Here is a 57,671-nt window from a genome sequence, read left to right as displayed (position 1 = left end):
CATATCGATCAATCAATCGCAACACATCGCTTTGTTGCTCAGCCCGTTTTCCCTTCATTGGTTTGAGACGTAAAAATTCCTCTTCATTATATAACTGACGTAACAACTTAATTTGATTGGCCTGGTCTGGTGACATAGTTAATCCATACTCATTTGTAAGCCAATATTTAGTACCGGCTAAACGTCGATTAAAGGTCGATAACTTCACACGTTTCTTTACAATTAATTCATGCAAATACAACTCCAACGAGTCGAAATCCAGTGGTAAAAGGTTCTGATCACAAAATTTCGCGAATGCTTTAAAATCCGGTTTATACATGCGTAGTTGTTTATGGCTGACGAATGATACGCATAGGATTGCCGCCGACGAAGGCGCCTGGAGGAACATCCTGATTAACGAGCGTAGCCGCGGATACAACCGCTCCATCCCCGATGGTCACGCCTGGAAGAATCGTCGAATTTGCGCCAATCATCACACCTGAGCCGATTTTTACATTTCCCAAACGGTATTCGTCAATTAAATATTCATGGGCCAGAATTGTCGTATTATAACCAATAATCGTATTGGAGCCAATAGAAATCCGCTCTGGAAACATCGTATCAATCATCACCATTAACGCAACCGCCGTATTCTCGCCAATCCTCATCCCGAGAAACGTGCGATACATCCAGTTTTTTAGCGGCAGCCATGGGATATAGCGAGCCAGTTGTACAACAATAAAGCATTTTACCACTTTCCAAAAACTTACCGTTTTGTACATCTGCCAGAGCGAGTTTGGCCCCTGAACCGGATAGCGTTCGGTTTTCCGCTTCGCCATCTTCCACCTCTTACCATTGTCGAATTGGTTTTTTCACAATCTGGATCAGCTCCGTCATGTCACTCAACAAATAAGTCGGGTTAAAAGACGACAGAAAGGATGCGCCTTTCATGCTCCAGGCTACACCGGCGGAAGCAATGCCGGCGTTTTGTGCCGCCTGAATGTCATATTGGCTGTCTCCCACCATCAGCGTCCTGGCCGGATCGGCCTTCAAATTTTGCATCGCTTTCTGTATAGGCTCCGGATGTGGTTTATGGTTCTTGGTATCCTGGTAGCAAATCACGGTATCCATATATTTATCAAGCCCAAACAGACGTAAGCCCATCTCTGCCGTTTTGCGCTGTTTGGTAGTTACGATTCCCATTTTGATGCCCATTTCAGCAAGTTCTCCTACCGTCTCAAGCACGTTCGGAAACTCTTCCACCAGCTCATCATGTACGCGTTCATTATGTTCGCGATACACCTGTACCAATTCTTCCGCCCGCTCCGGATCGAATAATGCCATCTGATCGTACAACGGCTTGCCCATATGCGGAATGAGATCCTCCCGCGTATACTTACCGGGATAAAACTTTTCAAGCGTGTACATAAACGATGTGAGGATTAAGTTATTCGTATCGATTAAAGTTCCATCAAGATCAAATAAAACATATTCATATTGATACATCAATACACCTCGTTCCCTTCAAACCAAAATTCCGTTCTATGCTTCACCGTATCTTTTGGTAGCATATCCCATTTTTCGCAATACCACCATCATAATGAGTGCAAATGCGATGAGAAGCAGACTTATAACCTGAGCCATGCGCAGCGTTTCCGTCAACATTAAACTATCCGTACGCATTCCTTCCACAAAAAAGCGTCCGATAGAATACCAGATAACGTAAGTAAGGAACAGATCTCCTCGCTTTAACGGTAACAAGCGCCGGATGGTGATTAAAAGAATGAACCCGAGAAGATTCCAGAGCGATTCATACAAAAATGTCGGATGATAATACGAATATGTATTCGTCACCGGATCAAAAATGTACATCTGATTAATAATAAACTGCGGCAAATGCAAGTTCTGCAAGAATTCGAGACTCACCGGCCCCCCGTGCGCTTCCTGATTTATAAAATTGCCCCAGCGCCCGATGGCTTGTCCGATAATCAAACTCGGCGCAACCACGTCCACCAGCCGCCAGAATGAAATTTTTTTGATGCGTGAATAAATATACGCTGTCAATATAGAAGCAATAAGCGCGCCGTGGATCGCAATGCCGCCGTGCCAGACGGCGATAATTTCCTCCGGGTGGGAACGATAATACTCATCCCAACGAAAAATCACGTAGTAAATACGCGCACCAATAATAGCAGCAGGCACCGCATACATCACAACGTCCATAATCGTTTCCGGATCCATGCCAACCTGTTTCGCTTCACGCAGCGCCAGTAGCAAGCCGACCAGCGCAGCCGTCCCCAGAATAATTCCGTACCAGTGTACGGATAACGGGCCCAGTTGAAATGCAATCGGATCAATCGCCTTCGTCATGTTGTGTTATGCCTCCTCGAATTCAAATATCTTCTACTGCTTCCTCGATCGTATCTGTCAGCTTCTTGCTGAACACAACCGCGGCGTTGTAGCCCATACGCTTCAAGCGGAAGTTCATGGCCGCCACTTCTACGATAACAGCTAGGTTGCGGCCCGGGCGCACCGGAATCGTAATCTGCGGCACTTCCGCGTCCATAATCTTTAGTTTTTCCTCATCAAGACCGAGGCGATCATATACTTTCTGCGGATCCCAAATTTCCAAACGAATAACAAGTGAGATTCGTTTGTAATTGCGAACAGCCCCGGCACCGAATAAGGTCATGACGTTAATGATCCCCAGCCCGCGAATTTCCAGCAGATGCTGGATCAGCTCCGGCGCGCTGCCAATCAACTGATTCTCCTGTGTCTGCCGGATTTCCACCGCATCGTCCGCGACAAGACGATGGCCGCGCTTGACAAGCTCCAGTGCAGTTTCACTTTTTCCAATCGCGCTTTGTCCTACCAACAAAACGCCGACCCCGTATACATCGACCAATACCCCGTGCATTGTGGTCGTTGGAGCAAGCCGTCCTTCCAGATATGTAGTCAGCTTACTGGATAACTTGGTAGTTGGAAGCGACGAAATCAACACCGGAATGCTGCGAGCCTCCGATTGACGAATCATCTCTTCCGGCACTTCGCAGCCATGTGCTATGCATATGCAAGGCGTTTTCTCATCAAGCAACTTGTTAATCCGCTCTTCTCGTTCAGCTTCACCAAGCGTTACAAAAAAGCCCAGTTCCGTTTTGCCAAGAAGTTGTATGCGCTCAGCCGCATAAAAATTAAAATACCCCGCCATTTCAAGGCCAGGACGGCTAATATCGCTTACCGTAATCTCGCGCCGCAACCCCGCTTTTCCGCTCACTACCTTCAGCTGAAAGTGATTCACAATGTCGCGCACCTGGGTTTTCTTCAAGAAGCTCCACCCTTTCCCTACATCATAATATTTTAATTGTATCATACAGCCATTATGAATTTGAAAATACGAGTCAAAAAACGGGACGACCAAACAGCACACACATCCCTTTTCCGAAAAAACATACGTGAGATGGAAAAGCAATGAAAACGTTTGGCGTCCCGTTCTTTATGGATTGCCGTATCTCCTTTATGGCTGCATCTGCAAACGTGCTTCAGAGCGCTTGCGGTCACGCTCCAAAATCGGCGCCAGGAATTGTCCGGTGTACGATTCTTCAACCTTGACGACCTCTTCCGGCGTGCCTTCTGCGACAATCATCCCACCGCGGCTACCACCTTCCGGCCCAAGATCGATAATATAGTCGGCCGTTTTAATGACGTCCAGATTGTGCTCAATCACAAGCACGCTGTCACCGGCATCCACCAGGCGCTGCAACACTTTCAACAGGCGGTCAATATCATCAATATGAAGGCCTGTCGTCGGTTCATCCAAAATGTACAGCGTCTTGCCGTTACTGCGGCGGTACAACTCTGAAGCCAGCTTCACGCGCTGGGCTTCCCCGCCCGACAGCGTGGTGGCCGGCTGACCAAGCTTAATATAGCCAAGTCCCACATCATACAACGTTTGCAATTTGCGTTGAATGCGCGGAATGTTTTTAAAGAACTCCAGTGCATCCTCTACCGTCATTTCCAAAACATCAGCAATATTTTTGCCTTTGTAGCGCACTTCCAGCGTCTCGCGATTGTACCGTTTGCCATGACATACTTCACACGGCACGTATACATCTGGCAAAAAATGCATTTCGATCTTGATAATGCCGTCGCCGCGGCATGCTTCGCACCGGCCGCCTTTTACATTGAAACTAAACCGACCCTTTTGGTAGCCACGCACCTTCGCTTCATTCGTCTGCGCGAACAGATCGCGAATATCATCAAACACTCCGGTGTATGTAGCCGGATTGGAGCGCGGCGTCCGCCCGATCGGAGACTGGTCGATGTCAATCACTTTATCCAGGTGTTCAAGCCCTTCCAGCTTGCGGTATGCGCCCGGTTTTTGCTTTGATTTGTGCAATTCGCGGGCCAGCGCTTTATGCAAAATTTCATTAATAAGCGTCGATTTGCCCGAACCGGACACTCCGGTTACACACGTAAACACGCCGAGCGGCACTTTCAAATTCACATTGCGCAGGTTGTTTTCCTTCGCCCCGAGCACTTTAATCCATTTGCCGTTCGGCTTGCGACGCTCCAGCGGCACCGGGATGAATTTTCGGCCGCTCAAGTACTGACCTGTTAGCGAATGTTCATCATTCATCACTTCCTGAGGCGTACCCTGCGCCACAACCCGTCCGCCGTGGATGCCAGCCCCCGGCCCAATGTCAATAATATAATCAGCTGCCAGCATTGTATCCTCGTCATGTTCAACGACGATCAACGTGTTGCCTAAATCGCGCATATGTTCAAGCGTCTTGATCAGGCGGGCGTTATCGCGCTGGTGCAGACCAATGCTCGGCTCATCAAGAATATATAGTACACCCATCAGACTGGAACCGATCTGCGTCGCCAGACGAATGCGCTGAGCTTCTCCGCCTGACAACGTGCCAGCGGAACGACTCATCGTTAAATAATCAAGACCGACATCGATTAAGAACTGCAGGCGCGCTTTAATCTCTTTCAAAATCAGGCGGGCAATCTGCATTTCTTTTTCCGTCAGCTTGAGGTTATCGAAAAACATGTAGGCGTCGGCAACGGACAAATCGGTAACGTATGCGATGTTTTTCCCGTTGATCAGCACGGACAATACTTCCGGACGAAGACGGTGCCCTTTGCACGCCGGGCATTTTTTCTGACTCATATACATCTCCAACTGCTGGCGCACATGGTCAGATCCCGTTTCACGATAGCGCCGTTGTACGTTGTTCACGACTCCTTCAAACGTCATATACGTATCGCGCACCGTTGGGCTAAAATCGCTCTTGTAGCGAAAATGTATTTGTTCGTTACCGCTCCCGTACAACAGCACATGCTGCTGCTCTTCCGTCAGTTCTTCGAACGGCTTGTCCATATCGATGTTATAATGTTTGGCCACACAGGTCAAAATCTGCTCATAATAATTAGAAGTAGCGCTGTTCCATGGCTCCAACGCGCCTTCGTTAATGCTTTTGGACGGGTCCGGTACAACTAAATCCGGATCGACTTCTAGCTGACTGCCCAAACCGTCACATTTGGAGCAGGCACCGAACGGACTGTTGAATGAGAACATACGCGGTTCCAAATCCGGCATGCTAAACCCGCATATCGGGCATGCGAGATTCTGACTGAACAGCAGTTCTTCCTGTCCGATAATATCCACCAATACCCGTCCTTCGGCAAGGCGCAACGCTGTCTCCAACGAATCGGCAAGACGGCTCTGGATGCCTTCTTTTACTACAATCCGGTCAACGACCACTTCAATCGAGTGCTTCTTATTTTTCTCTAGCTTGATCTCTTCCGATAGATCGCGCACTTCTCCATCAATGCGAACGCGCACATAACCCTGGGTACGAATTTCATTAAGCAGCTTCACATGCTCGCCTTTACGTCCCTGCACAAGTGGCGCGAGGATTTGCAGGCGCGTTTTTTCCGGATAAGCGAGAATACGATCTACCATCTGCTCCACGGTTTGCGCCGTAATCTCCACGCCGTGTTCCGGGCAATACGGCCGCCCAATGCGGGCAAAAAGAAGACGGAGATAATCGTAAATCTCCGTGACCGTTCCCACGGTAGATCGCGGATTGCGGCTCGTCGTCTTCTGATCAATGGAAATAGCCGGTGACAAGCCGTCGATAGAGTCCACATCTGGTTTGTCCATCTGCCCAAGGAACTGGCGCGCATACGCGGAAAGGGATTCGACATAGCGCCGTTGTCCTTCCGCGTAAATCGTGTCAAACGCCAGCGAAGATTTGCCTGAACCGGACAGCCCAGTCAATACAACGAACTTGTCGCGTGGAATCGTGACGTCTATATTTTTTAGATTATGGGCGCGTGCGCCCTTGATGACAATATTTTCGCGGCTCATCTGTTCTTTCATCCCTCCGCTTTTAACTCAAGAATTAAATCGCGCAATTCAGCGGCGCGCTCAAAATTCAACGCGCGCGCTGCCTCTTTCATTTCGGCTTCAAGACGCGCAATAACGTCCTTCTTCTCCTTCTTGCTCAGCTTGCTGTACGCTTTCTGCGGCAAATATTCTTCCTGTTCCTCCGCTACCTTTGTCGCTTCAATCACATCGCGCACCGCTTTACGAACGGTCTGCGGCGTAATGCCATGCTCTTCGTTATACGCAATCTGTTTTTTGCGGCGGCGGTACGTCTCTTCCACCGCACGCTCAATCGATTGCGTCATTTTGTCAGCATACATAATGACGTGACCATTGGCGTTGCGCGCGGCCCGGCCAATCGTCTGAATCAAGGAGCGCTCATTGCGCAAGAATCCTTCTTTATCGGCGTCGAGAATGGCCACTAGCGAAACTTCTGGTATATCCAATCCTTCCCGCAGAAGATTGATTCCAATCAGTACATCGAACACTCCCAGACGCAAATCGCGGATAATCTGCATCCGTTCAATCGTTTTAATATCCGAGTGTAAATAGCGAACTTTGACTCCGACTTCTTTCAAGTAATCCGTTAAATCTTCGGCCATCTTCTTTGTAAGCGTCGTGATAAGTACGCGCTCATTCTTCACGATGCGCTCGTTAATCTCGCCTAGCAAGTCGTCGATCTGACCTTTGGTCGGGCGAATATCAATCGTCGGATCAAGCAGCCCGGTTGGACGAATCACCTGTTCCACTACGTCCGGCGCTTTCTCAAGTTCATACGGCCCAGGCGTCGCTGATACATAAATAATCTGATGGATATGTTTCTCGAATTCTTCGAATGTCAACGGGCGGTTGTCTGCGGCGGACGGCAGGCGGAATCCGTGTTCGATTAGCATATCCTTACGTGCTTTATCTCCATTGTACATGCCGCGGATTTGCGGCAATGTAATATGCGACTCGTCCACCATAATGAGAAAATCGTCGGGAAAGTAATCAAGCAGCGTATACGGCGTCGCCCCCGGGGGCAATCCGTTCAGGTGGCGCGAATAATTCTCCACGCCGGAGCAATAGCCCATTTCCTGCAACATCTCAATATCGTAGCGGGTTCGTTGTTCAAGGCGCTGCGCTTCCAAAAGCTTTCCTTTCCCTTTCAGGTAGGCAAGCCGTTCTTCCAGTTCTTCCTCAATACTTTTGATGGCCCGCCGCAGACGCTCCGGGCCGGTCACATAGTGAGAAGCCGGAAAAATCGCCACATGCTCGCGCTCATGCAGCACCGCTCCGGTTAACGTATCAATCTCAGTGATACGCTCAATCTCGTCACCGAAAAACTCAACGCGAATCGCATGTTCACTGTTGGAAGCCGGGAAAATTTCCACGACATCGCCGCGTACCCGGAACGTGCCACGCGTGAAATTGACGTCATTCCGGTTGTACTGAATATCTATCAGCCTGCGCAGCACCTCATCCCGGCTTTTTTCCATGCCGCGACGCAAGGAAAGAAGCATAGCGCCGTATTCCTGCGGCGAACCTAAACCATAAATACAGGACACACTGGCAACAATGATGACATCATTGCGCTCGAACAAGGCGCTGGTGGCCGAGTGGCGCAGTTTATCGATTTCCTCATTGATGCTGGCATCCTTCTCAATGTACGTATCCGACTGTGGAATATATGCTTCCGGCTGGTAATAGTCGTAATAGCTTACGAAATACTCAACTGCGTTGTTCGGGAAAAATTCTTTGAACTCGCTAGCAAGTTGCGCCGCAAGCGTCTTGTTGTGCGCAATGACAAGCGTCGGCTTATTAACTTTACTGATCACCTGAGCCATCGTAAATGTTTTCCCCGTTCCTGTAGCCCCAAGCAAAGTCTGATGTTTTTTACCGTTCACAATTCCTTCCGTCAGCTTCGCAATGGCGGTCGGCTGGTCCCCTTTCGGTTCGTAATCGGAGACAAGCTCGAACTTTTTGTTGAGCTTTTCCAAAGTTTCACCATTCCTTCTATTAAAATGCTGCCATTAATTATATCACATTATATTTACGAAAAAGGGGGTTCCAGAAATTTTTTTCGAACTAATGTTCCGATCAAATTTGTAAAGAATAAGAGCAACCCTCTCCTTCTCCCCAAGCGCTTTTGCCTTTTTCGCTTCATACGCAAAAATACGCAAAAGAGGCAACCCAGCAACGGGGAAAAAGAGAGGGCTGTCATCCCTACTCCGTCAAACTAATTCCTTTAAGCCAGCGATAACCAATGTACGTTCCGGCGAAGCCGCTGGCAACGCCTAATAAAATAACCGGCAAAGGCTGCTTCGGACCATCGAAGACAGCCATCATGATGCCAAGGGTCACAATGGCGCCTACCCATATATTAAGTGCCACACGCGAAATCACCGCCGCGAGAAGAAGCGGAACGAGTAAGGCAAGCACGTATTTTATGATCATAATGTTACATCCTTTCCCTGTTCAAAGGGGACTTCATACGATTCATTGTTGCGGCGCGTCCGGACTTTGCGGAATAAACCGAATAATCGGTTGTACCCTCCCTGTTCAACATATTCGTCCGTTTCTACATCAGGCGCCAAGATAAGCCCCAGTTGATGGTGATCACCCTGATATACAGAACGCTGAACATACTTAATATGTCCTTCCCTGTTCATTACTTCCATTTTACAGAAAGCCGATTGCCGCTGCAATGCCAGATAAATCGCCGCTTTATTGTTAATTTCGCGTCCGTTAATACGCAAAATTACATCGCCAGTAATAATTTCCATCTCATCCGCCGGACTTCCCGGCACAACAGCCAATACCCGGACACCTTTTTTCAATTGCACATATAGCGGAGTATACAATCGACGCTGCCATTTCCCGTAAATACGAAACGCCTCATGCCCAAGCAGGGAAAGCAGACCTCCGAATACAGCGACAGGAAGCCAATACACGCCCGCCCAGGCCAGCACAAACAGCAAAATCCCGAATAGCATGATTCGTCTGCCCGCCTGTTTCGCTTTCTCCTGCGGTGTAGACAATACCGCCAAATCAGCATATCCGATTACGGTTGGGATCGGCAATAAACTCAATGCCGCTGCTCCCGCGTAAAAAAGCGGCCACCAGCCGGATGCATCTATAGCATAAGTGCCGCCCGGAACACCTGATACAAACAACACAGCCGGGATCATCCAATATTTTTGAATCACATATGCACCAACTACCCGTCCGCGCTGGCTTTTGATCAGTACAGGAGAGAATCCTTGTTTCGGCGTCAATTGCACAAGCAACCCTTCAGCAATATGCAGTAAAGCGACCAGTGCCAAAACGCCTGGAATATTCACTGCCCGCAGCCATAGAAGCAATTGGCCAAGCCATCCATCCGCACCATCAGGCGGAACCAATCTTGCCAAAACCGACACAATCGCTAAAAAACCGCCGCTGTATGCGAATGATAAAAAGCGAATGTTTATCAAAGCAAAAAGGATGCTTATCCCCCATAACAGCACAACATCATAATAGGAAAGAGCGATTCCGAAGAGAAGCAGAAGCGCGGAAACACCCACGCCCGCAAGCGCACCCAGCAGAAGCGAGCGGAGGAGCTCTCCCGGCGCCGAAGTCAAACGCACATGAAACAGCTTGCGCTCCTGAACAACCTGTTTATGATAGTGCCAAAACAAAAGCAAAGCAAATATATACAAAGCAGGACTTAATAAAAACTTCGGAATCTGTATCAGTACATCCAGCAAGAATCCTGACCAATCACCCATTTCCCATCCTCCGATTTAAAAAATCGAGCCAACATATGCCAGTGTCCTTTGAAACCAATCATCCTGTAAGAAAAACCACTTCTATTATAGTAAAGAAAAAGCCACGACATAAAGGCCGTGGTTCTATAATTCTACAAACGGTAGGGCGAACCCTCCCTGATTTCTAATTTGTCTGTTGGGATAATACTTCGATGGCCGCCTGTAGTTGCAAATCGTTTTTCGGGTCTCGAATGCGTTTTATCAACTCTTCCTGCATCAAACCTGCCGTTTTTTTATCTACCTTGCCGGTCATCGGCAGCTGGTGCAGATTTTGGAAGATTTTAACCGCTGCTTCCGTGCGAGCGTCAAAATACCCGTCCATGCGACCCGGCGCCTGTCCAAGTCCTTTGAGAATTAATTGCAAATTCTTCACATCAGAGCTTGTCATATCGCGCTTCAGTTCCACACCATCCGGTAACAGAACCGCTTTGAAATAATCAGGTTGCTCAATTTTCACATCCGGTATTACGCCTTTTTTGTGAATCCAGGTACCGTCCGGTGTCAACCATTTGGCTACCGTGATTTTCAATTGGCTGTCATCTTCGAGCGGCATCGTGTTCTGCACGGTTCCTTTGCCAAATGTATTCGTGCCGACGACTTTATATCCGCTGCTTTGCAGCGCGGCAGCCAGGATTTCTGAAGCGCTGGCACTTCCCTTGTCCGTCAGCACAACGATCGGATATGCAGCTTTTCCTTTCTCGGAACGAAACACTTCCTTTTTACCATCACTATATTGAATTTGTAAAATAATCCCCTTATCCGGCACAAGCAAATTTCCAATCTCCACAACAGAATCCAGCAAGCCGCCCGGATTGCCGCGCACATCAACAATCAAGCCATCGATTCCTTTTTCTTCAAGCTTTTGCAATTCATTAGCAAAGTGTTTAGCCGTATCCTGTGAGAACTGGGTAATCTCCAGCTTGCCGAACGTTTTGCCATCACGCTGAATCGTTTCGCTGTAAACCGTCTCAATCGGGATATCATCACGGATAACCACGATACGCAACGGTTCGGATAAACCTGGACGCATGATTTCAAGCTCCGCCTTCGTTCCTTTTGGCCCGCGGATATGCATCACCGCGTCACTTAAGCTCATCCCTTGCAAGCTTTTGCCGTTAACTTTCAAAATTTGATCTTCTGGACGAAGGCCCGCTTTCTCAGCAGGGGAACCTTTGATCGGAGAAACGATGGTTACCCGGTCATTCTTCAGTGTTACTTCCGCACCGATACCTTCAAACGTTGATTGCAAAGACGAATTAAAGTCTTTCGTTTCTTTCTGATTCATATAATCGGAGAACGGATCATCGAGCGTCTTCACCATCCCCTCGATGGCGCCATCAATCAGCTTGGCTTTATCCTGCTTCTCCAATGCTGTATTTTCGATTAACTGATAAGCTTCGTACACTTTTGCGAAATCGGGATTTTGCGGTACTGCCTGTCCCGACGCCGCCTGTCCCTCAGGCACGCGGGTGCCGTTCTGACCGAAACCCTGTCCAAAAAATTTGGCCGCCGCTAAGGTAACAATGCTGGTGGAAACGACGACAAGAAGAAGCATCACAAAAAGCGTACGGCGTTTTACATACAATATAAAAACACCACCTTTGATCAATCCGATTTACCACCTAGTATATGACAGATATATCAGGGATATATCTGTTATTGCCAAATTATCGCAAATATGACATCGGATCGACTTTCTGACCATTACGAATGACTGTAAAGTGCAAATGCGGGCCGGTAGCACGCCCCGTAGAACCGACTTCCGCAATCTTTTGGCCCGCCTTTACCTCCTGCCCCTCAGACACGACAATTCCACCATGACGGATGTGGGCATACAATGTGCTTAAGCCGTTTCCATGATAAATAATAACAGTATTGCCATACCCATTCATATAACCTGTGGAAGCTACCACACCATCCGCAGCCGCATAAATCGGCGTTCCCTGCGGAGCAGCCAAATCGGTGCCATCGTGGAACTTACGGGTATGAAGAATCGGGTGAATACGATAGCCAAAAGAAGAAGACATGCGAGCACCGGAAACAGGCCAAACGAACTGCCCACCGGAATGAACGGGCGGCAGAGACCAGCTTCCGGCATCAGAAGAAGAGGCACGGCGAGCCTCTTCTTCTGCCCGACGTTTCTCTTCGATCTTCTGCTGTAGCTGATTGACAAGCTCAAGCGACGCATGCTCCTGTTCCTCCTGGATTTCTAGCAATTCGCCCTCTTTTGCTATCAACTCTTTCAGAATACGCTCCCGCTCCTGTTTCTGCTCTTCAAGCTGCGCGGCCAGCTGCTGGGCTTCTGCCTGCATTCTCTTTAAATTCTGCAATTCTGTTTCGATTTGTTTCTTTTTCTCCGCAATAATGTCACGGTCGCGCTTATTGTCTTCAAGAATCGTCACGTCCTGTTCAACAATCGACTTCACAGCATCCAATCTTTCAAGAAAGTCACTGAAATCCTGGGAGCCCAGCAAAACTTCCAGATAAGAGATGTCCCCTGCTTCATAAATAGCGGATACGCGTGTTTTTAGCAATTTGTCGCGCTTCTCTACTCGGATAATGGCTTCTTGAAGCTGCTTGGCCGCTTGCTTCAGTTCAGCAGTTGTTTTCTCGATCTCTTTGTTTAACTCGTCGATTTTCGCCTGGGTTTCATTCATCTTCAAATCAATGCTCATGATATCTTCTTTGGTCGACTGTTGCTGTGCTTGGATACTACTAATTTGCTGTTTGATTGAGCTTACTCTATTCTTTGCTATCTGACTCTCTCGCTTAATTCTATCAATTTCCTTTTGAACATTCGCGACTTCATTAGCCTGGCTGACCGCCGGAGTCATTCCCGTAAAAAGAATGGTAGCCGCCAGCGGAATCAGGAACTTCTTCGCCATCTTTTCCTCCTCATAATTCTTGATTTTTTATATATGTAAAAACCGTCGCACGGACATTAAGCTTCCCCAGATACCAATAAAAGCGCCGATTCCAAGCAACACAAGCGAAACTTCCAGCATAAGCGGATATATCGGCAAAAGATGCAAAAAATAAAGCGCAAGCTGTTGCTCCACAAAATCTAGCAAAGAGGCGTATCCTACACTTAAGACAATGATCGGCACAATAGCGCCAATGATCCCCATAAGTGCTCCTTCCACAAAAAACGGCCACCGGATAAAGCCGTTGGTCGCGCCAACAAGCTTCATAATCTCGATTTCCCGGCGCCGTGCTATAATGGTTAATTTAATCGTATTGGCAATCAAAAACATTGCCGTAAACGCAAGGGCAATAATAAATGCCACGATGACAAAGCGAATCACATCCGTTACGGCGAACAGCTTCTTCGTCGTTTGCTCAGCATAGTTAACCTTCTTCACACCGTCGATCGCTTCGATTTTCTGAGCCAAGGCTCCGGTTTGCTGCGGTGTTTTCGCTTTGACAATAAAGGTGTCCGGCAAAGGATTTTCTTTCTCCAGTCCGTTCAAATAGTCACGTTTATCGCCAAAACTTTCTTTCAAGTTCTTCAGCCCTTCTTCTTTTGAAACAAACCTCACCTCGGCGGCGTCAGGCAGCTTCTTAAGCGCGCCTTCCACCTTCTTCACCGTTGCATCGTCAGCTGTTACGTCGAGTGAAACACGAATCTCGACCTGTTTCTCCACGGTCTGGACAAGGTGCTGAATGTTCATCGCCATCATCAAAAAAACGCCGAGAATTAAGAGAGTAATCATCACCGCGCTAATAGAAGCGAACGTCATCCAGCCATTCCGGCCAAGATTCTTGAATCCTTCGCGCATGTGACGGGAAAGCGTGCTAGTCTTCATAGCCATACTCCCCTCTCTGCTCATCCCGAACGATCCGTCCTGCCTCAATCGCAATCACCCGCTTGCGCAGGCTATTTACAATTTCTTTATTATGTGTAGCCATAACAATGGTTGTCCCGCCCCGATTTATCTCGAGCAATGTCTGCATAATATCCATCGATGTCTCCGGATCAAGATTTCCGGTCGGTTCATCGGCGATAATGAGATCAGGTCGATTTACAATCGCGCGCGCAATTGCCACGCGTTGCTGTTCCCCTCCGGACAACTGGTCAGGAAGTGAGCGCGCTTTGTGTTTCAGCCTTACAAGCTCCAACACTTCCATTACGCGCGGCTTAATTTTTTTCCTGGACTCTTCAATAACTTCCATTGCAAACGCTACGTTTTCGTAGACGGTCAGTTTCGGAAGTAGCTTAAAGTCCTGAAAAACGACACCAATCTTCCGCCGCAGATAAGGAATTTGACGCTCTTTGAGACGATTGATATGAAAATCGTTAATCACAATTTGCCCTTTTGTCGCTTTTTCCTCGCGGTACATCAGTTTAATAAACGTTGATTTTCCCGCACCGCTCGGTCCGACGACATAGACGAACTCCCCGTCTTTGATGCGGACATCAATTCCCTGAAGGGCCACGGTTCCGTTCGGATACGTCTTCCATACATCCTGCATTTCTATCAAAAAAATCACCCAAACTATAATTTTTTCTATCGCTTCCGTGGAAATGACATCATCCAACAATAAACGCCTTTTCTATTATACCATTTGTCGAGCAAAACGCATGAAGAATCGCACATTATTTCCGACAATTTTCTAGCAAAAAAAAACATCCCCTTCTTGTAAAAGGGGATGGCCTCACCGATAGTCTCTATTTCTCTTCTATCCTTCCATTTCATCCTATTTATAAGAGTTGAACGTTTATCTTCTTGATATGTTCTTCCACCCATACGTGTGTTTGTTTTAGCTGAACCTCGGCGGCAGCAATCTGAATTTCTACTTGATTCTTCGCCGTGCCACCCAGCACATTGCGTGCATTGACAACGTTCACAGGATTGAGCGCTTCATAAATATCCTCTTCGAATTGTTCAGAGAACTGTCTGAACTCATCCAAGCTCATATCCAGCAAGTACTTCCCCTGCTCAATACAATACAACACGCTTCTTCCTACAACTTCATGAGCCTGACGAAAAGGCATACCTTTTCCAACCAAATAATCCGCCAAATCAGTAGCGTTGGAGAAATCATGCGCCACCGCCTGACGCATGTTTTCTTTCTTGACTTTCATCGTGCGAATCATCGGAGCAAACAATGATAGCGCGCCATGAAGTGTGGCGACTGTGTCAAACATGCCCTCTTTGTCTTCCTGCATGTCTTTATTATACGCAAGCGGCAACCCTTTGAGAACCGTAAGCATACCGATTAGACTGCCGTATACCCGACCCGTTTTGCCGCGGACAAGTTCCGCCACGTCCGGATTTTTCTTCTGGGGCATAATGCTGGAGCCTGTGCAAAACGCGTCGTCCAATTCCACGAAGTTAAACTCGTCGCTCATCCAGAGAATCAGTTCTTCGCACAAACGAGAAAGATGCATCATCAGCAGGGAAGCATTGGCCAAAAATTCAACAATAAAATCGCGATCGCTTACCGCGTCCATACTATTCGTGTAAACGGCGTCAAATTTCAACAATTCAGCCACGTATTCGCGGTCGATCGGGAACGTCGTACCCGCCAGCGCGCCGGCTCCCAGAGGCAAGACGTTAATTCGCTTCCAGCTATCCATCAACCGTTCCGCATCGCGCTGTAACATGGAATAGTACGCCATTAAATGATGCGCGAACAATACCGGTTGTGCCCGCTGCAAATGCGTATAGCCCGGCAGAATGGTGTCGATGTTTGCTTTCGCCTGCTCAAGCAGCGACTCCTGCACCTTCACGATTAAATCAACAATTTCGACGACACGCGCACGCAGGTACAAATGCATATCGGTCGCGACCTGGTCGTTGCGACTGCGCCCGGTATGCAATTTGCCGCCCACCGGTCCAATTTGTTCAATCAGCATTTTTTCCACATTCATATGCACGTCTTCGTTCTCAACCGTAAACTCTGCTTCACCCGCTTCGATCATGGCAGCCACCTTTTTCAAGCCTTCCGCAATCGTGGCCGCCTCATCTTCGCCGATAATGCCGCACTTGCCCAGCATTGCCACGTGCGCGAGGCTTCCGGTGATGTCCTCTTTCCACAATTGCTGGTCGAACCCGATGGATGCCGTATATTCTTCTACAAGTTTATCGGTTGCTTTGGTAAATCGACCGCCCCATAGCTTCATGAATGCAGGCGTTTTCCTTCTCTCCACCTCAAGAAAGAAAACGCCTTTCCCTCCTCTCAAACCTCGATTCTCCTGTCAATCTCAAGCATTTTTATTGCTTGATTGCTTCTTTTTTATCAATAACGACCGCTTTCGGCGCATGGTCCAGTTTGTCTTTATTCGTTTGTACGAACACTTTTGTCGGCAGGCCCCACAGTTTGACAAAGCCGATCGCCGCCTGATGGTCAAACGTATCTTCCGTACCATATGTCGCCAAGTTTTCATCGTACAGAGAGGATGCCGACTTTCTTCCGACTACGATCGCATGACCTTTGAACAGTTTCACACGGATGGTACCTGTCACAAATTTTTGCGTTTCTTCCACGAACGCCTTGAGCGCATCCATAATCGGTGAGAACCACAGGCCTTCATAAATAACCTGGGAGATTTTTTGCTCAATAATCGGCTTAAACTGCGCCACTTCGCGTGGTTGTGTCAAGAACTCCAGTTCGCGATGCGCCAGAATAAGCGTAATTGCTCCTGGGGCTTCATATACTTCGCGGGATTTGATGCCAACGAGACGGTTTTCTACATGGTCAATGCGCCCCACGCCGTGTTTGCCCGCAATTTTGTTCAGTTCGAGAATAAGTTCACTTAGCGGCATCTCTTTGCCGTTTAACGCTACAGGTTTGCCCTGGATGAACTCAATTTCGATTTCCTCTGGAGCGTCCGGCGTATCTTCCAGGTGAGCCGTCAGGTCATATGCACCTTTCGGGGGCTCGTTCCAGGGATTTTCTAGTTCACCGCATTCGCACGCACGGCCCCAAAGATTTTGGTCAATGCTGTATGGGTTGTCAAGGTCAACCGGAATCGGAATGTTATGCTTCATCGCGTACTTGATTTCCTCATCACGGCTCATGCCCCATTCACGTACCGGAGCGACAATTTTCAAGTTCGGATTAAGGGCTGTGATCGAAACGTCGAAACGCACCTGATCGTTCCCTTTGCCTGTGCAGCCGTGGGCCACGGCAACTGCACCCTCTTCTTCCGCAATATCAACGAGCACTTTCGCAATAAGCGGGCGGGACAGGGCGGATACGACCGGATATTTGCCTTCATACATTGCGTTCGCTTTTAGTGCTGGCAAAACAAATTCATTCGCAAACAATTCTTTTGCATCCACAACGTATGATTTAATGGCACCAACCTGCAGCGCTTTGTCGCGTACAAACTCCAAATCCTTGCCTTCGCCGACGTCAAGCGCTACGGCGATAACGTCATAATTGTACGTTTCCTGCAACCATTTAATCGCCACAGATGTATCTAAACCGCCAGAATAAGCCAGAACAACTTTTTCTTTTGCCATTGTTCAAATCCTCCCCTTCTCTACTCGTGCATATTATGTCACGTCTCACACCATGCATTTCCTATGAAATATTATGCAATTTTATTAATAAAAATTCAATAGATTTTTTGCAAAAAAATATTAGGCTTACTGGCTTCCATTATTTTTCCTTTTTTTCTGCTTCAGTATCAACACGCTGTTGCATTGCTTTGGCATCGGCGCCGAGAATCTGGTCAGTATCATCTTTGATGGAAGCAAACATGCGGGTGAGGCGTTTGTTAACTTCACCGAATACAGTGCCTTCTTCATAGTCTCCCTTTTCATCGCAAGTCCCGGCCTCCACGCCCGTAAGAATCTCAATTCCTTCCTCAATGGTACGTACTTGCCAGATATGGAATTGCCCGGACTCTACCGCTTCGATGACTTCGGGTCGAAGCATTAAATTTTTCACATTCTGGTGCGGAATAATAACCCCCTGCTTACCGGTCAAACCAATCGCCTTGCATACCGCAAAGAAGCCTTCGATTTTCTCATTTACACCGCCGATCGGCTGGATTTCGCCCCATTGGTTCACCGATCCTGTCACGGCGATGCCCTGCTTAATTGGAATGCCTGATAGCGAAGACAGGAGCGCATATAGTTCGGTGCTTGAAGCACTGTCCCCATCAACCATGCTGTATGTCTGTTCGAACGTAATGCTCGCTGACAAGGGAAGCGGCTTATTCTGAGCAAATTTTCCCGCCAGGTATCCGCTCAAAATAAGCAAGCCTTTATGATGTAGCTGACCACTTAGTGAGGTTTCCCGTTCAATATTGATAATACCCTGGCGCCCGATAAACGTACGAGCCGTAATACGGTGCGGCTGGCCAAACGTGTAATCGCCTGTTTGCATTACTGCAAGCCCGTTAATCTGCCCCACTTTCTCACCGTCCACATCGACCATAATCGTGCCCTCTTCAATTAATTCCCGCATTTTCTCATCCAGCCGATTGGCACGGTATTCTTGCTCCGCAAGCGCTTGCCGCACATGACGTGCTTCCACTACCGGGCTGCCTTCTTCTTCTGCCCAGAAGCTCGCCTCCACAAGCAAGCGATTTACATCGTGAAATCTGGCGGTCAATTTGCGCTGATCACCGGCCAGACGCGTACTGTAATCCATTAGCTCCGCCAGAGCGGAACGATGAAACGGCAGCAAGCCTTCTTTCTCGCAATAATTGCGAACAGAAGCCGCAAATTCCCGGTACTTTCGGCCATCTTTTTTCATATCCGTGTCAAACTCGACCTTGACTTTAAAAAGTTTATGGAAGTCCTCGTCCAGTTCAGATAACAAGTAGTATACATACGGGCTGCCAATTAAAATAACTTTTACATCCAGCGGAATTGCCTCCGGTTTCAGGCCGCTTGTAGCGATAAGCCCATATTCTTCCGCAGGGGTCTCAATACGGAGCTTTTCCGTTTTCAATACCCGCTTCAAAACATGCCAGGCCAGTGGATTACGCAAAAGCTCTCCCACCTGCACGATCAAATATCCCCCGTTCGCCATATGCAAAGATCCCGGTTTAATCATTGTGAAATCGGTCGTCATCGTGCCGAATGTACTCCGGTATTCGATACGCCCGAACAAATTGTAATGGGTCGGGTTGCTTTCAAAAATAACCGGAGCGCCGGATGTTCCGCTGTTATCGACCAATACATTTACCTTGTAGCGCAGCAAGTTCGCTTCTTCGTTCCGTTGCAATAACCGTGCCATCGCTCCCATTTCGGAAGGTTCGTCTTTAAAAAAGTGGTAATTATCAATGACGTCTTCTTGATACGCGCGCAAATATTCGCGCACTTTTTCATCTTCATACTGCGCAAACAGCGGCTGAAACAGATGCTGTACGGCCTGGCGGACGGAATCTTTGTTTAACTGGGCAATTTGCCGTTCGACCTCTTTTTCGATTAGCTGAATTTGTCGTACCGACTCGGCGACTTCCTGTTCTAGCTTTTTGCTTTTCTCTTTAATCTCCTGGCGCGTAACCTCAGACAGGCGATTAAATTCCTCATTGCTGAGCGGTTTTCCGAACATAAGCGGAACCGTGATAATTCCGCCTTCGGACGTACGTTCCAGCGAGAAATTGAACTCACGCGCGAGTTCATCAAGCTTTTTCCATTGTTCCTGCGCCCTTTTCTCGAAATTTTGCAAAACTTGACGGCGTTGCTTTTCGTATTCGTCCCCGGCAAACGTTTTCCGTACCTCCCGCTCAATATCCTGAATCAACTCTTCCATTCTTGCCTTGAATTTCATGCCCTCTCCAGCCGGAAATGATAGTGCTAGCGGATGGTCAGGGCGGGTGAAGTTATATACGTAACACCAATCGTCAGGCACGGGCTTTCCTTCCGCAGCTTGGCGCGCTTTCACCTTGGCGTATGTGGTTTTGCCGGTGCCCGGGGAACCTGCAACAAACAAATTATATCCATGCTTTCTGACTTTCAGTCCGAAGTCCATTGCGCGCACGGCCCGATCCTGACCGATGATTCCTTCCTTAAGCGGTTCGATTTCCGCCGTCGTCTCACATGGAAATACTTCCGGTGGTGTCATGACACGTAATTTAGATACTGGAACTTTTCTTTGTTCTAAAGTTTCTTGGGCAACACGCTTCCACATCGTTGCTCATCCCTTTCTTCAGCTATCTACTCTATACATTAATGAACCTCCTCCACTTACCATAGGTTGAAGTGGGGGTTTCTGAACTATCCATCTCGGCAGAACAGGCGATCAGCGGGTTGTCGCTGATCTCACAGACACGTGCCGTCTGCGAGGGGAATCATTCAGCAACACACCCTTACGGGCGTGGGTCGGAACAAACCATCTACTACTTCTCGCTTAGGCGATCCGTAGATACGTGGGTTTCTGAATTTCAAACGGCAAGGACTGAATCCGGTTTTCATACAACACTTTGGACAGTAGATTCGCCGCACCGTGAATGTCCCGATGTTGGGTATAGCCGCACGAACAGCGATACATACGCCCACGCACGTTCTTTTTCGCCCCGCAAACCGGACAGGTTTGCGATGTATAGCGTTCCTTGCGCTTATGGAGCATGATGCCTTCCGCCTTCAGTTTGTACGTTAGGTACTTCTTTACTTTCCCAAACTGCCACTGGCTCATTCGCTGATTGTGGCAGCGAGAACGTTTCTTTTTGCGTTTACTTTTAGAAAGAAGATATTGTTTGGCTCGATTGTACCGCTTCCACTGACGGCTGTATTTCTGGCACTTGCTCATTTTTCGCTGAAGCTCTGCAAGCTTCTTGTTACGCAGGCGGTGAATACTTCGGATTTTGCGTCCGGTCACAATGAGACTGTCTCCAGTTGTTGCGACGGCTGCAAGCGTATGAATTTCACCCGGGTCAATGGCGCATATATGCGAACCCGGCGGGTTCGGTGCTTGACGCTTGCCTTCCCAGATGCCGCGACTCAACGAAATGCGCCCGTTGGGATGAATGGTAAAACCGTCCGCCGCCCACTTTGTGTTGAAATACTTATTTTGCTTATATGGATAGCGGACGTTCGTGTGCCCTTCCTTCCGGGCCTGATGTGCGCTATCTCGCGCCCAAAGATATTTGTGGCACACAGCTTGTATGCTCTGGCTGTGCATTGGGAAACGACGCTTCAAGCGTTTTTGCAGTTCGGTTTTACCGATCCACTGCCCGGTTTGCTGGTGGTAGACTTTCGCTTCAGCCAAGCACGTATTCCACACTTCTGCCGAGAAGCGATTTAAGGCAAACAGGGCATCTATGGTAGAGCGGGATGCGGTAAAAGCGACTTTTGCAGTTCGAATCATTCGAATCCCCTTCTTTCTCACTACGAACGTACATTCCTAGTATACAACGAATAGAAGGGAAAAAGAAGCACGATTCATCTCCCACCTACGCCGGAGGCGTGGAGGAAGGGGACTTCTCGCGTGTTATGTTAAAATAATCCCCAAAGCTCTCCTTCTTTTCGTAAGTCCAGCCACCATTTTGGCAAAGGAAACAAGAAAGAGAAGTTTATGTAATTATTTATTCGAGGATTGTTCATTTTTTAAAACTATCCACATATATAAGTATATAATTATATACATTCCAATTGACAGTTTAACAGCCAATACGACCAATACGACGTAGTACTCGTTCTGGACAAGATTGTGTAAAGTCTAAAAATCGCTGAACCGCCTGTTCAATCTCCGATTGATTTTGTGAAACACGTTTGAAATGACACTATCTTTAAGCCAGCGCCAAAGCTTTTCAATTGGATTTAGATTGGGTGAATACGGCGGCAAAAACAATAAGTAGAGTCTCTGATGATGCTCTTTTAGAAAAGGACGAAGGAGTTCGGCATGATGAATACGGGCATTATCGATGATCATAATGACCTTCTTGTTGGCATAGCGCTTCATCACTTTCTTCAAGAATTCCAGAAAAGAAGCGGCATTACAGGAATCTGCCGTTGTACAGAATATGTCGCCGGTTTGCGTATCTACGGTTCCGAATAAAGTCACCTGAGCGTGATGACCGTATGTTGGAATCTGCTTCTGTTCTCCTTTCGGAGGCCATGTAGCCCGAAGGGTTTGACATGGGTCTCGTCTTGTGCAATTCGATCCATTTTTGAAGCAGGCGGGTATCCCACAATTGAGACGGTTCAATCCCTTCCTGTTCCGGTGTGCTTTCCAATATCACTTTTTTCACCTCCATTTGTTCTTCTGGTGAGAGATACGGTTGTTTTCCCAGAGGGAAATCACGCTGAAGAAGTTCAGCTATCCCACCTCGATTAAACATCTTGACATACGTAGAGACAGACTGGCGACAAATGCCCAGTACTTCTGCATCTTACCGTAGAAAAACCTTCAAGAATCAGCCGAACAACCGTCACACGCTGCCGAAAAAAAGCATCAGAAATCGCACGCTCTTCCTTTCGTAACGTTTCACTCGTAAATCCGTGAGTGTTTGTAATCAGTGATTTTTTCATAACGTAATCCGCTCCTTATCATTGTGATGATAGGAGCCAGTATTGCCAAATAACCGTTTGTTAAACTCTTAATCGGTAGCTATATACAAGCTTTTTTTGTCGAATAAAAGAAGAAAAAAAAGAGAGTAAAGTAAGTACGCCGGAGCCTGAAAACGGCTATTATGTGAAAGATGAACGAGAAAAGCGGTTTGCCTAAAACCAAAAAGGGATTTTTCGCAGGCATGAATATGTGTATGATGAGTATTACGACTGTTACATCAAAAAGGAATTAAAAAAATGATGATGCAGGCGATGCTTGTTTTTGCATGCATGAACTTGAAAGAGTTAGCCACCTGGCTCTGGAAGCCGGGTGGAACGAAGCGTAAGCTTCCTGTTTTTTCTTGATTTTCCCATTAAAAAGCATACAAACTCCCTTGGCAGTGTTATCTGTAAGGGAGTTTGTCTTCAGTCTGAGGTTGCTTTATTACTATAAAGCAACATATGCTTTTTTGTTATTTTCCTATTTCATTAGTGCTACCAAAATCGCTTTCTGAGCGTGCAGACGATTCTCGGATTGATCAAATACGACCGATTGCGGCCCGTCAATAACTTCCGCTGCCACTTCCTCGCCGCGATGCGCCGGCAGACAATGCATAAAGATCGCGTCCGATTTCGCCTTTTTCATCAGTGTTTCGTTTACTTCGAACCCTTTAAACTTCATGAGGCGCTCCTGCTGTTCAGCCTCCTGTCCCATGCTCGCCCATACATCTGTGTATACGATATCAGCGTCTGCCACCGCTTCCTCCGGGTCATTCGTAATAAGCACTTGCGCGCCGCTTTCTTCAGCAAACGTATACGTCATTTCTGTTACGCCCGCATCTGGCATGTAACCTTCCGGCGAAGCGACAGCTACGTTCATACCCACTTTGGCCGCGCCGATCATCAGTGAATGTACCATGTTGTTTCCATCACCCACATACGCCAGCTTCAGTCCTTCCAGTCCACCTTTGTGTTCGATAATCGTCTGGAAGTCAGCCATGACCTGACACGGATGCTGCATATCTGTCAGGCCATTGATGATCGGAATCGAGGCGTAATCAGCCAGCTCCTTGACCATCGCGTCCGAATACGTACGAATCATAATGCCATCCAGATAACGAGAAAGCACTCTTGCTGTATCCGGGATCGGCTCGCCACGGCCAATTTGCAGATCGCGTCCGCTCATAAACATCGCCATACCGCCTAACTGGTACATGCCAACTTCAAATGATACACGCGTGCGTGTGGACGCTTTATCGAAAATCATGCCGAGCGTTTTGCCAGCCAAGTGCGGATGGGGAATCCCCTGCTTCTGTTCGGATTTTAGCTTAGCTGCCAAATCCAGCAGATACATAATTTCGTCTTTTGTATAATCGGAAAGACAAAGAAAGTCTTTTCCTTTTAATTGTTCCGTTACTACCATTTATCTCACAAGCTCCTTTCTTTTTATTTCTCGCAAGTACTCTCCCAAATCGTTCACATCACCCGCTTCAAAACCGTGGACTTTAAGATAAGAAGCAAACGTATCCAGGAAAGTAAAACATGGAATGTTAAGGGCAAGTGCCAATTGACGCAGTTCAAATCCGAGGCGTCCCCGCTTATTGCCAAGCGTCGGCGTGTTTACAAACGCTTTAACCGGGCGCTCCGCGCAAATCGCCTTCACACGCTCCTGCGTCTCGACAACCTCCGCAACCTCTGCGCCATGCTCTTTTACTAAAGCGGCTGTTCCCGGCGTCGCGATAATGTTCACGTTCAGCTCTTTGAGCATTTGAATGTACGGAATGAAATCTTTCTTATCCTGATCGGACAGCGACAGAAGAATCGTATCGCCTTTCGCAAGCCAATCGCAGGCTCCCGTTTTCCATGCCATCGCCTTAGCGATCGCTTCTTCTATTGAAAAGCTAAGGCCAATTACTTCGCCCGTCGATTTCATTTCCGGCCCCAGCGCCGGGTCTACACCATTCAATTTAATCGTGGAGAATACAGGAGCTTTGATCGCGTAGAACGGAATGCACGGCAGAATGCCTGTGCCGTACCCCATATCTTTCAGCTTCTCGCCCATTTGTGCCCGCGTGGCCAGCGCCACCATTGGTACTCCAGTCACTTTGCTGACAATCGGCACCGTGCGGGAAGCTCTTGGATTGACCTCCAGCACGTAAATCTTGCCTTTTGTATCAATAACGAGCTGAATGTTAATCAATCCGCACGCTTTCATTTCTTTCACGATCAACGCGACATGGCGACCAATCTCTTTCTGCTGCGCGTCGGTTAACTGCGGTGACGGGAAAATCGCCATACTGTCACCAGAGTGAACCCCGGCGCGCTCAATATGCTGGAAAATGCCTGGAATCAAAATATCTTCACCGTCGCAGACCACGTCAACTTCCACTTCCATGCCTGATACATATTTGTCAATCAAAAGTGGGAACAGCGCGCCTGAAGACGTGTACCGGTTCCAGTCTGCAAAATATTGATCCAGTTCTTCCGCGCTGTGAACAACGACCATGCCGCGGCCGCCAATCACGTAGGATGGACGGACGAGCACCGGATACCCAAGTTCTTCTGCAACAAGGTGCGCGCCTTGCTGGCTATTGACACCCCGACCTGGAATGTGCGGGATGTTCAGCTTGCGCAGCATTTGATAGAACAATTCACGATCTTCGACCATATCGATCGCCTCTACTGATGTACCGTACACATGCACGCCGGCTTTATGCAGTTTATCGGCCAAATTGATCGCCGTCTGGCCGCCGAACTGCACCATAACACCGTCTACCTGCTCTTTTTCGATGACGTTCAATACATCTTCTAATGCCAGTGGTTCAAAATACAATTGATCAGCCGTATTGTAATCGGTCGATACCGTTTCTGGATTGTTATTGATGACAACCGCGGAAATTCCCTGCTTGCGTAAAGCTTTTGCCGCATGAACAGAACAGTAATCAAATTCAATCCCCTGGCCAATTCGGATCGGGCCGGAGCCGAGCACCAGCACTTTTTTCCCGTCCTTTTTCACCGATACTTCGTCACGTCCCTGCCAGGTAGAATAATAATAAGGTGTAGCGGCAACAAATTCAGCCGCGCACGTATCTACCAGTTTGTAAGCAGGCGCAAGATTCCATTCTTTCAATCTTGTGCGTACTTCTTCAAAACTTACGCCGCACAGGCTGGCGATCGTACTATCCGCAAAACCGCGCAGCTTCGCCTCTTTCAGCAATTCCGGCGTCAACTTGCGCCAGCGTGCTTCTTTCAGTTCTTCTTCCAGACGAATAATACGGGCCAAAGCGTTGAGAAAGAAACGGTCGATCGATGTTTTATCATGCAGTTCATCCACGCTCATGCCGCGTCGAAGCGCTTCAGCGATGTAAAAAATGCGCTGGTCGGTCGCATTGACCAATTGGTTTTCGATTTCTTCATCGCTCGCATCCTTCACATAAGGCAACTCTATGTGCTGCACGCCGTTCTCCAGCGAACGGATGCCTTTGAGCAGCGCGCCTTCCAGCGTCCGGTCAATCGACATCACTTCACCGGTTGCCTTCATCTGCGTACCCAGCGTACGATCCGCATGTGGGAACTTATCAAACGGCCAGCGTGGCACTTTGGCTACGACATAGTCGATCGCCGGCTCAAAGCTAGCATATGTGTATCCAGTAATCGGATTCACGACTTCATCCAAATGGTAACCGAGCGCCAGTTTCGCCGCGATGCGAGCAATGGGATAACCTGTCGCTTTCGATGCCAGAGCTGAGGAACGGCTCACGCGCGGGTTGACTTCAATCAAATAATACTTATCGCTATGCGGATCAAGCGCGTATTGAATGTTGCAGCCGCCAACCACCCCAAGCGCACGAATTACCTTACAGGCAACAGAACGCAGCATCTGGTACTGGCGATCCGTTAATGTCTGCGATGGCGCAAATACAATAGAATCACCCGTATGTACGCCGACCGGGTCAAGATTTTCCATGTTACAAACGATAATGCACGTATCGTTGGCGTCACGCATCACCTCATATTCGATCTCTTTCCAGCCTTTGATGCTGCGCTCGATCAACACCTGCCCGATCGGGCTGGCGTTTAAGCCGCGTTTAGCGACAATCCGCAATTCCTCCTCATTACTCGCGAAGCCGCCGCCCGCACCGCCAAGCGTATAGGCCGGACGCACAATAACCGGATAGCCGATCACTTCTGCGAACGCCACCGCGGCTTCCACAGTTGTAACCGTTTCGCTTTCCGGAATGGGCTCACCGATCTCCTGCATCATGCGTTTAAATTCTTCACGGTCTTCACCACGTATAATCGTTTCAAGCGGCGTACCAAGCAGCTTGACATTGTATGTTTCAAGTACGCCCGCTTTGGACAATTCTACCGCCAGATTGAGTCCCGTCTGGCCGCCAAGCGTTGGCAGGATTCCGTCCGGACGCTCTTTGGCAATAATTTTTTCTACTGCTTCTACCGTGAGCGGCTCCATGTATATGCGATCAGCCACCTCATCGTCGGTCATGATGGTTGCCGGGTTATTGTTTACAAGTACAACTTCCACGCCTTCCTCGCGCAATGCTAGGCAGGCCTGCGCGCCGGCATAATCGAATTCGGCCGCCTGCCCGATAACGATCGGGCCGGAGCCAAGCACAAGTACTTTGTTAATGTCGGGTAGTTTAGGCATAGCTTTTCTCTCCTGTTACCTGGCATTGTTGGATGAACTCGTTAAACAGGTAGCCCGTATCATGAGGGCCGGCGTGCGCTTCCGGATGAAATTGTACGGAGAAAACCGGAAGCTCTTTGTGGCGCACACCTTCCACCGATTTATCGTTCACATTGATAAACGTCAATTCAAGGGATGTGTTCGCAAGCGAATCTTTTTTCACCACATAACCGTGGTTCTGTGACGTTACATATACTTTGCCGGTGCGCAAATCTTTCACCGGGTGGTTGCTTCCACGGTGCCCGTAAGGCAGGCGTTCCGTATCGCAGCCGAACATGAGCGAAATCAATTGATGGCCCATGCAAATTCCCATCGTCGGGTAGCTTTCGACGATTCGTTTTAATTCACTCAGTTGCGGCATCAAGTCTTTCGGGTCCCCTGGCCCGTTTGAAAGAAACACGCCATCCGGGTCGATGCTGACCACCTGGTGATACGTCACATTATACGGAACGACGGTAACGCGGCAGCCGCCATCAAGCAAGTGGTGTAAAATCGACTTTTTGTAGCCGAAGTCAATCAGCACGATATGCGGACCATCCGCTTCCTCTCCATACTCCTGCATCTGGCGGACGGAGACACCCGGAACCACGTCCTTGATCGGCTGCGGCGTGAAGAAAGCAAGCTTTTCTTTATCCGTCGTCAGCAGACCGTACACTTCACCGTGCGTGCGAACAATATGAGTAATGGCGCGCGTATCGATACCGGACAGGACGCTGATACCATACTGTTCAGCAATCTCGGCGAGCGTGTACCCCGCTTCGTAATGGCTCGGCTGATGGCACAAATCGCCGACCAAAAGCGCCTTGCAGGCCGGTTTGATACTTTCGAAGTCGCGTTCGTTAATGCCGTAATTTCCAATAAGAGGATACGTAAATGTAATCATCTGGCCGGCGTAGGAAGGGTCGGACAGAACCTCCTGGTATCCTGTCATTCCTGTATTAAATACGACTTCTCCCGTGCAATCTTCCGCGCTGCCGAACCATTCGCCTTCAAATATGTCACCCGTACTTAACACAAGATATCCTTTCATTTTTTCCACTCCTTTTCATCCCGTTGCCGCCAGCTTATACCGTATGCGTCACTGTATTCAGCACATCATCCAGCGCCGCGATGGCCCGGTCAATTTCTTCCGTTTCAACCGTAAACGGCGGAAGCAGTCTGAGAACGTTCGGCCCCGCCTGTAGAAGCAGAATACCGCGTTCCCGCATTTTGGCGATTACATCCGCCACTTCAAACGCAAGTTCCACCCCGAGCATCAATCCTTTGCCGCGCACGCCGACTATCTCCGGGCGAACGGCGGATAATTGTTCCAGCTTCGCCATAAAATAAGCACCCATCTCTGCCACGCGGGCGAGATAGCCTTCTTCCTCCATCGTTTCTAATGTAGCCAGGCCGGACGAACAAGCGAGCGGATTGCCGCCGAACGTCGTACCGTGCGTCCCCGGCCCGAACGCTTCCGCAAGCTTCTCTTTGCCGACGATGGCACCGATTGGAAAGCCGCTGCCCAGTCCTTTGGCCATCGTAATGATATCCGGCTCAATATTGTAATGCTGGTACGCGAACCACTTACCGGTACGCCCAATTCCCGTTTGGACCTCATCCACAATCAGCAGCAGGTCGTGTTCCGCGCACAGCGCCTGAACTTGTTCAACGAACGCCGGGGAAGCCGGATTTACGCCGCCTTCGCCCTGCACCAGCTCCAGCATTACTGCACATGTTTTATCCGTAATGGCTGCCCTCAGCGCTGCTGCGTCATTGTATGGTACCGTCATAAACCCGTCCGGCAGCGGAGCAAAACCATCTTTGACTTTCGCCTGGCCGGTTGCGGTTAGCGTCGCCAGGGTGCGACCATGAAAGGATTGTTCAAACGTAATCACCTCGTAGCGGTCTTGCTTCTTGATCTTTTGCGCGTAGCGGCGGGCCAGCTTAATAGCTGCTTCATTCGCCTCCGCGCCGCTGTTGCAGAAAAACGCCCGGTCACCGCAAGTAAGGGATACGAGCTTTTCCGCCAGCTTCTCCTGGATCGGAATTTCAAATAAATTGGAACAATGCCATAGCGTATTAAGCTGCTCCTGTACTTTCACTTTTACCCGGTGCGGCACATTGCCGAGAGATGTAACCGCAATGCCGGATACCAGGTCAAGGTAGCGGTTTCCCGCTTCATCCCATAAATAATTGCCTTCTCCCTTGATAATGCGAATCGGCCAACGCCCGTAATTCGGGAACAAATAACTCATTGTGCGCTCACCTTGCCCTTTTTCACGATTTTGGTTCCGACCGCATCTCCAGCCGCCACCTTATGCAAAATCCCCGGCTCATAGCCATTAATGATCAGCACTTCCTCTACCTGCTGCTCCAGCGCGTCAAGCGCCGCCCGTACTTTCGGGATCATGCCGCCGTAAATCACGCCCGCGGCAATCAATTCATCAATTTGTTTCCGGTCAAGTTCCGGAAGCACCTGCTTAGCACCCTCCACTTCCTGCATAACACCTGGCACGTCAGTAACCATGATCAACTGCTTCGCGCCGATAGCTCCGGCCACTGCGCCCGCCACCGTATCGGCGTTAACGTTATAAATCTGTCCACTTTGATCAATGCCAAGCGGCGCGATTACAGGAATCAATTCGGAATGAGCCAGCGCCGCAATTAACATCGTGTCCACTCGCTGAATCTCCCCAACAAATCCAAGGTGTCTAGATCCCTGCACAACCTGCAACGTGGCGCCATCAATGCCGCTAATACCAGCCGCGCGCCCGCCGGCCATCTGAATATTACTTACAATCTGCTTATTCGTCTGCCCGATCAGCACCATCTGCGCCACTTGCAGCGTCGCCTCATCTGTCACACGCAACCCGTCGACAAACTTCGGCGCAATCCCCATCTGCTTAAGCATAGCCGAAATCGCCGGGCCACCTCCGTGCACAATCGTTACGAGAACGCCTTGTCGCTGCAACATGGCAATATCTTTATAAAAAGAGGCGGGCAACTGTTCCAATGTGCTACCGCCGCATTTAATGACAAGCTGGTTTACCATCTGTCTCCCCTCTTTATCTTTTTCTTTACGCACTTCGTTGGTGGAAAAAGGACGAGTGATAACGCCCACGAGTTTTGCTTATGGATAAACCGGCGTAAACTCGAGTCCTGTTGTTTCCGGAAGTCCGAACATCAGATTCATGTTTTGTACCGCTTGACCAGCCGCGCCTTTCACAACGTTATCGATCACCGCGAGCACAATCACCCGTCCGGTACGGTCATCGACATGCCAGGCAATATCGCAATAATTGGAACCGTATACTTCTTTTGTTTTCGGATACGCACCCGGCCGCAGGCGCACAAACGGCTTACCTTCGTACGCTTCGGAAAACGCGGCCGCTACCTGTTCATTTGTCACGCCCTCTTTCAGCGTCGCGTACGATGTGGTTAAGATACCGCGGTTCATCGGCACAAGGTGCGGTGTAAAGGAGACGAGTGCTTCCTTGCCTGTCAGGTGGTTCAGCGTCTGCTCAATCTCCGGCGTATGCTGGTGTTTCGCTACTTTGTACGCGGAGATGCTTTCGTTTACTTCGCAGAAATGAGTGCCAAGCGAAGCGGAACGTCCCGCTCCGGTGACTCCGGATTTGGCATCCACAATAATAGATGTACCATCGATCAGATCTTCTTTTAAAAGCGGCAACAGGCTAAGCAGTGTCGCCGTCGGATAACAACCCGGATTGGCGAGCAGCTTCGTGCCGCGGATAGCGTCCGCATTCCACTCGGAAAGACCGTATACTGCCTGATCCAAATATTCCTGGGCCGCTGTTTGCTTGCCGTACCATTTGTTATATAGCTCCGGCGTAGCAAGACGAAAGTCGCCGGACACGTCAATCACTTTCAATTTGCCATCCAAAAGCTGAGGCACTAGCTGTCCGCTAATGCCAGACGGTGTCGCGATGAACACAGCATCCGCTTCCTTCCGGATTCGTCCACAGTCGATTTTAGTCAGGCTATCTGTAAAAATATGCGTTAAATGCGGATATACTTCCTGCATTGTTTTTCCGGCTTGCGAGTTAGAGTATACAGCCACAATGTTTGCTTCGGGATGTTTTACTAACAGGCGAATCAATTCGACTCCGCTGTACCCGGTCGCTCCGATAATCGAAATGTTCACTTACGTTTCCCCCATTTTTCCTGTCTCGATAAGTTATGAATTATTATACGTAAATAAGAATAATAATTCAATAGGTTATTATGAATTAATATGCAAATAAAGTTATGCATATAAAACACCAAAAAAGTCGTAGCAAATTGACCATCCATTCGCTACGACTGTGTATTCTGTCTTCTGATTGCTAACTATGTAGAAAGCCGCTTCCTCCTTTTAAGAGAAAACGGCTCTTATAACCTTTCGTATTTCATTTCTTTGTAATTAACCAGCCAGCCAGCACTTCGGCGTCCGCTTCGCTGACAAGACCGCCTGGCATGCCGTTTCGTCCTTTTACAATGACATTCTTAATTTCATCGGCGCTCTTATACTTGCTGCCGACTTTTGTCAGATTCGGTCCGACGCCCCCCTCCATGTTTTGACCATGACAGGACGTGCAATTTGCCTGAAAGATTTTTTGCGCGTTCCCCGCAGCGCCTTCAGCCGCTCCCCCTCCGGCTTGACCGCCTTGCTTGGCCGGCGGTTGTTCCGCTTTATTCTTACTCGTTGCACAGCCCGTGAACAGAGCCAGCACAAACAGAATACTGCTAAATGACATAAGCCATTTTCTCATAAAAATACCCTCCTCTAATCAAGTCACACATTTAGTATGAGCAGAGGAGGATGTTTTCATAACATGCTATTTAGAAATTCCGAGGGAACGTAGAAGCATCCGCGAATTTCATTTCAACATTTCTTTCGCTTTTGTCGCGATATTCTCCGCAGTAAGACCATACTTCTGCAACAGCTCGTCCGGCTTGCCAGATTCACCAAATGTATCCTGCACGCCGACGCGGCGCAGTTTTGCGGGATGCTTCTCGCATAGCACTTCGGCGACAGCCGCGCCAAGCCCGCCGTAAATGTTGGCTTCTTCCGCGGTCACGATTCCTTTTGTTTCCTGGGCGGCTTTCACAATTATCTCTTCGTCAATCGGTTTGATCGTGGCCATGTTAATGACGCGCGCCTGAATTCCTTCTTGCGCCAGCAATTCTGCCGCTTCCAGTGCGATATGCACCATCACGCCCGTCGCGATAATCGCTACATCGTTTCCTTCACGAATCTGTACACCTTTGCCAATTTCAAACTCATAGCTGTCATCGAACAACACTGGCACGCTCGGACGTCCCATGCGAATGTACATCGGGCCGTGCGTATTTGCGGCCGCGCGAATCGCTTTTTTCGTTTCGGTTGCGTCCGCCGGAATGATCACTGTCATATTCGGGATCGCACGCATTAAAGCGATGTCCTCCACCGCCTGATGAGAAGCACCATCTTCTCCAAGTGTCAAGCCCTGGTGGGTGACAGCAATTTTTACGTTCAGGTTTGGATAGCACACGGAATTACGAATCATATCGGCTACACGCAACGAACCGAACAGCGCAAACGTGCTCGCGAACGGAATTTTACCGCAGGTAGCAAGGCCAGCCGCCATCCCGATCATATTCGCTTCCGCAATCCCCACGTCAAAGAAACGCTCCGGAAATACTTTAGCAAATTCCGCCGTTTTCGTCGATTTCGCAAGGTCGGCATCCAGCACAACAATGTCCGGATTTTCGTGTCCGAGTTCTACCAATACTTGACCGTATGCGTCACGGGTTGCGATTTTCTTTACCGTTGTCTTCTCCATTACTTGTCCCCTCCCTGCGCGCACAATTCAGCCAGCGCCTGCTTCAGCTGTTCTTCGTTCGGCGCAACACCGTGCCAGCCGCATGCGTTCTCCATATACGAAACGCCTTTTCCTTTTATCGTATGCGCCACAATAAAAGTCGGTTTGCCCTTTACCGTTCTCGCTTCAGCAAATGCAGCGACGATTTCTTCGATATTATGACCATCCATTTCAATCACATGCCAGTTGAATGCGCGGAACTTGTCCGCCACCGGTCCAATGTCCATAATATCCTCTACATTGCCGTCAATTTGCAAATGATTATAGTCAAGAATGGCCACCAGATTGTCCAGCTTGTAGTGGCCGGCTGCCATCGCTGCCTCCCAGATCATGCCTTCCTGAATCTCGCCATCGCCAAGCAGAGCATATACCCGATACTCGCGCTTATCAAGACGCGCCGCCAACGCCATGCCATTCGCCGTGGAAAGTCCCTGGCCGAGAGAACCGGTGCTCTGTTCGACACCCGGCAATAATTTCTTGCTTGGATGACCTTGCAAGCGAGAGTTAATGCGGCGGAATGTCGCTAGTTCCTCTTTCGGCAGATACCCTTTCTCCGCAAGCGTCGCATATAATACCGGGCTTGCGTGCCCTTTGCTCAGAATAAAGCGATCGCGATCCGGATCGTTTACCTTTTCCGGGCCTACGTTCATTTCATGAAAATACAGCACAGCCAGAATGTCTGCCGCCGACAACGAACCGCCCGGGTGACCTGAGTTTGCGGCAGCTACCATTTTAACGATTTCCTGACGAATGTGATTCGCGCGCTGCTTCAGTTCTGCAAGTTTTCCCTCTGCAATTGTACTCATTCCCTCTCCTCCATTGCCTCTCAACAGTCTATTCATTTCTTTTGGTATCGTAACATTCCGCTGTGGTGAGTAAAGAAAACCACAAGTGGATGAGCCTATCATATATCATATTGAGATCCTTCTAAAACGCGTTCAAAAACAAATTGGACGCTACGGCGACGCAAAACGTCCCGAGCGTCAACAATGCATATTGCTTCAGAGCCGCAACCTACGCGACAGGCTCTGTATAACGTATTGCAACTCTCTAACACATATGCTATCTACTTTTACGTAGTATGCCCCAGTTGCTGACGAAGATATGCGTCAATAAAAGGCGTAATGTCCCCATCCATAACGGCTTGAACGTTCCCCGTTTCGTAGTTCGTCCGATGATCTTTTACCATGCTGTACGGGTGAAACACGTAGGAACGAATTTGGCTGCCCCAGCCGATTTCTTTTTGCTCACCGCGCAGCTTTGCCGCTTCCTCTTCCTGCTCCTGAATTTTTTTCTCGTACAACTTGGAACGAAGCATCTTCATCGCCCGTTCCCGGTTTTTAATCTGCGAGCGCTCCGTCTGGCACGTCACCACGATACCGGTCGGCAGGTGGGTAATGCGCACCGCGGAGTCGGTCGTATTCACATGCTGTCCGCCGGCACCGCTGGAACGGTACGTGTCCACTTTGATTTCGTCCGGACGGATTTCGATTTCGATGTCATCGTCAATCTCTGGCATCACATCGCACGATACGAAGGACGTATGACGGCGTCCGGAAGCATCGAACGGCGAAATGCGAACGAGGCGGTGTACGCCTTTTTCAGCTTTCAGATATCCGTACGCATTATGTCCTTTAATCAGCAGGGTTACGCTCTTAACCCCGGCCTCTTCGCCCGGTAAATAGTCCAGGGTCTCGACTTTGTATCCCTGCTTCTCCGCCCAGCGGGTATACATACGCAGCAACATATCCGCCCAGTCTTGTGATTCCGTACCACCCGCACCCGGATGCAATTCAAGAATCGCGTTTCTCTTGTCATACGGCTGGCTAAGGAGCAACTGTAGCTCATACTCATTCAACCGCTTCTGCAAGGCCTCAGTTGCCTCCACGATATCCGAGATAAGCGACTCATCCTCTTCCTCAGCGTACAGCTCCATCATCACCTGAATATCTTCGTACGCTGCTTCCATCTCCTGAATCGCGTTTACCGTTTCTTTCAGTGCGTTCGCTTCGCTTATAATCACCTGGGCTGCTTCATTGTCATCCCAAAAGTTCGGCGCAGCCATCTTCTCTTCCAGTGCGGCGATTTGCTTTTGTTTGCCAGGGATGTCAAAGAGACCCCCTGATTTCCGCCAATCGCTTGCCGATGGCTGTCATTTGCTGTTTCGCTTCTGTCAATGGCATACTTTATTCCTCCCGGCCACAACAGTTTTTGTACTTTTTCCCGCTGCCGCAGTAGCAAGGATCGTTGCGACCAATTTTCGGCTCTCGACGGCGCACCGGCTTTTTTGGCGCCGGTTCATCCGACGGAACAACCGCCTGACCCTTGGCTACTTCCTGGCGCTGCAGGTTGCTTCCAATGTTCGCTTTCATAATATATGTCGCCACTTCTTCCTCGATGCTGGCAATCATTTGATTGAACATTTCATAGCCTTCCATCTGATACTCACGAAGTGGATCTGTCTGCCCGTACGCACGCAAATGAATACCCTGACGGAACTGATCCATGGCATCGATATGATCCATCCACTTACTGTCCACCGCTCGCAATACAACGACCTTCTCGAACTCGCGGAAGTCCGCTTCATCCATCAGCGCTTCCCGTTCACTGTAAAGACGCTCAACAAGCTCACGGAACACTTCTATAATTTCTTCGCGGTCTTTGCCCCAAATATCTTTCACCGTCAGCTGACCTTCATGCAGAAACGTGCCGTTGCAGTGGTCAATGAGCGCTTCGAGATCCCACTCTTCCTGCACGACTTCGTCCGAACAATGCAGATCGACGAGGCGCTCGACATGCGACATAATCATCCCGATCACCACATCGCGCAGCGACTCGGCTTCCAGTACTTCGCGGCGTTGCTTGTAAATAACCACACGCTGCTGGTTCATCACATCGTCATATTGCAATACGAGGCGGCGCATGTCGAAGTTAGCGCCCTCCACCCGCTTCTGCGATGATTCAATCGCCCGGGATACCATTTTACTTTCGATCGGCACATCTTCTTCCATACCGAGTCGATCCATCATGTTCATAATATTCTCTGAACCAAACTTGCGCATCAATTCGTCTTCCAGCGAGATAAAGAACTGGGACGAACCGGGGTCGCCTTGACGTCCGGCGCGGCCGCGTAGCTGGTTGTCAATCCGGCGGCTCTCATGACGTTCCGTACCGATAATATGCAAACCGCCGAGTTCGGCAACGCCTTCCCCGAGCTTAATGTCAGTACCGCGACCCGCCATGTTGGTCGCAATCGTTACCATGCCACGCTGTCCGGCCTGCGCGACAATCTCGGCTTCACGCGCATGGTGCTTTGCGTTCAGCACCTGGTGCGGAATGCCTTTTTTCTTCAGCATGCTGGAAAGCAATTCAGATTTTTCGATAGAAGTCGTACCGACCAGCACCGGGCGGCCGATTTTGTGCATTTTCTCCACTTCGGCAACAACCGCTTTATATTTGCCGCGTTCTGTTTTATAGATCGCATCCGGCTTGTCCTCACGAATCACCGGCTTGTTGGTTGGAATGACCACCACTTGAAGACCGTAGATTTTCTGAAACTCTTCTTCTTCTGTTTTTGCCGTCCCCGTCATGCCGCCCAACTTCTCATACATACGGAAATAGTTCTGCAGCGTGATCGTCGCGAGCGTCATGCTCTCGTTTTGCACCTGCAGGCCTTCTTTTGCTTCAATAGCCTGATGCAAACCATCGCTGTAGCGGCGTCCTTGCATCAGACGGCCCGTAAACTCGTCAACGATGATCACTTCGCCGTTGTCTACCACATAGTCAATATCGCGCTTCATCAGCGCTTTCGCTTTCAGTGCGATATTGATGTGATGGTTCAGGAGAATGTGCTCATTGTCATACAGGTTATCGATATTAAACGCGCGCTCCACTTCCGCTACCCCTGTTTCAGTAAGGGATACAGAGTTCGCTTTCAGATCAATGGTATAGTGCTCATCCTCTTTCAGGCGCGTGACGAAACGGGCCGCAACATAATAAAGCTCGGTCGATTTTTCCGCTTCGCCCGAGATAATGAGCGGCGTCCGCGCCTCATCGATGAGGATGCTGTCGACCTCGTCGACGATGCAGTAATGCAGCGGGCGCTGTACCATTTGTTCTTTGTAAAGCACCATGTTATCGCGCAGATAGTCAAAGCCGAACTCATTGTTCGTACCATATGTGATATCGGCCGCATATGCCGCCCGCTTCTCGTCCGGTGACATGCCGGCAAGGTTTACGGCGCAGCTTAAACCGAGAAAATTGTAAATCCGGCCCATCTCTTCGGCATCGCGTGTCGCCAGGTATTCGTTCACCGTAATGACATGTACGCCTTTGCCGGACAGGGCGTTCAAATACGTAGGCAGCGTCGCAACCAGCGTTTTACCTTCCCCTGTCTTCATCTCGGCAATTTTGCCTTCATGCAGCACCATGCCGCCAATCAATTGCACATCATAGTGGCGCATGCCAAGCACGCGGCGGCTTGCCTCACGGCATACCGCAAAAGCTTCATACAAAATATCATCCAGCGTCTCGCCTTTGGCAAGCCGCTCTTTGAACTCATCCGTTTTATTGCGAAGCTGTTCATCGCTTAATGCCTGTATTTGTGGCTCCAACGCATTGATTTTTTCGACGCGTCTCTGGTACTTCTTGATATCACGTTCGTTGGAATCGCCAATTATCTTCTTAAGTATACCTAGCATCGGGTATCTATCCCCTTCCAAATCATCGCTTCATTGCTAGTCTGAGCAGACGGACTGCTCTAAATTTTAATTTTAACAGTAGTATATGGGGATTGACAAGGAAAGAAAATGGATATTTACTATTTAGACCGTGCCCTATCGAACAACTTTATCCGTTTTTTCTTTCTAACCATACTCCGTATGAAGAGATTAAGAATTGGGTGCAACCTGATTTCGTTGTAATATGTGACAAAAAGAAAATCGTTGATGTTTACAATGCATCTGATGTCTATCTGTTAGAGGAGACGAGTTTTAAGCGTGGTGGGGTATATGTCAAGGGTGACACATTGCCAGAAAGTATTGAAGATTTTAGAATTGATTTGAATACCGTGTTTAGAGAGTAAGAAGGGGCCGGGTCAAAAATCATGAGCCAGCCCCTTTGGTATGAAACGTTCCGCCCGGAGGCAGCCTTTGTTTCTTCCCTGTATTTCAAAGGTTATATATTCTCCGGTTCAATCAAACCGTAACGGCCATCTTTGCGGCGGTAGACAACGTTGACTTCTTCCGTCTCCGCATTGCTGAACACGAAGAAGTTATGCCCCAGCATATCCATCTGTAGTACCGCTTCCTCTGCGTCCATCGGCTTCAGATTAAAGCGTTTCGTTTTTACGATTTCGATCGTATCGTTGTCGTCTTCTTGTTCCCCTTTATTGGTAAATACAGGATCAGCATCCACAAATATTGCCCCTTGCTGGCGATATTTGCGGTTCACTTTCGTCTTGTACTTGCGGATTTGCCGCTCTAATTTTTCAACGACCAGATCGATCGCCGCATACATATCACTATTTGTATCTTCGGCTCGGAGGATAACTCCCGGCATTGGAATGGTCACTTCCACCGTATGCTCGCCACGGATGACACGCATTGTTATGTTGCACGAAAATGCAGAAGTGTCCTCAAAGTAGCGCTCGAGACGGCCAATTTTTTTCTCTGCATAGTCTCGAAGTGCAGGAGTTACTTCAATATTTTCACCACGGGTGTTGTATTGCATATGAATACTCCTCCTTTCATCTATATTTATAATATATTCCCTTTTCCCGGCCCAAAATCCTTCTGAATCCGACATTTTCTTCCCAGGTTTTGTGAAATTTTTATGACAAACCGGAAACTTCCAGAAGAATTGTTCTTTAGAAGATAAACATATATACACACAGATAGACCCCTGAAGCAAGCACTACAGGCTGTTGTTTCAGGGGTAACGTATCGCTAGCTAAATTCAGAAGAAGGCGGCCAAAGTGCATCCAAAGCAAGAACGTCAATATACTCAAGATGATAATCGTTAATAACCACTCTTGCTGGATGTGATTCAATCCTTTTCTGCATTTTTTATATAATTAATGCCTTCTGGCAAAAGAAATACTTTGAATAAACCGTCCTTCCTCTCCGCACAGCTGATAAATCCACGTTTCGCCAGATATCTGTACGCGAGACGTTCCGTCCTCGTGCTGATTTCGACTGTTTCCGAATTTCCCCCGCTTTGAATGTGTCTTGAATAAATTTCTTTTAATAGCCCAAACCGATACTCTTGCGTCTTGCCTGCTTTCATACCGTTCCCCGCCTTTGTCTCCGTTCTTTTTACCTCTCTATAGTTTCTAACATTTACATATTTAATATCGGTAAAACAAAGAGGGGGTTGCAATATGTTTATTGGTTATTTTCTGTTTATCTCCATCTGAATAGTTCTAATGCCAGCTTCGAACAGTTTGACTCACGCCTTTTAAAAGATATGTAGCTTTCCAACCTAAAATAGTTAAGCCCTCTGGAATCAATTCCAGAGGGCGGAACGTTGCATATTTCAATCTACCTTATTCCTGTCAATCGGAAAGGAGATGCATATTACAACTTAACAACATTTGCCGCTTGAGGTCCACGAGCGCCTTCAACGATTTCGAATTCAACGCTTTGACCTTCTTCCAGCGTTTTAAAACCTTCGGCCTGGATTGCAGAGAAGTGTACAAATACGTCGTCTCCGTTCTCTCTTTCGATGAAACCGTAGCCTTTTTCAGCATTAAACCATTTTACTTTACCTTGCATGAAATACATCCCTTTCCGTCAATAAAATACTGGGAACGTGTAATCGTTTACCCATACCTCGACTATACCATTTTTATCATGTCCAGGTCAAATTAAATTGCTCGACGAAACAAGCATTTATTCGACAATTTCGACAAGATATGGTTACTCTGTAGCAAACCGCTTTTCCAAATATGTCACAAACCGGGAAATCAATAGCGTCAGCACAAGATAAATAGCCGCCATGGTCAAATAAGATTCCCAGCGCGCGAATGTTGACTTCGCGGTCGCATTTCCCGCGTACGTCAGTTCAGGTGCCGCAATAACCGCAAGCAACGAAGAGTCTTTCAAAAGCGCGATAAATTCGTTGCCAAGCGGCGGAATCATGCGTTTGAACGCCTGCGGCAAAATCACATAACGCATCGCTTGTCCGTGGTTCATGCCCAGAGAACGGGCCGCTTCCATCTGTCCACGATCAATCGACCGAATACCGGCGCGGAAGATTTCGGCTATATACGCTCCGGCGTTTAGCGAAAGCACCACAAAACCGGAAAATACGACCGACGGCGGTTCTTCAGAGAACAGGCCCCAGATTTCCGGAATTGCCGCGTAATGAATCAGCAGAATCTGCACAAATAACGGCGTACCACGAAATACGGTAATGTAAGCCACAGACGGCCAGCGCAGTATCGGATTCTTCGACAGGCGACCAAGACCGAAAAGCAGACCAAGAATGGTTCCCATAAATACGCCGACAGACGTAAACAAAATCGTATATCCCACACCGCGAATAAACATTTCGCGGTACTCGTAAATAACACCCCAATCCACAACACTCACAGCCTTTCCTCAACAGCATTCTCAATAAACAGGCGAAAAGTGCGCGTGGATTTTTTCCACAGCGCACCTTATCTTTTTGTATAACGTATTCATTATACCGGATAAAAATGCGTCTGCAAAGATATTTCTTTGATTTAGTCAGTCAATTTTTGACTTCTCTAGAAATACTTTTTATACGTTTTATCATACGTTCCGTAGCGAAACGAGTCAGATTATGCATGCTCGTCTTGCTATGATCTAGGCTGTTAGCTCAATAAGTGGACACAAATTTTTAGAACGGCGGACAGGAATCTTCTTTTCGCAAAAAGCCCCGAAAAGCAACATGCTTTTCGGGGAAAATAAGGAATATGATTCATAAAGAGCTTTAACCTTTGAGGAGTTGTAATACACCTTGCGGTAACTGGTTGGCCTGGGCCAGCATTGCTGTCGCGGACTGGTTGATGATGTTGAAGCGGGTAAATTCGGTCATTTCTTTCGCCATATCTGCATCGCGAATACGAGATTCAGCACCTGTCAGATTTTCTGTATAATTGGACAAGTTATTGACTACGTGTTCCAGACGGTTTTGAATAGCACCGAAATAGGAACGGATGCGGGAAACTTGATCAATGGCAGCCTTGAAGGTCTCGATCGCACCCTCAGGATCACTAATTACATCTACATTGTCAATTTTGAGAGAAGCCTTATCCGCTTTGCATCCTGCAGCAAATGGAGGGTCGGCTTCCGGTTGTGTTGTTAATTCCAGAGTCAACGAGTCCTCCTTTTTAGGGCCGTACTGAATTTTCACATCTTGTAACGAAGTACTATCGCTGTCTCCGATAAGTTGAATTCCATTAAATTCCGTTGTTTTAGCAATCTGATCAATTTGTGCTGTTAATTGATTGATCTCATCCTCAATGGCTTTTTTGTCCTTGTCACTATACGTGCCGTTTGCTGCTTGTACGGCCAATTCACGCATACGCTGCAACATCTCGTGTATTTCCTGCAATGCGCCTTCCGCCGTCTGAATCAAAGAAACTCCATCCATTGTATTGCGCTGTCCTTGCTCCAAACCGCGAATTTGACCGCGCATTTTTTCTGAAATGGCAAGTCCTGCCGCATCATCAGACGCACGGTTAATGCGATAGCCGGAAGACAGTCTCTCCAAAATCTTGCTCGTTCCTATTTGATTTTGCGCTAAATTACGGTAGGCGTTTAACGCGGGAAGATTATGATTAATACGCATATCGTATCCACTCCTTAAAAAACGATCTCATATTTTTAAAAGTCAAACTGCTTCTTTTCCGCATGATTCCATGTTTCCTGTTCAATTTCCCGACGCTCATATGGATTCAGCCTGGGCTTGCCGGCAAGGTGAGCCATAACCTGTGTTTTTCCCTTTTCCTTCTCCATCGCGATCGTCCAGGCCTCATCCAATTGACAGATGATCTCTTTCGCTTCCTGCAAAAGCTTGATATCTTTGCGGAGATTCCCTTGTATAATCAGTTCAAATACATACTGATACAGCATTTCGAGCCGATCGGCTAAAACGCCGGCTTCGTACTTGATTCCGAAACCAAGACGGGTAACAATATCGTTGCAAAGCTGCAAAGCTGCGTTCGCCTGCGCGTATTTCTTCTCCGAAATACAAGCGATCGCTTCTTCTAATTTTTGCAGCAGTCGCTTATACAACAGGGATGTAATTAATTCGGGATGACCGTGCAAATCACTTATCTCCACATTTTCCAACGTGACCATACGCTCCATCGCGATTCCTCTCAACACAAATCATAATTGATGTTTTTATACTTCTATCATGGCAAAATGTCTACATTATAGATATCGGATATTTTTCTAGAGTTTTAAGGAAGAATCTTCAAGCCAAATCTCGTCATCCTCTTCCTCCCAATAAGGCGTACGTTCGATAGCAGGTATAAGCGGAACAGAAACCGCAGAACCGATATTCGCCCTTCGAACAAGCAACAAGATTTCCGCCACTACCTGATACAGCTGTGGTGGCACATTGCTGCCCAGGTCGAGATCCAGCAAGTTCTCCAACAACATCGCATCTTCCTGAAGCGGAATGTCATGTTCCTTCGCTTTCGCGATGATTTTTTCCGCGATTTGCCCGCGCCCATGAGCGACCACCGTAGGCGCCCGATCCTTATCCTTGTCATAGCGAATGACAGCCGCCCGGCTCGTTTTCTCTTTTCCTTTTGCCGCTTGCTGAAAATGCTTGTAAATCATACTGAAATATCGACCCCTTCTCCGGAAGTATGGGCGAACGCATGCTGCCTTCCGGTTGCGGTATCTATAGCTGGGGCTTTTCTCTGTTCGCTCTCCCGCTCCTGATGCGCCAGCGGGGAAAAGGTTACGCTCTGCACCCGGTAGCCCATCCGTTGCAATTCCTCTTTCATCCGCGGAATGTACGGCGCAAACGCCTGCTCCACAAACGGATGATCGTTCTGAACACGTATCGCCATTTCTCTTTCGACTACCGTAACAGCCACTCCCGTTTCCCCAAACTTCGGCGTATCAAGAAAGAAGAACAGGCTACAATTCTCCCAATCCATCTGTTCGCCATTTTGCCGGGCACGAACTTGCATATGAACCGAATGCATCCCCTCTTCCCAAGGTAGCGGGAGCTGTACTTGAAACGATTGGGTGACCGTCCCTGCCTCTTGTTTGGACAACAGTTGCTGCCCTGTTACATGAGATAAGGCCTGCTCCAACATCTCCCTCGCTTTGGGAGAAGCATGGCTTTCCATTCCGTTCATTAGCATCGCCTTGAGATTGTGCGGCGGTTTTTCTCCTCGCGCATCGCTGCTATTATATCCGGCTGAGCGCATGTCTCCTTCTCGACGCATCATCCATTCCACTGCCTCTCGTTCATGGCTGAACCCCATCCCGCGCATCGCTTCCTGCACTCCGCGGCCGGTCAGCGATTCTTCCCGCCATTGTTGAGCGTAAAGCTGAAGCGGATTCTGCATTCCGCCTTCTCCTGTCATCTTGGAGAAAAAGCGTTCGACTTTCGTATAGGAAGGTTGCCAGTTGAGCTTTTCTAAATCGGTTCGCAATCGTTGAAACAGCCGGAGCGCCTCATCCTGTTCGCCTTTGGCCAGCAACCCTTTGACCCGCTGTAGTTCGCCGCTCATGCGCAATAGCTCGTACTCAAAGTCCATATCAGCAAACAGGGCGAATTCTCCCTTATTCACCAGCCGATTCACCATTTCAATCGTTGGCTCGACAATCCGCTGAATATAGGAAGCGGCCTGTGGAATGTTCTGGCGTAAAAACTGGCTCATGCGCTCAACATTGTTGATAATTTCTTTTTTTGTTTGCCTGAACTTTTCTCCTACTTGATGCAAATAATCGGGAATATAGCGTGTGAGGCGTTCAAAGGTAGCCGTCTGGACAGCGGTCAGCGCCGCCATCCGCTCTCCCGAGGCAGCGAACAAGCGCTCAAGTTCATCCATACCGGCCAGCAGCCGCTCACCGTTTTGAGCCGGCTGACGCGCCGCTTCTTCTAACTGTTGAAGTATGTGTGCTGCCTGATTCGCTTCTTTTTGCGGCACTCCTTCACGCTTTATCGCATCGCGCAACGCCACAGCAAGATCTCGCATCACGATGTCCGGCTGACGCGAAGAGGTCGAACCTTCCATTTGAATGTTCCCCAGCGCCACAAGCAGTTCCTGCCGCGCCAGACTGACCAGATTGCCCAATCTTATGAATGTCTCGCTGAGCGGACGCAAAACGTTTGCCCCAGAATGATCGACTCCTTCGCCGTCAGGAAACGACATGTTCGGCGAACCGCTTTCTGTACGAGCGCCCCCCGTTCCGACTACCGGCAGTTTCAACATTTTCACCAGCATATCTATGCTCCGCTCTACCATTATCTTCGCTTCCGCATGCCTGCCTACAGCTTCATAGCTAAGCGACATCCGCAGTTCTTTCATGATTTGCCGAATCGCGCTTTCGAGGTCTTTCCGTACTTCTGTGCTCAACCTGGCTTCCTGTACCGCCTGCGCCACCGCTTCCTGCAATTCACGAAGCTGGCTGCGGGTTGCCCTGCCGGACATACGGATAGCAAGCGCCTGTTCCGCCAGTTTTTGCAAGGCCTGTTCCAGCAAAGCAGACATTCCCGCACGCGAATGATCGGGGACACTCCGGTGCGCGTCTTGCAGAGAATCGGAATTCGATAAAAAGCGCAGCTCTGACAGCAAATCAGGCGCTTCTTTCGCCAGCTCACTCAGAATTTGATCCAGCGACGGTCCGTATAAAGCACGAAACACCGCTTCATAGCTTCTGGGCGTAACCGAAATTTTCTTCTGCGCCATAATCGAAAGCGTATCCAATTTTTGCTGGATGGTTCCTTCTCCTTTTTGGAGAATGTGCTGAAGTGACTGTAGCGTCTCCTTTGTAACCGGGATGCGCTCCGCAATCAGCAAACGTACTGCTTCCTTCATTTCTACTGTCGCTTTGATCCCGGCATCCTGCAATACCTGCTCGGCTGTCGTTTCGGAAGATAAAGAGACAGAGCCTTGTCCATTCACATGATTTGTCATTTGTCCCTGCTGGGGTTCCGTTGTTTTTCCGGACATTTGTGAGGTATGAATGCTCCGCGTAACATCTGAGACTTGCATGTGACGCTCCACCTTTCCGCACTATAACTTCTATTTAGTAATATCGGTCAAAATGGGCATGCTTTTATATACCAGCTGGAAGGAAACTGTCCCAAAACATTGCTGGAAATACGTATATTGCGTATATCGTAACGCAAAAGGGTGCCCCATCACTTTTAGGACACCCTCCATAAACAAAAGCAACGCAAGGTCGTCTAATGGGAGACTATTCTTTTCGGTCGAAAAAAATACTGGGCAAATATGCTTCCTCTTTATTATACCCTTTCTGAATGATCACTTGCCTTCTTTCCATTACCGCGCCCTGGCGCAACTTATCGCGCAACGGAACAAGCAGAGGAGTGATGTGCTGGCGCACTTCTATCACTTCCTGGAGCAGACGTCTCAACTCTTGTTCTTCGGAAGGATCTCGTGCTTCGTTTTGCGCATCCAGTTGATTAATGGATTCAATAATTTGATTGCATCTTTCCACATGATCCAGGAACGCTTCCACATCCTCCGCGCGGACGGCGCGCAATTGCTCAAGCGTTTCTGTTCGCATCTCCGTAAGCAGTCGCTTTTTCTGTGAATAAAAGTTTCCAGACATCGCGGCCCCTATTTCATTAGCTTGAGCGCCTGCTGCCACGTGTTTCGAAAATCTTCGGCATATCCCAGCACTTCTTCCATGATCGCCTGTTCTTTGGTGGTATTAGCTTTGATTAAACGCTCCAGCATATATTCATACATGGCGGCCATATCTTTTGCGACCGGGTATTCCATATTTAACGTGCACAACAGTTCCCTGAGAATGTCCTGGCTTTTGATAAGGTTCGTATTGACCGCCTGAATTTCTCCTTGTTCCGCACTTGCGATTGCCATTTTAATGAATTTGACAAGACCATTATATAATTGGAGCGTTACTTCACCCGGTGTAGCCGTAAGTACACTATTTTGTTTATATTGCTGCGCTGCAAGATTTGTCATCGTCCATTACTTCCTCCTGCGAATTGTTGCATAAGCCAGGCACTTTGGGCGTTGTACTTGCTCATCGCCTTTTCCATGGCCGTAAACTGGCGGTAATACCTATTTTCCTTTTGAATCAAGCGCCTTTCCATATCGTAAATGCGCGCATCCAGATTTTGTAACATTTTTCCAATAATACTTTGATCATCTGCCTGGTTTCCGGTCACTCCCGCTTTCTCCGTCAGCTCCTTAAAAGCAGCTCCAAAGCTGTCATTCAACCGGTGAATCAAGCCGCGCTTTGCCTGTTTCGTCGGATCGTTCTCCACATCTTCTTCGGTAATATCGCTCCCCTGAATAAACAGATTTTTCACCGCTTCCGGGTCCTCTTCCAACGCTTCACGCAGCTTATCTTCATTCACCGTCAGCTTTCCTTTGTCTTTATAGCTTTCGGATGTAATGCCGATCGCGGCCAGCGAATTGTATTTGCTGCCGTTGTCTACGATGGAAGTCATATTCAGGCGCATGCTGTTTACCAGACCGGAAAGAATGCCATCACGGCGCAAAAGACCGCTCTTCGCCTTTTCTTCCCATTGCTCAATCTGCTTTTCGGTTAACGCTTTTCGCTCTTCATCCGTCAGCGGCTGATAATTTTTGTAGACCGGTTCATCCAGCGTCTTTTTCAGCTTTTCCAGCATCTCATTATATTTGTTAATAAAGTCTTTAATATTTTTGATTTCCGCCTCGATGTCCCGCTTTACGTTCACCGTAACTTCAATCGGCGTGGCAGGCGTCGCCTGGCCTTTAATCGTATAGATTAAGCCAAACGCTTTAAAGGTGTTGGAGGTAAACTCTGTTTCCGGATACCCGTCCAATATGACTTTCGCATTTTGTCCGGTATACGTTTTTGTATCATCGACCGCTGCATCGCTGGCCGCCAATCCCAAAACATAAAGAGGGTTTTTCGTATCAGATGTAACACTTAATTCAATTTTTGTTGAAGCGCCCGTTTCTTTTGTTTTCAAAACAAATTGTTTCAGGTTATCATCATACGCAGCCTGCAAGCCAAGACTCGTTTTCCCATCGCCTGCGTCCACAGCCGCATTCAATGCAGCCACAGCGTCTTTCACGGTTTGACCAGCTTTTAATGAAATGGTCGCCTGGCGCACCTCTCCCTTCGCATTCGTTACTTTCACGACAAATTCGCTGTCTTCACTTAGCGTCCTGCTCGTGTCAGTCGTAGCGTTCACAGAAGCGGCTGCCGCCGTTTGCGTGACTTTCAATGTATGAAGCCCTTCTATCGCATCGCCATTCGCAACCGCTGACACTTTCGCTTCGTCGGATGAGGCTGTCGTAAACGTGTTGTATGTCGATGACATCTTCATATCGAATAATGTCTTGGAGCGGAATGAGAAAATCTCAGTATTCCACTTGCGATAAGCTTCGCTTTGCCAGTTGAGCTTCTCCCGGTTTTGCTTGAGCTTATTGAACGGGATACGCTCCGCATCCATCAGCTTTTTAATCAGTGTGTCCGTATCCATACCGGAGGCAAGGCCGGATATGCGATTTACATTCATTCCGTACATTTCCATCTCTCCATTCTAAATTTTTTGATCCAAGAAGAAACCGATCATTTCCTTGAGCCGCGCCCGCAGTTCAAGCACATCTTGCGGCGGTACTTCTTTAATCACTTCATGCGTAATTTTGTTCTCAATAACGGCGTACCATTGTCCACTTTTTTCATGAAATTTTAAGGCGAGACCCGTATTCAGGCTTTCAAACAGCTTATCGGCATCCTGTTTGAGCCTTTCCCGTTCTTTTTCATCACGATACTTTTGATTGTCAAACCGCTCGGTTTGCACTTGTTCTTCCCGCGCTGCCATTATCCGTGTTTCATCCATCGGCTGAGCCGATTTTTCCAGCGCAGGGCTCCGTGATGAAACAGTATGATGCATCGGAAGCGATACGTCCGTCATATTCGTTCCCTCCACATTTTGTCGTTCTCTTATTTAGATATATCGGACGGGATGGTGGGATTTTTTAGCATGAGGACATGGAAATTTACGTAAGATTGCTTTGTCAAAGAAGCATAGCAAACACAAACAATCGAGTAGGAGGGGGTGATTAGCCCCCGACCTCTCACACCACCGTACGTACCGTTCGGTATACAGCGGTTCATTATGTACGCCGCAAGGCGTGATATCGTTCTTTTAGACTCTTGAGTCGATACGATTCGAAGAATCGTTCATCAAGAGTCCGATGTAAAACAGGACTTTTGGCGATACGCCAGTATTGCCTAGCTTTTCGTACAGCGTCATGTCCGCGCCGTGAGGGGCGGAATCCATAACTATGTTCGGAAAAACAAGGGTCAAACACAGGGGTAAGTATCTGTGCAATTGCCTGTTGGATGAAACGGTCAAGCACGGTAGGGATACCTAACTGTCGGACTCCTCCGTTCGGCTTCGGGATTTCAACGCGACGGACAGGACTGGATTCATAAGTTCCCACCTCACTCAATGGAACGACGAATGTCATGCCAGTGATCCATGATATATCTACGTAGGGATTTTACAGACATACCATCCACACCATGGCTTCCTTTATTTCGTTCTACCTGTTTCAAAGCAAGTGAGAGATTGTCCCGTGCTAACAATTATTCCATCATTGAACGTACACTCCTTGCGTGAGCGAAAGGTTCCATTTGTGCCGAAGGCACACTCTGCCCTTCCGAAGTCCCCCGTGGAATTCACCACATCCTCCTTCGGATAAGTCCATACGGATTGTCTGCCTTCATCGCGTGTCTTCGAACGCCTGGTCTTTCGTTCTCCATAATGTTCGGCCCTTCCATGTCATGTCATCACATGGCATGTACTATGACCTCTGCTGACTTCTGTCTGTTCAGCTCATTCTCGCGAATGAGGTTACCGAGGATACTCGGCCTATCAGACAGACCTCCTCGGGTAAGAGCGCCATCTTCCCCTCCATCTACCTGCCTCATTTACCTTCGCTCGCCTTCGGCAGTATGGACTTCGCCTTGTTATGCAGGCTCATCCAACGAACGCTGGCCTTATATGAGATTCATGTTCCTCAGGCCGAAGGTTTGCCGCCGGCTTCCTTCAGATTCGACCTCACGGTCGACACCCTTGCCACAAGCTAATGGCTACTACTGCCTTCGTCACTCGGAACTTGAACCCTAGAGATGACGCCCATGCCGGGCACACATAAAAAGCGGCGAAACATGTTGTTTCACCGCTTAATTTTCGTTGTCTCAAAAACACTTGTTTTTGAGAATTACCTTAAAAGAAAACCTTGAAAGGTAAAAATCCAATCAAGGTAAATACATTTAACGACTATCTAACTTATCCAGAAATTTTTCTAATAAATCAACATATTCGATATAATCTTCTTGACTAAAAAAGTCATTGATATCTAGTCTTGTTTTAATATCAAAAAGTAATTCTTTTATAGATTTTTTATATTTTTTTAATTTTATTACATCAACTGAAGAAAGCAATTCTAACAATTGTCCATCATAGACATCTCCAATAAGAGGGTTTTGTTTTAGATACTCAAGAGCCCTCTCTATTGCTAATTCAATAAAAATCTCTTGTCTAAGCATTCTACAGATATCCGTAATATCAATTTCTGTAACTGTTTTCTCTATCAGGGTATTATACCATATATCTAATGCATACTTAGCTTTTAGTTCTCCCTGTGAAATGTTGTAAATATCTTTGATAGTTTTCACTAATTTATCCCCCCAAATGGTTCAAATAAATTCTCTATTTTCTTTATATTCTTATTTGCTTTATCCAAACCCTCCTGTAGTACTTTTCTTGTAGCATCATTTAAATTTGGATTTTTAAGTGACCCTTCTAAGCCTTTTCTTATCCTAATTAAACCCTTATAGGAGTCCTTCATTTCCTGTAAGTGATTCCAATACCCACCACCTGGTTTAGGGACTGGATTATCTTGTAAGTCTCTTAATGCACCAGAAAAATCCTTATCAGTTAAATGTTTGTTAATAATATTATCTAAAAAGGACAGAAATCGTTCGACAAATCGATTCTAATTTTGACTTATTTTGTATTTTTTTGTAGAAATAGATACCTGGACGGGGCATTTTTGGAATATAAGGTGCCTTTTTATATAGCTACCGATTAAGGGTTTAACAAACGGTTATTTGGCAATACTGGCTCCTATCATCACAATGATAAGGAGCGGATTATGTTATGAAAAAATCACTGATTACAAACACTCACGGATTTACGAGTGAAGCGTTACGAAAGGAAGAGCGTGTGATTTTTGATGCTTTTTTTCGGCAGCGTGTGACGGCTGTTCGGCTGATTCTTGAAGGTTTTTCTACGGTAAGATGCAGAAGTACTGGGCATTTGTCGCCAGTCTGTCTCTACGTATGTCAAGATGTTTAATCGAGGTGGGATAGCTGAACTTCTTCGCTTCAAAAATGGATCAAAGAACGGTTTTCTGTTACGATGTCACGTTCCGGTATCGCCGATATGCTTCATCGCTTAGGATTGCGTTGGAAGCGTACAACGTATGTATTGGCAAAAGCAACAAAGAGAAACAGCAGGCGTTTGTACACCAGGTAGAGATGATAAAAAAAAACGTAATGGACGAAAATACGGTACTGCTTGCACAAGACGAGACCCATGTTCGCTCGTATCAAGCCCTTCGGGCTACATGGTCTCCGAAAGGAGAACAGAAGCAGATTCCAACATACGGTCATCACGCTCAGGTGACTTTATTCGGAACCGTAGATACGCAAACCGGCGACATATTCTGTACAACGGCAGATTCCTGTAATGCTGCTTCTTTTCTGGAATTCTTGAAGAAAGTGATGAAGCACTATGCCAACAAGAAGGTCATTATGATCATCGATAATGCCCGTATTCATCATGCCAAACAAACTCCTTCGTCCTTTTCTAAAAGAGCATCATCAGTGAAGTGCCCCCTGTCAAGTAGACAGGAATAAAAAAGCACGTTAATCAGAGATGGCGCCCATGCCGGGCACACATAAAAAAGAGACTCCGGCAAAACCAGAGTCTCTTTTACGTTTATCACTGAAATTAACGGAGCAGTTGCAGCACTTGTTGCGGTTGTTGGTTGGCTTGAGCCAGCATTGCTTGAGCGGCTTGAGCAAGGATGCTGTTTTTCGTGTTCTCCATAACCGTTTTCGCCATGTCTGTGTCACGAATACGGGACTCAGAAGCAGTCAGGTTTTCAGAAGATGTATTCAGGTTGTTGATTGTATGTTCTAAGCGGTTTTGGAATGCACCAAGTTTGGAACGCTCAGCTGATACTTTTTCAATAGCTTTCTGAATGGTAGAGATAGCGGCTTCCGCCCCAGATTGGGTAGTCACATCAATATTTTTAACACCCAAGCTTACTGTATCCATCTTATTGATGTCAATGTTCATTGTTTGCGATTCATTCGCACCAATGTGCATGGTTAACGCATTATTCGTTGTTGTAATTGTTGTAGTGCTTCCAGCTGCTGCTAACGCAGTATCTACAGTCATACCGAATTCAAATCCGCCAGCATTGAACTTGCTTTGTGTGATCTTAAGAGAGCCACTATTAGAAAACTCCGTACCACCAGAAGAATTCTCTACTTTGAAATCACCAGCAGCGCCATATGTTGCATTTAAGTTAAATGTCATTTTTCCTTCTTGTGCACCAGCTGCTGCATTCAATGTAATTTTTGTAGTTGTTCCATCAGGTAAAGTTCCTGTCAAAGCACCACCAGCAGTTGAATCCCAAGAAGCTGCAGACGCAACCACTACACCATCGCTATTTTTCAAAGTAACATCAAATTTGTTTGCAACACCTGTAGCCTTTAACTCAAGAGTATAATCGCCTAATTCAAGACCAGTAACCTTTGAGGTATCAGCTAAATCAAAAGTAGCAGCTGTCAATCCGGTCGTATTTGTTTTAATATCTACACCCAATGTAGCCGCATTCGTCTGTGTTACAGTATAAGTGTCAGCTTTCAGATCGCTCTTAACAACTTCCGCAGTTTTAATGGCTACATTGTTATTGGACATGGTCGCATTATTGCCAACTGTTCCGTTAAGCAATTTTTTCGTGTTGAATTCCGTCGTATTGGCAATACGATCAATTTCATCTTTCAACTGCGTAATCTCTTTTTGAATTTCCTTACGGTCAACGTCAGTATTGGTGTCATTGGATGATTGTACCGCAAGTTCACGCATACGTTGCAAAATGCTGTGTGTTTCATTCAATGCGCCCTCTGCTGTTTGGATAAGAGAAATACCGTCTTGAGCGTTACGGCTTGCTTGATCCAGACCACGAATCTGGCCGCGCATTTTTTCAGAAATAGCCAGACCTGCTGCATCATCGCCCGCACGGTTGATGCGGAGACCAGAAGAAAGTTTTTCAGTAGATTTCGCCATGTTAGCATTGTTAATACCAAATTGACGGAATGCATTCATGGCATTCAGGTTGTGATTGATAATCATGTTCTATTCCTCCTTGATGATTTCGTGAACGTCCATGTTCACTTATTATTTATTAAAAAGCCAGATGGCTTTTTAAACAGAAAGCGGCATACTCTCAACAACTGACGATATGTGATCGCCACCAGCATTCTTGCGAAACAATACGTCCGCCTATGTCGCGCGCCACAAGCTTCCTTATTGTTTCTTACATTATCTATATCGGAGAGCAAACCGGCCTGTTTAATACTTTTTCGGAAATTTTTTCGACTTCTCATACCTCGTCTTTTCCCTGTAGCAGCAAACATGTCTACTCCCTCGGAGCAGCAAAAAAATATCCGGACACAAAGAAACATGGCCCGGAAAGAAAAAACGTATTGGTTAATTATCACTTTGATTGCTCAACCGCTTCAACTGCTCAATATGAATCTCCGGCTTTTTGCCTCCAGCAAGCCGATTCTCGGCCTGAATAGCTTCATAGATTTCCTGCCGGTGAATCTGCACATGCCGGGGTGCTTCGATACCGAGCTTTACCTGATCTCCGTCTATGCTTACAATTTTTATCGTAATCTCGTCCCCAATTACAATCGATTCGCCTGCTTTGCGCGTTAATACTAACATACATTCCGCCTGCCTTTACTGGCCTGCCGCCTCACTCCGTCCGGCAGCTCCTTTCTTTCTATCATTGTACTCTTTGTTGCCCTGGTGCGAAAAGAGCGGTTGACGGACGGAATAGCTGCTGTTCTCCAACACAAGCTGCATCCCTTTACGGTTCACGGTATTCATGATCACCGGAGCAAGCAGGTTGACGGTGGAATCGGCCAGCGGTTCGCGCAGCACAACGATACAATAGCAAAGCACACTGTTACGATCCTGAATCCCAAGTTCCTCAAGCACCGGGTCTGGAATGGTAACCTCATAATCGGGAAAAAGGGGAAACGGATCAATCAGAAAGAAATATAAGTCTTCCCGAATCGAATGTAAGACCGTAAACGGGCTATCTTCAATTTTCATAAACATAAATTCACGTTCTTCAGGAAATCCAGGCAGTCCGTGTTCGAATCGATACACTTCCTCTGCCGCATATTCAAATTCACCGAATAAGCTGGATATCATCTTTGTCGCCATCGGCTAAAACTCCTTTATCGGGACTATCTCCGTTTGTTCTTTAATACATGGTATCAACATGTCCGCCGGTAATCTGAAAATGCAGTTCATTTTTCTGCTGCATCGTATAGAAAATTCGTCCTTTTTCATAATGGTGCCGGAAAGGAGTCGTTTGTACATCGACCGACGTACCGCCAATTTTCCAATCCATATTCAATTGCCCTGGCGTAAACGAAATTTTTAATGAAAAATTTCCGGGGACATTTCCGTATGCGAAACGGTGCTGGGGCAAAGTACGTTTACTGGCAGCGAGCTGGCGAATCACATTCCCCTTATTCTCGATCGCCCCCAGTTGTTCGCCCTCCTCCGTAACGCGCGCAATATATGCGAGCGCCTCCCGTTTGCCGTCCGCAGCCGCTTCGGCGATACACTGAAAAACATGTTTTAGCTCCATATCAGCCCAGCATTGCCTCTGATCAATCGTCAACTTCGACGGGGTGGGATGCAGAACCATCTCGGGCGGTTTCTGCTCCAGTTTCAAACGTGTACGCGACGGTTCAAACCTATAGACAGGCTGCTGCACATCCCAGGCAAGCTTCGCGTTTTTCTGTTGTATCTCAAGGCGTAAAACATTCATTTCTTTCCCGCTCCTCTAGCGAAGGAAATCAAGAAGGGAGGGTTGAATCAACCGCGAACCAGCAGCCAGCGCTGCTCGGTGCACATTTTCATTCGTTTGCAGGTCAATAATAACTTTTGCCAGATCAGCATCTTCCCCGTCAGAAATCATTTTCTCTGTCCCAAACGATTGATTGCCGAGACGATTTTGCAGCAGTTCAACCCGGTTCATGCGTGCGCCCACAGAAGCCCGGACTTTCAGAAAGTTATCAATATGACTTTGAATAATTTCCAAATCGTTCTGAATGTCAGCGGTCGTTGGCGGCGGATCAGTAGGAGAAGGATCTAGATGACTTATGACGTTTTTTAACACGGCAAATACGGTACTTCCACCTGTTTTAAATAGTTCGTCCGGCTGCACATTGATCGGAATTTTGACATTTGTCGATACTTCCAATGGAATTTCACTATTGTTTACGTCGGATATTAAATCTTCCGCTGTTTTGTCGTAAGGAGGCGTCAGGGTGTGCGTACCGTTAAAAATGTATTTGTCGGCAAACGTGGTGTTGGCCACCGAACCAAGCTGGTCGCGCAGCTGCCGGATTTCAGTGGCAATTTTTTGGCGTTCTTCTCTTCCGTTCGTATCGTTGGCCGCTTGCGTTAATAGTTCTTTTACACGGAGCAAGATGTCGATGCCCTCGCCGACCGCAGACTCTGTTTGCGTAAGCCAGCTCATCGCTTCATCCGTATTGGAACGGAACTGTTCAATTTCGGAAAAATTCGTTCGGAAAAGCATGCCACGGCTCGCCACAATCGGATCATGGGACGGTTTTGAAATTTTTTTGCCTGTTGACAGCATCTCCTGCAGCCGTTCCATCCTTTGCCAGCTATTCCCCAAATAATAAAGCATATTATTATTTAACATGTTTTGTGTAATCCGCATCATATTCCCTCCTACCTACCTACAATTCCCATACCGTTAATGATCTTGTCAAGCATCTCGTCAACCGCCGTAATAGTGCGAGCCGCAGCATTATATGCATGCTGAAACTTAATCATATTACTCATTTCCTCGTCTAAGGAAACACCGGAAATGGATTGCCGCCTGTTCTCTACTTCCATGACCAGACTCTCGGCGTTTTCTTTCATCCGTTGTGCTTCCTCTGTTTCAACCCCTAAAGTGGCAATCATTGCACGGGTAAAACCATCAAAAGAAGTAGTTGTCCCTCCTATCGAAATAGAAGTGCTCTGCTTTAAGGCATATACAGCTAAAGCTATACTATTATCTCCGGGGTTCGCAGGGTCGTACGCAACCTTATTTGGATCAGTAATCGCAACGCCTATATTTGAAGCATCCGCTCCACTGAAAAAGTTTTCCGAAGAATGTTTTTCATTCACTTCTTTAATAAACGCCTTAGCTAAGTCATTTATTTTGGTAATATAATTATGAATAACCGTGTCGCGAGAGTCGACTAATCCGTAAATCTCTCCTGCCTTGAGATTTCCCGAATCCAACTGCGTGCCTCCTACCGAAATAAAACGACGATCATCCCCATTTGCAAGTTTTCCTGAATCAACAAGCGTAATGGACGCAGGAGTATTTCCTGTCACCAGCTGGACACCACTCGGGTTTTTCAATGTAATATTTACTGGCCCATCCACTTTTTTACCGTCTACATCTATAGGAACCGTTTCCACTTCAATGTCCAGCATTTTAGAAAGCTTATCAATCAAAACGTCTCTTTTATCATAAAGATCGTTTGGTATATAACCGTGCGGCACAATGTCACTGATTTGCTGATTTAAGTCTGCAATTTGCTTTACAATCGTTTCAAGCTGTTCCGCTTTTATCTCAACCTGTGAATTAAAATCTTTTTGTAGCTGTTTCAGTTCCCTATCAATAAAATTTAACGTTTCTGCCAACGCTTTTCCTTTTTGAATGACATATTCACGAGTAGAATAATCCGCAGAAGGTTGGGAAACCTTTTGCCATGAATTCCAAAACTCATCCATGACATAACGAAGTCCTTTATCGGATGGCTCATTCATAATTACTTCGATTTGCTCCAACGCATTCGTCCGAGCTTCATATTGCCCTACATTTTTATATTGGCTACGAAACTGTGCATCGAGAAAACGATCACGCAAGCGCTGTATAGAACTTACTATTACCCCGGTACCCATCTGCCCGGCCTGGCGCTCATTCGTTAGGCTTGGATATGGAAACGGCATTGATGCTTCCATATTTGCTCGCTGGCGTGTATATCCTTCCGTATTCGTGTTCGCGATATTGTGACCCGTAACATTCAACGCGGCCTGCTGAGCAAATAAGCCACGCTTCGCAATCTCTAATCCTCCAAACGTTGATCTCATCGCTTTATCTCCCTTCCTCTACCGATTTCTTCTATCACGGTTTCCCTTTATCCACCACTCACCTTAAAAAAGTGCAGAATAATCGACAACGCTGTACAACTATGCCTTACTGTCAAAAAAACGCACAGAACCTGCGTGATGATTACCTTTCTGCTGATATAGATACGGATCTTCCTCCGGCGCCGTCAACTCTTCCAACGTAAAATTGATAAATGCAAGCGACTGCTGAAGCAACTGCTGATTCAACCTATTCAGCGTCCGCAATTCTGCAATCACGTCTCCCAATCTCTTCTGGCAGCGGGCCAAATTCTCTTTTAGTTCCGGAGTATCGGCCAACTCGATCAACTCACTGAGATAGCATGTCTCCTTATGAATCCCCTGCCGCATAAAATAGAGCGAGATTTGTTGCTCCCGCTCTTGTTCAAGTGATTGGATGGTGTTCATGCAGCGAGATTCAACTTGCAGGATGCAAGCCAGTTCGTCCATATCGCCTTTAATCAAGACTTCCTTCTTGTACCCGGCCAGCTTCAACATCCGCTCATGTTCGGCGAGCAACCGCTCCAAAATCCCCACAACCTTGTATAATTCACTCATTATCTTGTCACCATCCGACATTTATTCCGATTTACATCCCCTTCTTCAACAACGCCTCCGCGATCAGTTTAGCGTCCACATGGTACGTTCCAGCCTGTACCTGTTTTTTTAATTCGGCGATACGCTCTGTGCGTTCTGCCTCCGTTTCCTGATTTTTCTGTAGCTCCAGCGCTTCTGTGGAAATTT

The 57,671-nt window shown here is 47.7% G+C and carries 54 protein-coding genes and 2 pseudogenes (2 of these 56 running past the window's edge); 3 read left to right on the top strand and 53 right to left on the bottom strand.

Annotated elements, in window-relative coordinates; all coding sequences use genetic code 11:
* From ACH33_RS02235 to ACH33_RS18490, 45 genes and pseudogenes are all read right to left on the bottom strand, one after another.
* On the bottom strand, positions 1–136 hold the 5' portion of the coding sequence (locus tag ACH33_RS02235; protein WP_156423987.1) for a hypothetical protein. The gene continues 77 nt to the left of window position 1, outside the view; the window shows 136 of its 213 coding nt (coding positions 1–136); the start codon lies at positions 134–136; its stop codon lies off the left edge, out of view.
* 193 nt (positions 137–329) lie between these two features.
* The gene (locus tag ACH33_RS02230) at positions 330–818 is read right to left on the bottom strand and encodes an acyltransferase (RefSeq protein ID WP_057897540.1); all 489 of its coding nucleotides are present in this window, start codon (positions 816–818) and stop codon (positions 330–332) included.
* Between the two features lie 10 nt (positions 819–828).
* Positions 829–1,485 carry a pyrophosphatase PpaX gene (gene ppaX / locus ACH33_RS02225; protein ID WP_057897539.1) on the bottom strand — a complete coding sequence of 219 codons (657 nt, stop codon included), beginning with the start codon at positions 1,483–1,485 and terminating at the stop codon, positions 829–831.
* A gap of 36 nt (positions 1,486–1,521) precedes the next feature.
* Entirely contained in the window at positions 1,522–2,349 is an 828-nt protein-coding gene (gene lgt / locus ACH33_RS02220; protein WP_057897538.1) for a prolipoprotein diacylglyceryl transferase, read from the bottom strand.
* Between the two features lie 22 nt (positions 2,350–2,371).
* A complete protein-coding gene (gene hprK, locus ACH33_RS02215; RefSeq protein ID WP_057897537.1) occupies positions 2,372–3,304 on the bottom strand; it encodes an HPr(Ser) kinase/phosphatase in 933 nt (310 codons plus the stop codon).
* 189 nt (positions 3,305–3,493) lie between these two features.
* On the bottom strand, positions 3,494–6,358 hold the full coding sequence (gene uvrA / locus ACH33_RS02210) for an excinuclease ABC subunit UvrA (RefSeq protein WP_057900214.1): 2,865 nt from the start codon (positions 6,356–6,358) through the stop codon (positions 3,494–3,496).
* 8 nt (positions 6,359–6,366) lie between these two features.
* Positions 6,367–8,355: an excinuclease ABC subunit UvrB gene (gene uvrB / locus ACH33_RS02205; protein WP_057897536.1), complete on the bottom strand. Its 1,989-nt coding sequence runs from the start codon at positions 8,353–8,355 to the stop codon at positions 6,367–6,369.
* Between the two features lie 226 nt (positions 8,356–8,581).
* Entirely contained in the window at positions 8,582–8,812 is a 231-nt protein-coding gene (locus tag ACH33_RS02200) for a DUF2198 family protein (protein ID WP_057897535.1), read from the bottom strand.
* The gene (locus tag ACH33_RS02195; RefSeq protein WP_057897534.1) at positions 8,809–10,125 is read right to left on the bottom strand and encodes a PDZ domain-containing protein; all 1,317 of its coding nucleotides are present in this window, start codon (positions 10,123–10,125) and stop codon (positions 8,809–8,811) included. Before ACH33_RS02195 ends, ACH33_RS02200 begins: the two co-directional genes overlap by 4 nt.
* Positions 10,126–10,288: 163 nt before the next feature.
* On the bottom strand, positions 10,289–11,719 hold the full coding sequence (locus tag ACH33_RS02190) for a S41 family peptidase (protein WP_057900213.1): 1,431 nt from the start codon (positions 11,717–11,719) through the stop codon (positions 10,289–10,291).
* 112 nt (positions 11,720–11,831) lie between these two features.
* On the bottom strand, positions 11,832–13,049 hold the full coding sequence (locus ACH33_RS02185) for a murein hydrolase activator EnvC family protein (protein WP_057897533.1): 1,218 nt from the start codon (positions 13,047–13,049) through the stop codon (positions 11,832–11,834).
* Positions 13,050–13,076: 27 nt separating this feature from the next.
* On the bottom strand, positions 13,077–13,970 hold the full coding sequence (ftsX, locus tag ACH33_RS02180; RefSeq protein ID WP_057897532.1) for a permease-like cell division protein FtsX: 894 nt from the start codon (positions 13,968–13,970) through the stop codon (positions 13,077–13,079).
* Positions 13,960–14,646 (bottom strand): cell division ATP-binding protein FtsE, encoded by a 687-nt coding sequence (gene ftsE, locus ACH33_RS02175; protein ID WP_057900212.1) that lies wholly within the window; start codon positions 14,644–14,646, stop codon positions 13,960–13,962. Before ftsE ends, ftsX begins: the two co-directional genes overlap by 11 nt.
* A 220-nt stretch (positions 14,647–14,866) precedes the next feature.
* Positions 14,867–16,291: an argininosuccinate lyase gene (gene argH, locus ACH33_RS02170; protein ID WP_057900211.1), complete on the bottom strand. Its 1,425-nt coding sequence runs from the start codon at positions 16,289–16,291 to the stop codon at positions 14,867–14,869.
* Between the two features lie 91 nt (positions 16,292–16,382).
* The gene (locus ACH33_RS02165; protein WP_057897531.1) at positions 16,383–17,636 is read right to left on the bottom strand and encodes an argininosuccinate synthase; all 1,254 of its coding nucleotides are present in this window, start codon (positions 17,634–17,636) and stop codon (positions 16,383–16,385) included.
* A 139-nt stretch (positions 17,637–17,775) separates the two neighbouring features.
* Positions 17,776–20,262: a Lon protease family protein gene (locus tag ACH33_RS02160; protein ID WP_082705849.1), complete on the bottom strand. Its 2,487-nt coding sequence runs from the start codon at positions 20,260–20,262 to the stop codon at positions 17,776–17,778.
* Positions 20,263–20,481: 219 nt separating this feature from the next.
* On the bottom strand, positions 20,482–21,438 hold the full coding sequence (locus ACH33_RS02155) for an RNA-guided endonuclease InsQ/TnpB family protein (RefSeq protein WP_057897530.1): 957 nt from the start codon (positions 21,436–21,438) through the stop codon (positions 20,482–20,484).
* Between the two features lie 351 nt (positions 21,439–21,789).
* Positions 21,790–22,278: an IS630 family transposase gene (locus tag ACH33_RS19995; protein WP_236781948.1), complete on the bottom strand. Its 489-nt coding sequence runs from the start codon at positions 22,276–22,278 to the stop codon at positions 21,790–21,792.
* Between the two features lie 125 nt (positions 22,279–22,403).
* The gene (locus ACH33_RS19990) at positions 22,404–22,601 is read right to left on the bottom strand and encodes a hypothetical protein (protein WP_057897529.1); all 198 of its coding nucleotides are present in this window, start codon (positions 22,599–22,601) and stop codon (positions 22,404–22,406) included.
* A 499-nt stretch (positions 22,602–23,100) separates the two neighbouring features.
* Complete coding sequence (gene argF / locus ACH33_RS02145) at positions 23,101–24,042, bottom strand: ornithine carbamoyltransferase (RefSeq protein WP_057897528.1); 942 nt, start codon at positions 24,040–24,042, stop codon at positions 23,101–23,103.
* Positions 24,043–27,285: a carbamoyl-phosphate synthase (glutamine-hydrolyzing) large subunit gene (gene carB, locus ACH33_RS02140; protein WP_057897527.1), complete on the bottom strand. Its 3,243-nt coding sequence runs from the start codon at positions 27,283–27,285 to the stop codon at positions 24,043–24,045. It abuts the gene before it with no gap.
* Positions 27,278–28,354 (bottom strand): carbamoyl phosphate synthase small subunit, encoded by a 1,077-nt coding sequence (locus ACH33_RS02135; protein WP_156423986.1) that lies wholly within the window; start codon positions 28,352–28,354, stop codon positions 27,278–27,280. Before ACH33_RS02135 ends, carB begins: the two co-directional genes overlap by 8 nt.
* A 34-nt stretch (positions 28,355–28,388) precedes the next feature.
* On the bottom strand, positions 28,389–29,561 hold the full coding sequence (locus tag ACH33_RS02130) for an acetylornithine transaminase (protein WP_057897525.1): 1,173 nt from the start codon (positions 29,559–29,561) through the stop codon (positions 28,389–28,391).
* Positions 29,558–30,427, bottom strand: a complete 870-nt coding sequence (gene argB, locus ACH33_RS02125; protein ID WP_236781947.1) for an acetylglutamate kinase — start codon at positions 30,425–30,427, stop codon at positions 29,558–29,560. The genes ACH33_RS02130 and argB overlap by 4 nt, the downstream gene beginning before the upstream one ends.
* Before the next feature lie 9 nt (positions 30,428–30,436).
* Positions 30,437–31,471, bottom strand: a complete 1,035-nt coding sequence (gene argC, locus ACH33_RS02120) for an N-acetyl-gamma-glutamyl-phosphate reductase (RefSeq protein WP_057897523.1) — start codon at positions 31,469–31,471, stop codon at positions 30,437–30,439.
* Positions 31,472–31,715: 244 nt separating this feature from the next.
* Positions 31,716–32,078, bottom strand: a complete 363-nt coding sequence (locus tag ACH33_RS02115; RefSeq protein WP_057897522.1) for a c-type cytochrome — start codon at positions 32,076–32,078, stop codon at positions 31,716–31,718.
* A gap of 108 nt (positions 32,079–32,186) precedes the next feature.
* On the bottom strand, positions 32,187–33,131 hold the full coding sequence (locus ACH33_RS02110) for a transketolase family protein (RefSeq protein WP_057897521.1): 945 nt from the start codon (positions 33,129–33,131) through the stop codon (positions 32,187–32,189).
* A complete protein-coding gene (locus ACH33_RS02105; RefSeq protein WP_091261201.1) occupies positions 33,131–33,976 on the bottom strand; it encodes a transketolase in 846 nt (281 codons plus the stop codon). Before ACH33_RS02105 ends, ACH33_RS02110 begins: the two co-directional genes overlap by 1 nt.
* Before the next feature lie 266 nt (positions 33,977–34,242).
* Positions 34,243–35,353 (bottom strand): peptide chain release factor 2 gene (gene prfB, locus ACH33_RS02100; protein WP_204244852.1). Its coding sequence is split into 2 segments (ribosomal slippage): positions 34,243–35,280 and positions 35,282–35,353, totalling 1,110 coding nucleotides; the frame shifts between segments, so codons are not numbered across the junction.
* 3 nt (positions 35,354–35,356) lie between these two features.
* On the bottom strand, positions 35,357–37,870 hold the full coding sequence (gene secA2, locus ACH33_RS02095) for an accessory Sec system translocase SecA2 (protein WP_057897519.1): 2,514 nt from the start codon (positions 37,868–37,870) through the stop codon (positions 35,357–35,359).
* Positions 37,871–38,345: 475 nt separating this feature from the next.
* Positions 38,346–38,900: a ribosome hibernation-promoting factor, HPF/YfiA family gene (gene hpf, locus ACH33_RS02085; protein ID WP_057897517.1), complete on the bottom strand. Its 555-nt coding sequence runs from the start codon at positions 38,898–38,900 to the stop codon at positions 38,346–38,348.
* 315 nt (positions 38,901–39,215) lie between these two features.
* On the bottom strand, positions 39,216–39,455 hold the full coding sequence (locus tag ACH33_RS02080; protein ID WP_057897516.1) for a hypothetical protein: 240 nt from the start codon (positions 39,453–39,455) through the stop codon (positions 39,216–39,218).
* Between the two features lie 290 nt (positions 39,456–39,745).
* Positions 39,746–39,943 (bottom strand): cold shock domain-containing protein, encoded by a 198-nt coding sequence (locus ACH33_RS02075; protein WP_057897515.1) that lies wholly within the window; start codon positions 39,941–39,943, stop codon positions 39,746–39,748.
* Between the two features lie 144 nt (positions 39,944–40,087).
* Positions 40,088–40,720: an amino acid ABC transporter permease gene (locus tag ACH33_RS02070; RefSeq protein WP_175493654.1), complete on the bottom strand. Its 633-nt coding sequence runs from the start codon at positions 40,718–40,720 to the stop codon at positions 40,088–40,090.
* A gap of 406 nt (positions 40,721–41,126) precedes the next feature.
* Positions 41,127–41,987: a flagellin N-terminal helical domain-containing protein gene (locus ACH33_RS02065; RefSeq protein WP_057897514.1), complete on the bottom strand. Its 861-nt coding sequence runs from the start codon at positions 41,985–41,987 to the stop codon at positions 41,127–41,129.
* Between the two features lie 35 nt (positions 41,988–42,022).
* Positions 42,023–42,508: a flagellar export chaperone FliS gene (locus ACH33_RS02060; protein WP_057897513.1), complete on the bottom strand. Its 486-nt coding sequence runs from the start codon at positions 42,506–42,508 to the stop codon at positions 42,023–42,025.
* Between the two features lie 204 nt (positions 42,509–42,712).
* Positions 42,713–42,988 (bottom strand): annotated as a pseudogene (locus tag ACH33_RS02055) (EscU/YscU/HrcU family type III secretion system export apparatus switch protein); the annotation flags it as partial.
* Complete coding sequence (locus ACH33_RS02050; protein WP_057897512.1) at positions 42,985–45,384, bottom strand: coiled-coil domain-containing protein; 2,400 nt, start codon at positions 45,382–45,384, stop codon at positions 42,985–42,987. The pseudogene ACH33_RS02055 and the gene ACH33_RS02050, both read right to left, overlap by 4 nt.
* Positions 45,385–45,589: 205 nt before the next feature.
* A complete protein-coding gene (locus ACH33_RS02045; RefSeq protein ID WP_057897511.1) occupies positions 45,590–45,967 on the bottom strand; it encodes a flagellar protein FliT in 378 nt (125 codons plus the stop codon).
* A gap of 8 nt (positions 45,968–45,975) precedes the next feature.
* A complete protein-coding gene (gene fliS, locus ACH33_RS02040; protein ID WP_057897510.1) occupies positions 45,976–46,344 on the bottom strand; it encodes a flagellar export chaperone FliS in 369 nt (122 codons plus the stop codon).
* Positions 46,341–47,906: a flagellar filament capping protein FliD gene (gene fliD / locus ACH33_RS02035; protein ID WP_057897509.1), complete on the bottom strand. Its 1,566-nt coding sequence runs from the start codon at positions 47,904–47,906 to the stop codon at positions 46,341–46,343. The genes fliS and fliD overlap by 4 nt, the downstream gene beginning before the upstream one ends.
* Positions 47,907–47,921: 15 nt before the next feature.
* A complete protein-coding gene (locus tag ACH33_RS02030; protein ID WP_057897508.1) occupies positions 47,922–48,296 on the bottom strand; it encodes a flagellar protein FlaG in 375 nt (124 codons plus the stop codon).
* Between the two features lie 256 nt (positions 48,297–48,552).
* Positions 48,553–48,973 (bottom strand): annotated as a pseudogene (locus tag ACH33_RS18500) (reverse transcriptase domain-containing protein); the annotation flags it as partial.
* A gap of 690 nt (positions 48,974–49,663) precedes the next feature.
* On the bottom strand, positions 49,664–50,068 hold the full coding sequence (locus ACH33_RS02025; RefSeq protein ID WP_057897507.1) for a contact-dependent growth inhibition system immunity protein: 405 nt from the start codon (positions 50,066–50,068) through the stop codon (positions 49,664–49,666).
* Positions 50,068–50,346 carry a polymorphic toxin type 28 domain-containing protein gene (locus ACH33_RS18490; RefSeq protein WP_236782003.1) on the bottom strand — a complete coding sequence of 93 codons (279 nt, stop codon included), beginning with the start codon at positions 50,344–50,346 and terminating at the stop codon, positions 50,068–50,070. The genes ACH33_RS02025 and ACH33_RS18490 overlap by 1 nt, the downstream gene beginning before the upstream one ends.
* 206 nt (positions 50,347–50,552) lie before the next feature.
* Here ACH33_RS18490 and ACH33_RS19985 point away from each other — a divergent pair, with 206 nt between their 5' ends.
* The 3 genes from ACH33_RS19985 (at position 50,553) to ACH33_RS19010 (ending at position 51,313) form a co-directional block, all read left to right on the top strand.
* The gene (locus tag ACH33_RS19985; RefSeq protein ID WP_057897506.1) at positions 50,553–50,750 is read left to right on the top strand and encodes a hypothetical protein; all 198 of its coding nucleotides are present in this window, start codon (positions 50,553–50,555) and stop codon (positions 50,748–50,750) included.
* A 63-nt stretch (positions 50,751–50,813) separates the two neighbouring features.
* Entirely contained in the window at positions 50,814–50,930 is a 117-nt protein-coding gene (locus ACH33_RS19975) for a winged helix-turn-helix domain-containing protein (protein ID WP_236781945.1), read from the top strand.
* 2 nt (positions 50,931–50,932) lie between these two features.
* Complete coding sequence (locus ACH33_RS19010) at positions 50,933–51,313, top strand: transposase (protein ID WP_156423984.1); 381 nt, start codon at positions 50,933–50,935, stop codon at positions 51,311–51,313.
* A gap of 94 nt (positions 51,314–51,407) precedes the next feature.
* On the opposite strand, the gene ACH33_RS02010 is transcribed toward ACH33_RS19010, so the two are convergent.
* From ACH33_RS02010 to flgM, 8 genes are all read right to left on the bottom strand, one after another.
* Positions 51,408–52,820, bottom strand: coding sequence for a flagellin N-terminal helical domain-containing protein (locus ACH33_RS02010; protein ID WP_057897505.1), 1,413 nt, complete (start codon positions 52,818–52,820; stop codon positions 51,408–51,410).
* Positions 52,821–53,177: 357 nt separating this feature from the next.
* Positions 53,178–53,417 carry a carbon storage regulator CsrA gene (csrA, locus tag ACH33_RS02005; protein ID WP_057897504.1) on the bottom strand — a complete coding sequence of 80 codons (240 nt, stop codon included), beginning with the start codon at positions 53,415–53,417 and terminating at the stop codon, positions 53,178–53,180.
* 15 nt (positions 53,418–53,432) lie between these two features.
* Positions 53,433–53,924, bottom strand: a complete 492-nt coding sequence (gene fliW, locus ACH33_RS02000; protein ID WP_057897503.1) for a flagellar assembly protein FliW — start codon at positions 53,922–53,924, stop codon at positions 53,433–53,435.
* Positions 53,925–53,964: 40 nt separating this feature from the next.
* Positions 53,965–54,540, bottom strand: coding sequence for a DUF6470 family protein (locus ACH33_RS01995; RefSeq protein WP_057897502.1), 576 nt, complete (start codon positions 54,538–54,540; stop codon positions 53,965–53,967).
* Between the two features lie 15 nt (positions 54,541–54,555).
* The gene (gene flgL, locus ACH33_RS01990) at positions 54,556–55,464 is read right to left on the bottom strand and encodes a flagellar hook-associated protein FlgL (protein WP_082705844.1); all 909 of its coding nucleotides are present in this window, start codon (positions 55,462–55,464) and stop codon (positions 54,556–54,558) included.
* An 8-nt stretch (positions 55,465–55,472) separates the two neighbouring features.
* A complete protein-coding gene (gene flgK, locus ACH33_RS01985; RefSeq protein WP_057897500.1) occupies positions 55,473–56,891 on the bottom strand; it encodes a flagellar hook-associated protein FlgK in 1,419 nt (472 codons plus the stop codon).
* Between the two features lie 99 nt (positions 56,892–56,990).
* Positions 56,991–57,485 (bottom strand): flagellar protein FlgN, encoded by a 495-nt coding sequence (locus tag ACH33_RS01980; protein WP_057897499.1) that lies wholly within the window; start codon positions 57,483–57,485, stop codon positions 56,991–56,993.
* Positions 57,486–57,516: 31 nt separating this feature from the next.
* Positions 57,517–57,671 carry the 3' portion of a flagellar biosynthesis anti-sigma factor FlgM gene (gene flgM / locus ACH33_RS01975; RefSeq protein ID WP_162264987.1) on the bottom strand. It continues 115 nt past the right edge of the window, so the window shows 155 of its 270 coding nt (coding positions 116–270); its start codon lies off the right edge, out of view; the stop codon is at positions 57,517–57,519.

This window comes from Aneurinibacillus sp. XH2 (assembly GCF_001439585.2).
GTDB lineage: Bacteria > Bacillota > Bacilli > Aneurinibacillales > Aneurinibacillaceae > Aneurinibacillus > Aneurinibacillus thermoaerophilus.
Note: the sequence above shows the minus strand (reverse complement) of the source record. Positions and strands in the feature narration are given on the sequence as shown.

Coding starts and splice junctions, on each gene's coding strand:
- lgt (WP_057897538.1), bottom strand. CDS start 2,349: ATGACGAAGGCGATTGATCCGATTGCATTTCAACTGGGCCCGTTATCC.
- uvrA (WP_057900214.1), bottom strand. CDS start 6,358: ATGAGCCGCGAAAATATTGTCATCAAGGGCGCACGCGCCCATAATCTA.
- ACH33_RS02165 (WP_057897531.1), bottom strand. CDS start 17,636: ATGGCAAAAGAAAAAGTTGTTCTGGCTTATTCTGGCGGTTTAGATACA.
- ppaX (WP_057897539.1), bottom strand. CDS start 1,485: ATGTATCAATATGAATATGTTTTATTTGATCTTGATGGAACTTTAATC.
- ACH33_RS02060 (WP_057897513.1), bottom strand. CDS start 42,508: ATGGAGCGTATGGTCACGTTGGAAAATGTGGAGATAAGTGATTTGCAC.
- ACH33_RS02155 (WP_057897530.1), bottom strand. CDS start 21,438: ATGATTCGAACTGCAAAAGTCGCTTTTACCGCATCCCGCTCTACCATA.
- ACH33_RS02110 (WP_057897521.1), bottom strand. CDS start 33,131: ATGGAGAAGACAACGGTAAAGAAAATCGCAACCCGTGACGCATACGGT.
- ACH33_RS02010 (WP_057897505.1), bottom strand. CDS start 52,820: ATGATTATCAATCACAACCTGAATGCCATGAATGCATTCCGTCAATTT.
- ACH33_RS01995 (WP_057897502.1), bottom strand. CDS start 54,540: ATGAATGTTTTACGCCTTGAGATACAACAGAAAAACGCGAAGCTTGCC.
- ACH33_RS02185 (WP_057897533.1), bottom strand. CDS start 13,049: ATGGCGAAGAAGTTCCTGATTCCGCTGGCGGCTACCATTCTTTTTACG.
- ACH33_RS02045 (WP_057897511.1), bottom strand. CDS start 45,967: ATGTCTGGAAACTTTTATTCACAGAAAAAGCGACTGCTTACGGAGATG.
- ACH33_RS19985 (WP_057897506.1), top strand. CDS start 50,553: ATGAAAAAATCACTGATTACAAACACTCACGGATTTACGAGTGAAGCG.
- hpf (WP_057897517.1), bottom strand. CDS start 38,900: ATGCAATACAACACCCGTGGTGAAAATATTGAAGTAACTCCTGCACTT.
- fliS (WP_057897510.1), bottom strand. CDS start 46,344: ATGACAAATCTTGCAGCGCAGCAATATAAACAAAATAGTGTACTTACG.
- argH (WP_057900211.1), bottom strand. CDS start 16,291: ATGAAGCTATGGGGCGGTCGATTTACCAAAGCAACCGATAAACTTGTA.
- ACH33_RS02130 (WP_057897525.1), bottom strand. CDS start 29,561: ATGAGTTATTTGTTCCCGAATTACGGGCGTTGGCCGATTCGCATTATC.
- ACH33_RS02190 (WP_057900213.1), bottom strand. CDS start 11,719: ATGCTTCTTCTTGTCGTCGTTTCCACCAGCATTGTTACCTTAGCGGCG.
- flgL (WP_082705844.1), bottom strand. CDS start 55,464: ATGATGCGGATTACACAAAACATGTTAAATAATAATATGCTTTATTAT.
- ACH33_RS19010 (WP_156423984.1), top strand. CDS start 50,933: ATGATAAAAAAAAACGTAATGGACGAAAATACGGTACTGCTTGCACAA.
- carB (WP_057897527.1), bottom strand. CDS start 27,285: ATGCCTAAACTACCCGACATTAACAAAGTACTTGTGCTTGGCTCCGGC.
- ftsX (WP_057897532.1), bottom strand. CDS start 13,970: ATGAAGACTAGCACGCTTTCCCGTCACATGCGCGAAGGATTCAAGAAT.
- fliD (WP_057897509.1), bottom strand. CDS start 47,906: ATGTACGGAATGAATGTAAATCGCATATCCGGCCTTGCCTCCGGTATG.
- ACH33_RS19990 (WP_057897529.1), bottom strand. CDS start 22,601: ATGAAAAAATCACTGATTACAAACACTCACGGATTTACGAGTGAAACG.
- ACH33_RS01980 (WP_057897499.1), bottom strand. CDS start 57,485: ATGAGTGAATTATACAAGGTTGTGGGGATTTTGGAGCGGTTGCTCGCC.
- fliW (WP_057897503.1), bottom strand. CDS start 53,924: ATGGCGACAAAGATGATATCCAGCTTATTCGGTGAATTTGAATATGCG.
- ACH33_RS02200 (WP_057897535.1), bottom strand. CDS start 8,812: ATGATCATAAAATACGTGCTTGCCTTACTCGTTCCGCTTCTTCTCGCG.
- ACH33_RS02030 (WP_057897508.1), bottom strand. CDS start 48,296: ATGACGGACGTATCGCTTCCGATGCATCATACTGTTTCATCACGGAGC.
- ACH33_RS02195 (WP_057897534.1), bottom strand. CDS start 10,125: ATGGGTGATTGGTCAGGATTCTTGCTGGATGTACTGATACAGATTCCG.
- ACH33_RS02065 (WP_057897514.1), bottom strand. CDS start 41,987: ATGCGTATTAATCATAATCTTCCCGCGTTAAACGCCTACCGTAATTTA.
- ACH33_RS02080 (WP_057897516.1), bottom strand. CDS start 39,455: ATGAAAGCAGGCAAGACGCAAGAGTATCGGTTTGGGCTATTAAAAGAA.
- ACH33_RS02105 (WP_091261201.1), bottom strand. CDS start 33,976: ATGAGTACAATTGCAGAGGGAAAACTTGCAGAACTGAAGCAGCGCGCG.
- ACH33_RS02135 (WP_156423986.1), bottom strand. CDS start 28,354: ATGAAAGGATATCTTGTGTTAAGTACGGGTGACATATTTGAAGGCGAA.
- argF (WP_057897528.1), bottom strand. CDS start 24,042: ATGGTAGTAACGGAACAATTAAAAGGAAAAGACTTTCTTTGTCTTTCC.
- ACH33_RS02075 (WP_057897515.1), bottom strand. CDS start 39,943: ATGCAAGGTAAAGTAAAATGGTTTAATGCTGAAAAAGGCTACGGTTTC.
- ACH33_RS02230 (WP_057897540.1), bottom strand. CDS start 818: ATGGCGAAGCGGAAAACCGAACGCTATCCGGTTCAGGGGCCAAACTCG.
- ACH33_RS02050 (WP_057897512.1), bottom strand. CDS start 45,384: ATGCAAGTCTCAGATGTTACGCGGAGCATTCATACCTCACAAATGTCC.
- ACH33_RS02160 (WP_082705849.1), bottom strand. CDS start 20,262: ATGTGGAAGCGTGTTGCCCAAGAAACTTTAGAACAAAGAAAAGTTCCA.
- flgK (WP_057897500.1), bottom strand. CDS start 56,891: ATGAGATCAACGTTTGGAGGATTAGAGATTGCGAAGCGTGGCTTATTT.
- ACH33_RS02115 (WP_057897522.1), bottom strand. CDS start 32,078: ATGAGAAAATGGCTTATGTCATTTAGCAGTATTCTGTTTGTGCTGGCT.
- secA2 (WP_057897519.1), bottom strand. CDS start 37,870: ATGCTAGGTATACTTAAGAAGATAATTGGCGATTCCAACGAACGTGAT.
- ACH33_RS19975 (WP_236781945.1), top strand. CDS start 50,814: ATGTCACGTTCCGGTATCGCCGATATGCTTCATCGCTTAGGATTGCGT.
- csrA (WP_057897504.1), bottom strand. CDS start 53,417: ATGTTAGTATTAACGCGCAAAGCAGGCGAATCGATTGTAATTGGGGAC.
- ACH33_RS02070 (WP_175493654.1), bottom strand. CDS start 40,720: ATGTTTATTCGCGGTGTGGGATATACGATTTTGTTTACGTCTGTCGGC.